This is a genomic window from Streptomyces sp. NPDC091279 (assembly GCF_044757465.1).
Lineage (GTDB): Bacteria > Actinomycetota > Actinomycetes > Streptomycetales > Streptomycetaceae > Streptomyces.
In genome coordinates, this window is record NZ_JBIVVA010000016.1 from 1 (window position 1) to 56,612 (window position 56,612).

At 71.6% G+C, this 56,612-nt stretch carries 48 protein-coding genes and 1 pseudogene; 17 read left to right on the forward strand and 32 right to left on the reverse strand.

Going from position 1 to position 56,612, the window contains the following annotated elements:
* The 12 genes and pseudogenes from ACIQOU_RS32180 to uvrC all read right to left on the reverse strand — a co-directional run.
* Positions 1–371: pseudogene (locus ACIQOU_RS32180) on the reverse strand (glucose-6-phosphate isomerase); the annotation flags it as partial.
* A 62-nt stretch (positions 372–433) separates the two neighbouring features.
* Positions 434–1,705, reverse strand: coding sequence for an MFS transporter (locus ACIQOU_RS32185; RefSeq protein WP_401542601.1), 1,272 nt, complete (start codon positions 1,703–1,705; stop codon positions 434–436).
* A 140-nt stretch (positions 1,706–1,845) separates the two neighbouring features.
* Complete coding sequence (locus ACIQOU_RS32190) at positions 1,846–2,181, reverse strand: RNA polymerase-binding protein RbpA (RefSeq protein WP_383884252.1); 336 nt, start codon at positions 2,179–2,181, stop codon at positions 1,846–1,848.
* A gap of 211 nt (positions 2,182–2,392) precedes the next feature.
* A complete protein-coding gene (gene secG / locus ACIQOU_RS32195) occupies positions 2,393–2,629 on the reverse strand; it encodes a preprotein translocase subunit SecG (protein ID WP_401542604.1) in 237 nt (78 codons plus the stop codon).
* Between the two features lie 106 nt (positions 2,630–2,735).
* Positions 2,736–3,512, reverse strand: coding sequence for a triose-phosphate isomerase (gene tpiA / locus ACIQOU_RS32200; protein WP_401542606.1), 777 nt, complete (start codon positions 3,510–3,512; stop codon positions 2,736–2,738).
* A 5-nt stretch (positions 3,513–3,517) separates the two neighbouring features.
* Positions 3,518–4,729 carry a phosphoglycerate kinase gene (locus ACIQOU_RS32205; RefSeq protein WP_401542608.1) on the reverse strand — a complete coding sequence of 404 codons (1,212 nt, stop codon included), beginning with the start codon at positions 4,727–4,729 and terminating at the stop codon, positions 3,518–3,520.
* Positions 4,730–4,855: 126 nt separating this feature from the next.
* On the reverse strand, positions 4,856–5,863 hold the full coding sequence (gene gap / locus ACIQOU_RS32210) for a type I glyceraldehyde-3-phosphate dehydrogenase (protein ID WP_401542611.1): 1,008 nt from the start codon (positions 5,861–5,863) through the stop codon (positions 4,856–4,858).
* 208 nt (positions 5,864–6,071) lie between these two features.
* Positions 6,072–9,029: a M14 family zinc carboxypeptidase gene (locus tag ACIQOU_RS32215; protein WP_401542614.1), complete on the reverse strand. Its 2,958-nt coding sequence runs from the start codon at positions 9,027–9,029 to the stop codon at positions 6,072–6,074.
* 146 nt (positions 9,030–9,175) lie between these two features.
* Entirely contained in the window at positions 9,176–10,165 is a 990-nt protein-coding gene (whiA, locus tag ACIQOU_RS32220; protein ID WP_401542616.1) for a DNA-binding protein WhiA, read from the reverse strand.
* Positions 10,156–11,223, reverse strand: a complete 1,068-nt coding sequence (gene yvcK, locus ACIQOU_RS32225; RefSeq protein ID WP_401542618.1) for a uridine diphosphate-N-acetylglucosamine-binding protein YvcK — start codon at positions 11,221–11,223, stop codon at positions 10,156–10,158. The genes whiA and yvcK overlap by 10 nt, the downstream gene beginning before the upstream one ends.
* Positions 11,220–12,224, reverse strand: coding sequence for an RNase adapter RapZ (rapZ, locus tag ACIQOU_RS32230; RefSeq protein ID WP_401542621.1), 1,005 nt, complete (start codon positions 12,222–12,224; stop codon positions 11,220–11,222). Before rapZ ends, yvcK begins: the two co-directional genes overlap by 4 nt.
* On the reverse strand, positions 12,221–14,263 hold the full coding sequence (gene uvrC / locus ACIQOU_RS32235; RefSeq protein ID WP_401542624.1) for an excinuclease ABC subunit UvrC: 2,043 nt from the start codon (positions 14,261–14,263) through the stop codon (positions 12,221–12,223). The genes rapZ and uvrC overlap by 4 nt, the downstream gene beginning before the upstream one ends.
* Before the next feature lie 336 nt (positions 14,264–14,599).
* Here uvrC and ACIQOU_RS32240 point away from each other — a divergent pair, with 336 nt between their 5' ends.
* Both ACIQOU_RS32240 and ACIQOU_RS32245 read left to right on the forward strand, forming a co-directional pair.
* Positions 14,600–15,559, forward strand: a complete 960-nt coding sequence (locus ACIQOU_RS32240; RefSeq protein WP_401542627.1) for a hypothetical protein — start codon at positions 14,600–14,602, stop codon at positions 15,557–15,559.
* Between the two features lie 95 nt (positions 15,560–15,654).
* Complete coding sequence (locus tag ACIQOU_RS32245; RefSeq protein ID WP_401542629.1) at positions 15,655–16,566, forward strand: carbohydrate kinase; 912 nt, start codon at positions 15,655–15,657, stop codon at positions 16,564–16,566.
* 182 nt (positions 16,567–16,748) lie between these two features.
* On the opposite strand, the gene uvrA is transcribed toward ACIQOU_RS32245, so the two are convergent.
* Complete coding sequence (gene uvrA, locus ACIQOU_RS32250) at positions 16,749–19,760, reverse strand: excinuclease ABC subunit UvrA (RefSeq protein ID WP_401542632.1); 3,012 nt, start codon at positions 19,758–19,760, stop codon at positions 16,749–16,751.
* Between the two features lie 225 nt (positions 19,761–19,985).
* Here uvrA and ACIQOU_RS32255 point away from each other — a divergent pair, with 225 nt between their 5' ends.
* From ACIQOU_RS32255 to ACIQOU_RS32275, 5 genes are all read left to right on the forward strand, one after another.
* Positions 19,986–20,675 (forward strand): maleylpyruvate isomerase family mycothiol-dependent enzyme, encoded by a 690-nt coding sequence (locus tag ACIQOU_RS32255; RefSeq protein ID WP_401542634.1) that lies wholly within the window; start codon positions 19,986–19,988, stop codon positions 20,673–20,675.
* 57 nt (positions 20,676–20,732) lie between these two features.
* Entirely contained in the window at positions 20,733–21,389 is a 657-nt protein-coding gene (locus ACIQOU_RS32260; protein ID WP_401542637.1) for an MBL fold metallo-hydrolase, read from the forward strand.
* A 290-nt stretch (positions 21,390–21,679) separates the two neighbouring features.
* A complete protein-coding gene (locus tag ACIQOU_RS32265; RefSeq protein WP_401542639.1) occupies positions 21,680–22,564 on the forward strand; it encodes an ABC transporter substrate-binding protein in 885 nt (294 codons plus the stop codon).
* A complete protein-coding gene (locus ACIQOU_RS32270; protein WP_401542642.1) occupies positions 22,561–23,469 on the forward strand; it encodes an amino acid ABC transporter permease in 909 nt (302 codons plus the stop codon). Before ACIQOU_RS32265 ends, ACIQOU_RS32270 begins: the two co-directional genes overlap by 4 nt.
* A 20-nt stretch (positions 23,470–23,489) precedes the next feature.
* Positions 23,490–24,218 (forward strand): amino acid ABC transporter ATP-binding protein, encoded by a 729-nt coding sequence (locus ACIQOU_RS32275; RefSeq protein ID WP_401542919.1) that lies wholly within the window; start codon positions 23,490–23,492, stop codon positions 24,216–24,218.
* A gap of 65 nt (positions 24,219–24,283) precedes the next feature.
* On the opposite strand, the gene aroQ is transcribed toward ACIQOU_RS32275, so the two are convergent.
* Positions 24,284–24,757, reverse strand: coding sequence for a type II 3-dehydroquinate dehydratase (gene aroQ, locus ACIQOU_RS32280; RefSeq protein WP_401542644.1), 474 nt, complete (start codon positions 24,755–24,757; stop codon positions 24,284–24,286).
* 334 nt (positions 24,758–25,091) lie between these two features.
* Between aroQ and ACIQOU_RS32285 the strand changes: the two genes are divergently transcribed.
* A complete protein-coding gene (locus tag ACIQOU_RS32285; RefSeq protein ID WP_401542647.1) occupies positions 25,092–26,366 on the forward strand; it encodes an MFS transporter in 1,275 nt (424 codons plus the stop codon).
* Here the strand turns inward: ACIQOU_RS32285 and ACIQOU_RS32290 are convergent.
* The 6 genes from ACIQOU_RS32290 to ACIQOU_RS32315 form a co-directional block, all read right to left on the reverse strand.
* The gene (locus tag ACIQOU_RS32290; RefSeq protein ID WP_401542649.1) at positions 26,356–27,456 is read right to left on the reverse strand and encodes a calcium:proton antiporter; all 1,101 of its coding nucleotides are present in this window, start codon (positions 27,454–27,456) and stop codon (positions 26,356–26,358) included. The genes ACIQOU_RS32285 and ACIQOU_RS32290 overlap by 11 nt on opposite strands.
* A 122-nt stretch (positions 27,457–27,578) precedes the next feature.
* Positions 27,579–28,580 (reverse strand): TerC/Alx family metal homeostasis membrane protein, encoded by a 1,002-nt coding sequence (locus tag ACIQOU_RS32295; RefSeq protein WP_401542651.1) that lies wholly within the window; start codon positions 28,578–28,580, stop codon positions 27,579–27,581.
* 228 nt (positions 28,581–28,808) lie between these two features.
* Positions 28,809–30,734: a TerD family protein gene (locus tag ACIQOU_RS32300; RefSeq protein WP_401542654.1), complete on the reverse strand. Its 1,926-nt coding sequence runs from the start codon at positions 30,732–30,734 to the stop codon at positions 28,809–28,811.
* Positions 30,735–30,791: 57 nt separating this feature from the next.
* Positions 30,792–31,370: a TerD family protein gene (locus ACIQOU_RS32305; protein ID WP_401542657.1), complete on the reverse strand. Its 579-nt coding sequence runs from the start codon at positions 31,368–31,370 to the stop codon at positions 30,792–30,794.
* 167 nt (positions 31,371–31,537) lie between these two features.
* Positions 31,538–33,670: an excinuclease ABC subunit UvrB gene (uvrB, locus tag ACIQOU_RS32310; protein ID WP_401542659.1), complete on the reverse strand. Its 2,133-nt coding sequence runs from the start codon at positions 33,668–33,670 to the stop codon at positions 31,538–31,540.
* A 40-nt stretch (positions 33,671–33,710) separates the two neighbouring features.
* Positions 33,711–34,580 carry an MHYT domain-containing protein gene (locus tag ACIQOU_RS32315; protein ID WP_401542662.1) on the reverse strand — a complete coding sequence of 290 codons (870 nt, stop codon included), beginning with the start codon at positions 34,578–34,580 and terminating at the stop codon, positions 33,711–33,713.
* Positions 34,581–34,860: 280 nt separating this feature from the next.
* Between ACIQOU_RS32315 and ACIQOU_RS32320 the strand changes: the two genes are divergently transcribed.
* Positions 34,861–35,736 carry a glycerophosphodiester phosphodiesterase gene (locus ACIQOU_RS32320; protein WP_401542665.1) on the forward strand — a complete coding sequence of 292 codons (876 nt, stop codon included), beginning with the start codon at positions 34,861–34,863 and terminating at the stop codon, positions 35,734–35,736.
* Between the two features lie 49 nt (positions 35,737–35,785).
* Positions 35,786–36,340, forward strand: a complete 555-nt coding sequence (locus tag ACIQOU_RS32325) for a methylated-DNA--[protein]-cysteine S-methyltransferase (RefSeq protein ID WP_401542668.1) — start codon at positions 35,786–35,788, stop codon at positions 36,338–36,340.
* 182 nt (positions 36,341–36,522) lie between these two features.
* Here ACIQOU_RS32325 and ACIQOU_RS32330 read toward each other — a convergent pair whose 3' ends face one another.
* Complete coding sequence (locus tag ACIQOU_RS32330) at positions 36,523–36,951, reverse strand: VOC family protein (RefSeq protein ID WP_401542670.1); 429 nt, start codon at positions 36,949–36,951, stop codon at positions 36,523–36,525.
* 99 nt (positions 36,952–37,050) lie between these two features.
* On the opposite strand from ACIQOU_RS32330, the gene ACIQOU_RS32335 reads away from it, so the two are divergent.
* Positions 37,051–37,959: a pseudouridine-5'-phosphate glycosidase gene (locus ACIQOU_RS32335; protein ID WP_401542921.1), complete on the forward strand. Its 909-nt coding sequence runs from the start codon at positions 37,051–37,053 to the stop codon at positions 37,957–37,959.
* Positions 37,956–38,870, forward strand: a complete 915-nt coding sequence (locus ACIQOU_RS32340) for a carbohydrate kinase family protein (protein ID WP_401542672.1) — start codon at positions 37,956–37,958, stop codon at positions 38,868–38,870. Before ACIQOU_RS32335 ends, ACIQOU_RS32340 begins: the two co-directional genes overlap by 4 nt.
* A 229-nt stretch (positions 38,871–39,099) precedes the next feature.
* On the opposite strand, the gene ACIQOU_RS32345 is transcribed toward ACIQOU_RS32340, so the two are convergent.
* On the reverse strand, positions 39,100–39,894 hold the full coding sequence (locus tag ACIQOU_RS32345; protein WP_401542924.1) for a methyltransferase domain-containing protein: 795 nt from the start codon (positions 39,892–39,894) through the stop codon (positions 39,100–39,102).
* Positions 39,895–40,161: 267 nt separating this feature from the next.
* Between ACIQOU_RS32345 and ACIQOU_RS32350 the strand changes: the two genes are divergently transcribed.
* Entirely contained in the window at positions 40,162–41,289 is a 1,128-nt protein-coding gene (locus ACIQOU_RS32350; protein WP_401542675.1) for a magnesium and cobalt transport protein CorA, read from the forward strand.
* Positions 41,290–41,295: 6 nt separating this feature from the next.
* Here ACIQOU_RS32350 and ACIQOU_RS32355 read toward each other — a convergent pair whose 3' ends face one another.
* Complete coding sequence (locus ACIQOU_RS32355) at positions 41,296–41,724, reverse strand: CBS domain-containing protein (RefSeq protein WP_401542677.1); 429 nt, start codon at positions 41,722–41,724, stop codon at positions 41,296–41,298.
* Positions 41,725–42,085: 361 nt separating this feature from the next.
* A complete protein-coding gene (locus ACIQOU_RS32360; RefSeq protein WP_401542680.1) occupies positions 42,086–42,718 on the reverse strand; it encodes a uridine kinase in 633 nt (210 codons plus the stop codon).
* A 352-nt stretch (positions 42,719–43,070) separates the two neighbouring features.
* Between ACIQOU_RS32360 and ACIQOU_RS32365 the strand changes: the two genes are divergently transcribed.
* Positions 43,071–44,558, forward strand: a complete 1,488-nt coding sequence (locus ACIQOU_RS32365) for a glutamate synthase subunit beta (RefSeq protein ID WP_401542682.1) — start codon at positions 43,071–43,073, stop codon at positions 44,556–44,558.
* Between the two features lie 189 nt (positions 44,559–44,747).
* Here the strand turns inward: ACIQOU_RS32365 and ACIQOU_RS32370 are convergent, their stop codons facing one another.
* From ACIQOU_RS32370 to ACIQOU_RS32380, 3 genes are all read right to left on the reverse strand, one after another.
* Positions 44,748–44,921 (reverse strand): hypothetical protein, encoded by a 174-nt coding sequence (locus ACIQOU_RS32370; RefSeq protein WP_401542685.1) that lies wholly within the window; start codon positions 44,919–44,921, stop codon positions 44,748–44,750.
* A gap of 70 nt (positions 44,922–44,991) precedes the next feature.
* Positions 44,992–45,246 (reverse strand): DUF397 domain-containing protein, encoded by a 255-nt coding sequence (locus ACIQOU_RS32375; RefSeq protein WP_401542687.1) that lies wholly within the window; start codon positions 45,244–45,246, stop codon positions 44,992–44,994.
* Positions 45,247–46,107, reverse strand: a complete 861-nt coding sequence (locus ACIQOU_RS32380; RefSeq protein ID WP_401542690.1) for a helix-turn-helix transcriptional regulator — start codon at positions 46,105–46,107, stop codon at positions 45,247–45,249. It abuts the gene before it with no gap.
* 286 nt (positions 46,108–46,393) lie between these two features.
* On the opposite strand from ACIQOU_RS32380, the gene ACIQOU_RS32385 reads away from it, so the two are divergent.
* The 3 genes from ACIQOU_RS32385 to ACIQOU_RS32395 all read left to right on the forward strand — a co-directional run bounded on the left by ACIQOU_RS32385 (position 46,394) and on the right by ACIQOU_RS32395 (position 50,335).
* Complete coding sequence (locus tag ACIQOU_RS32385; RefSeq protein ID WP_401542692.1) at positions 46,394–47,140, forward strand: ATP-binding protein; 747 nt, start codon at positions 46,394–46,396, stop codon at positions 47,138–47,140.
* A complete protein-coding gene (locus tag ACIQOU_RS32390) occupies positions 47,131–47,571 on the forward strand; it encodes a hypothetical protein (RefSeq protein WP_401542694.1) in 441 nt (146 codons plus the stop codon). Before ACIQOU_RS32385 ends, ACIQOU_RS32390 begins: the two co-directional genes overlap by 10 nt.
* Positions 47,572–48,472: 901 nt before the next feature.
* On the forward strand, positions 48,473–50,335 hold the full coding sequence (locus tag ACIQOU_RS32395; protein WP_401542927.1) for an ABC transporter ATP-binding protein: 1,863 nt from the start codon (positions 48,473–48,475) through the stop codon (positions 50,333–50,335).
* Between the two features lie 26 nt (positions 50,336–50,361).
* On the opposite strand, the gene ACIQOU_RS32400 is transcribed toward ACIQOU_RS32395, so the two are convergent.
* The 5 genes from ACIQOU_RS32400 to ACIQOU_RS32420 form a co-directional block, all read right to left on the reverse strand.
* On the reverse strand, positions 50,362–50,550 hold the full coding sequence (locus ACIQOU_RS32400) for a hypothetical protein (RefSeq protein WP_401542697.1): 189 nt from the start codon (positions 50,548–50,550) through the stop codon (positions 50,362–50,364).
* A gap of 206 nt (positions 50,551–50,756) precedes the next feature.
* Positions 50,757–51,446, reverse strand: a complete 690-nt coding sequence (locus tag ACIQOU_RS32405) for a DUF899 domain-containing protein (protein ID WP_401542700.1) — start codon at positions 51,444–51,446, stop codon at positions 50,757–50,759.
* A gap of 145 nt (positions 51,447–51,591) precedes the next feature.
* Positions 51,592–53,466 (reverse strand): FUSC family protein, encoded by a 1,875-nt coding sequence (locus ACIQOU_RS32410; RefSeq protein WP_401542703.1) that lies wholly within the window; start codon positions 53,464–53,466, stop codon positions 51,592–51,594.
* 177 nt (positions 53,467–53,643) lie between these two features.
* On the reverse strand, positions 53,644–54,444 hold the full coding sequence (locus ACIQOU_RS32415; RefSeq protein WP_401542706.1) for a nucleotidyltransferase domain-containing protein: 801 nt from the start codon (positions 54,442–54,444) through the stop codon (positions 53,644–53,646).
* Between the two features lie 547 nt (positions 54,445–54,991).
* Positions 54,992–56,008 (reverse strand): glycoside hydrolase family 6 protein, encoded by a 1,017-nt coding sequence (locus ACIQOU_RS32420; protein ID WP_401542708.1) that lies wholly within the window; start codon positions 56,006–56,008, stop codon positions 54,992–54,994.
* Positions 56,009–56,612 lie beyond the last annotated feature (604 nt).

The window sequence follows — 56,612 nt, forward strand, 5'->3', positions numbered from 1 at the left end:
GCGTGCACCGCCGGGACGACGTTCTCCCCGTCGACCTCGACCACCGCACCCCGCGGCGCACGCAACGCCGTGTGCAACACCGCCCGGTCCTCGGTCGTATTGATCTTCTCGCCCCGGAACATGGCGTCCCGCAGCCCGAACACCCCGGTCGCGGCGGCGAGTTCACGCAGCAGCGCCAGCGTCTCGTCGGTGACCAGGTGCTTGGAGTGGTCGATGTACAGGTCGCCGACCTGGAGGGTGTAGCCGGTACCGCGCCCCGGGTCGGCCGCGAACAGCTCTCGCAGGGAGGTGCCGGCGAGTGCGTCCCTGTGCGCGGCCAACGCGGCCCACTCGGGCGTCCGGTCGAGCCTGTTGCGGCCGTCTGCGTTCATTCGACTTCAGCCTTCTTTCGTACCTGACCCTGCTGTCCGCTGGCGCCGCCCAACCTAATTGATCAACCGGACGCGCGACTGGTCACGGCCTCGGCGGGCGGCGCGTCCACGGATACGTGCGCCGCCCGCCCCGGTATCAACGCGGCGACCGACAGCACGAAGAACCCGGCCGCGAGGAGCGGCGGCGTGTGCGCTCCCCAGGCCGCCACGGCGGCCCCGCCGAGCAGGGCGCCCACCGGTGCCCCGGCGACGCCGAGGGTACGGAAGGCCGAACTGACCCGGCCCAACAGCTCACCCGGGGTGCGCTGTTGCATCAACGTCGTGGTGTTGACGTTCCACACCATGCCCATGAACCCGAAGACGGCCATCGCCCCCACCAGGGCGGCCAGGCTGCGCACCGTGCCCATGACGACGAGCGCCCCGATCTGGACGGTCCCCGCGCACAGCACCGCCCCCACCTGCCCCACCCGGGCGACCAGCCACCGGTTGCCCACTCCCCCGGCGAGTCCGCCGACCGTGTAGGCGGTCACCGTGGCCGCGTACCCGGCGCTGCCCGCGCCCAGCCGGTCGGTGACCAGGAGCACCAGGGTGGCGATGAGGGCGCCCATACCGACGTTGCACAGGGCGGTGGCCGCGCACAGTCCGCGCAGTGCCCGGTCGCCGCGCAGGGTGCGCAGTCCGTCCGCCATCTCCCGGCGCAGGGTGCTGCCCGCGGGCCGGGGCGGTCGCTCGGGTGCGGCGGTGCGCAGCGAGGCCACCAGCGCCGCCGCGGCCAGGAACGTCACCGCGTCCGCCCCGAACGGCACGGCGGCGCCGGTGGCCAGGAGCAGCGGCACGACGGGGGCGCCCAGCAGGCCTCCGGCGATTCTCTGACCGGTCATCAGACGGGCGTTGGCGCTGCCCAGGGACGCGCGGTCGACCAGGGCGGGCAGCAGGGCCGTCGCCGCGTTGTCGAAGAGGGTCTGGAGGGTGGTGAGGGCGAAGGCCAGGGCGATCAGCAGGGCGATGGAGGCGTGTCCGAGGCCGACGGCGAGGGCGAAGCAGGCCATGAGCAGGCCGCGTACCGCGTCCACCGTCCACATCGCGCGCCGCTGGTCCACCCGGTCGGCCACCGCGCCGCCGAGCAGGCCGAACAGGAGCCAGGGCAGATAGCCGCAGGCGCTGACCGAGGCGATGAGCAGGGGGTCGTCGGTCAGGGAGGCGGCGGTCAGCGGCAGCGCGGCCGTGCGCAGCGCGTCACCGAAGCTGGAGAGCACGGCGGCGCCCCACAGCCGCCCGAACCCACCGCGCCACGCGAGCGCACGCCCGCCCCCGACCTGGTCGTCGATCGCCATGATGTCCCCCCACGATTCCGATGCACACACCGTAGAGGGCACCACTGACAATCGGCCCTCGGACGGTGTACGGACAGCCCTCGGACAGGGGGTGAAACAGATCCGGCCAGCCACTTCACAGTGTCTGGCCGTCCCGACTCCTAGATCTCGCCCCGCAGTTTGGCGAGCGCCTCGGCGAGGATCGCCTCGCCGTCCGCGTCGCTGCGTCGCTCGCGGACGTAGGCGAGGTGGGTCTTGTAGGGCTCGGTACGGGGCGGGGCCGGCGGGTTGTCCCGGTCCTGTCCGGCCGGGAAGCCGCAGCGCGGGCAGTCCCAGGTATCGGGCACCTGCGCGTCGCTCGCGAAGCTGGGCTGTGTCTCGTGCTCGTTGGAGCACCAGAAGGAGATGCGCAGTCGCGGCGCGGACTCGCCACGCTCGGCCTCGCCCATCGGCCCCGCCCCGACCCGGCTACCACGGATCGCGTTGCCACTTGCCACGGTCGTAACTCCCTGCGTGATGGTGCCGCGAAGCGACTCGGCGTTTCGCTCCGCTGCGAGCGCCTCAGTCTACGTAAGGCCCAACGCGCGTCCAGTGGTTGGAGTTACAGCCCTCACACAAAGACGCAAGCCCCATGATAGGCCGCGCTCAGGTGCGCGTACCGAACATGGGGCCTTACGTGCGGAATACGTGGGGGAATGTGCGTCCGGGTCAGGTGTTCGTCTTCATCACGATGGCGAGGACCACGATGCACGCGAACCAGAGCAGACCGATCACCACGGTGATGCGGTCGAGGTTGCGCTCGGCGACCGAGGAGCCACCGACGGACGACTGCATGCCGCCACCGAACATGTCGGAGAGGCCGCCACCCTTTCCCTTGTGCATCAGCACCAGCAGCATCAGCAGCAGGCTGAAGACGATCAGGGCGATCGAGAACCCCAAAACCACGGCTGGACCAACTTCCTCGGATTCGGATGTACGACGGGGGCAGAGGGGCGTACCGCTCTGCCCCCGCAAGAGTACGACGGATCGCCGCTACGGCCTACTCACCGCTTCACTGGTCGCGGAACCGCACGATCTTGACGAACTCGTCGGTGTCCAGCGAGGCGCCGCCGACGAGGGCGCCGTCGATGTCGGGCTGCGCCATGATCTCGGCGACGTTGCCGGACTTGACGGAGCCGCCGTACTGGATGCGGACCGTGTCGGCCAGCTCCTGCGAGTACAGCTCGGCGACCTTGCCGCGGATGGCGGCGCAGACCTCCTGCGCGTCACCGGCGCCGCAGACCTTGCCGGTGCCGATGGCCCAGACCGGCTCGTAGGCGATCACGACGGACTCGGCCTGCTCGGCGGGGAGGTCCTTGAGGCCGCCCTCGACCTGGGCGAGGGTGTGGGCGACGTGCTCGCCCGCCTCGCGGACCGCCAGTTCCTCGCCGACGCACAGGATCGGGGTCAGGCCGTGCTTGAACGCGGCCTTCGCCTTGGCGTTGACGACGACGTCGTCCTCGCGGTGGTACTGGCGGCGCTCGGAGTGGCCGACGACCACGTACGTGCACTTCAGCTTGGCCAGCATGGGGCCCGAGATCTCGCCGGTGAAGGCACCGGAGTCGTGCGCCGAGATGTCCTGGGAGCCGTACTTGATCTTGAGCTTGTCGCCGTCGACGAGGGTCTGCACGGAGCGCAGGTCGGTGAAGGGCGGCAGGACGGCGACCTCGACGGCCTCGTAGTCCTTGTCGGCCAGGGCGAAGGCGAGCTTCTGGACGTGCGCGATGGCCTCAAGGTGGTTGAGGTTCATCTTCCAGTTGCCCGCCATGATCGGCGTGCGCGTGCTCATCGGGGTCAGTCCTCCAGTGCGGCGAGACCGGGGAGCGTCTTGCCCTCAAGGTATTCGAGGGAGGCGCCGCCGCCGGTCGAGATGTGTCCGAATGCCGACTCGTCGAAGCCCAGGGTGCGCACGGCCGCGGCGGAGTCGCCGCCGCCGACGACCGAGAAGGCCGGCGAGTCGACGAGGGCCTGGGCGACGGCCCGGGTGCCCTCGGCGTAGTCGGGGTGTTCGAAGACGCCCATGGGGCCGTTCCAGAAGACGGTGGCCGCGTCGGCGAGCTTCGAGGCGTACAGCTTGCGGGACTCGGGGCCGATGTCCAGCCCCTCCTGGTCGGCCGGGATCTGGTCCGCGGCGACGGTCGTGGGGTGGGCCGGGGTCAGGCCCTTCAGGTCCGGGAACTCCGTCGACACCAGCACGTCGACGGGCAGGACCAGCTCGACGCCGGTCTCCTTCGCCCGCGCGATGTACTCGGTGACGGCGGGGACCTGGTCCTCCTGGAGGAGGGAGATGCCGACCTCGTGGCCCTGCGCCTTGAGGAAGGTGTAGGCCATGCCGCCGCCGATGAGGATGCGGTCGGCCTTCTTGAGCAACTCGTCGATGACGGCGAGCTTGTCGGAGACCTTGGCACCGCCGAGGGCGACGACGTAGGGGCGCTGGACGTCGTCGGTGAGCTTCTTCAGGACGCCGACCTCGGTGGCGATGAGGTAGCCGGCGTAGTGCGGCAGCCGGGCCGGGAGGTCGAACACGGAGGCGTGCTTGCGGTGCACGGCGCCGAAGCCGTCACCGACGTAGATGTCCGCGAGGGCGGCGAGCTGGTCGGCGAACGCGCCGCGCTCGGTGTCGTCCTTGGCGGTCTCGCCGGCGTTGAAGCGGAGGTTCTCGATGACCGCGACCTGGCCGGGCTCAAGGCCGTTGACCGCGTCGTGGGCGGCGGGGCCGACGGTGTCCTGGGCGAACGCGACGGGCGCGCCGAGGAGTTCACCGAGCCGCTCGGCGGCCTGGAGCAGGGAGAACGCCGGGTCGGGGGCGCCCTTGGGGCGGCCGAGGTGCGAGGCGACGACCACCTTGGCGCCCGCCTCGGCGAGGGCCTTGACGGTCGGCAGGACGGCACGGATGCGGCCGTCGTCGGTGATGAGGCCGTCGGCCATCGGGACGTTCAGGTCGGCGCGGACGAAGACCCGCTGACCGCCGACGCCTTCGGCGAGGAGTTCGTCGATCGTCTTCATGGAATGGGACTCCTGGAAAGAGGCTCGTGATCGTACGAGGGCTGCACACGCGCGTGAGGGCTCGGACGGCGCGGCGTGCGCTGCCCGAGCCCTGCACTCACATCGAGGTGCCGTCTGGTGTGGCGATCAGAGCTGGCCGCCGACGAAGGCCGTGAGGTCGACGAGGCGGTTGGAGTAGCCCCACTCGTTGTCGTACCAGCCGATGACCTTCACGTTCTTGCCGTCCTGGACCATGGTCAGGAGGGAGTCGAAGGTGCAGGACGCCGGGGCGTTGACGATGTCGGAGGAGACGATCGGGTCCTCGGTGTACTCCAGGATGCCCTTCAGCTCGCCCTCGGCGGCCTTCTGGAAGGCGGCGTTGATCTCTTCCTTGGTGACCTCGCGGCCGAGCTCCAGGACGAGGTCGGTGACCGAGCCGGTGGGGACCGGGACGCGCATCGCGATGCCGTCCAGCTTGCCCTTGAGCTGCGGGAGGACCAGCGCGGTGGCCTTGGCGGCGCCCGTGGTGGTCGGGATGATGTTCTCGGCGGCGGCCCGGGCACGGCGCAGGTCGCTGTGCGGGAAGTCCAGGATGCGCTGGTCGTTGGTGTACGCGTGCACCGTCGTCATCAGGCCCTTGACGATGCCGAAGTTCTCGTCGAGCACCTTCGCCATGGGCGCCACACAGTTGGTGGTGCAGGAGGCGTTGGAGATGACGTGGTGGTTGGCGGCGTCGTACTTCTCCTGGTTGACGCCCATCACGATGGTGATGTCCTCATCCTTGGCCGGAGCCGAGATGATGACCTTCTTGGCGCCACCGGCGATGTGCTTCTCGGCGTCGGCCTTCTTGGTGAAGATGCCGGTCGACTCGACGACGATGTCGACGCCCAGCTCGCCCCAGGGAAGGTCGGCCGGGTTGCGCTCGGCCAGAACCTTGATCGTCTTGTCACCGACAGTGATCGTGTCGGCGGTGTGGGAGACGTCCTGCTTCAGGCGGCCCAGAATGGTGTCGTACTTCAGCAGATGCGCGATGGTCGCGGTGTCAGTGAGGTCGTTGACAGCCACGATCTCGATGTCTGCACCCTGCTCCAGCAGCGCGCGGAAGTAGTTACGACCGATGCGGCCAAAGCCGTTGATGCCTACGCGGATCGTCACGAACCGATCTCCTCGTTGGTGTGCCGGCTCGTGCCGGCGAGCTGTATGGGATGTCCCCGACCAACCCCGACCCTACCTCCCCGTGACGCCCGGGGTGACATCGAGATGCCTCATACACGGCAGGGCGGTCCGTACCCGCCGGTAGGGGTACGGACCGCCCGGGTCCGACGACCTGATCACCCGATGTGACCAGGGGTGTTGAGGTCGATCAGCGAGCGAGTGCCCGCAGCGCGCCACGGAGCAGCGCCGTGCGGTCGGCCGCCGAGGTGAGGTGTTCGAGACCGAAGCCGAGGAGCACGGTCCGGTCGGTGGTGACGGCGCCGTAGGTCTGGAACAGGGTCCCGGTGCGGGCCCAGTCCTTGGGCGCGGCCGGGCTGCCCGCGGGCGGCCCCGACACCCGCCAGGCACCGAGCGAGGTCTCGAACCCCTCGGGCTCCTCCGGCTGCGCGGCCGTGCCGCCGACGACGAGGGAGGCGTCGTCGGCGAGGACTCCGTGGCCGCCGGTGCCGGGGTCGCTGACGTAAGCGATCGACACCTCCACGGACCTGCCCGCGTAGTCGCCGAGGCCGTAACTCACCTGCTGCCAGCCCGTGGAGGCGCCGGTGAGGCTGTGCCAGGAGCCGCTGCTTCCGGTGGTCGCGCAGCCGTCGGCGGCCGGGGTCAGGTAGTGCGTGAGCCACGGGTGGTCGTCGATCAGGAAGCCCGCCGCGCATTCCGCGGGGGCGTTGTCGGTGGTGGCGCCGCCCGCCTCGGGGAGGGTGGTCCAGTCGTCGGCGCCGGTGGTGCGGGCCTCGACGACGACGTGGTCGTAGCCGGGCTCGGTGTCCCAGAGCAGCCGGGCGCGCAGGGCGGGTGCGTCGGCTGCGGTGATGCCGGTGAGGTCGATGGTGCGGGTGAGGCGCTTGTAGCTGTCGTCGGTGTGCACGGCCGCGGCCATACCCGAACCGGCGTACGGCCCGTACGGGTTGACGGTCCCGGTGAACCGTCCGGCGCCCGCGCTCTCGAACTGCGGGAGTTCGTCGGAGGTGACGCCGTAACTGCCCGCCCGGTCCAGCGGGTTGCCGGTGGCGGGGCCGAGCGGGCCGCCGGTGCCCTCCAGCGCGCCCGAACCGCTGAAGCCGGTGACGCCGGGGGTCGAGGTGCGCGAGTAGGCGCCCAGGTAGTACTGGCCGAAGTCGTTGGACAGGGTGCCTTCGCCGAGGTCGACGCTGCCGCCGGCCTGTTCACCGGCCTCGATCAGCTTGCCGCCCTCGTTGAGGAAGGCGCGCAGTGCGCGCTGGGTGGCGATGCCGGGGGCGCTCGCGCCGGTGGAGTGGACGACGGTGTCGAAGTGGGCGAGGACGCCGAGCGCGTCGGGCGCGCCCCGGGTGGCGACGTCCCAGACCAGGGCCGTGCGCCCGGCCGCCTTCAGCGCGTCCACGTACGTCGTCGCGTGGGTGGCGGGGGCGCCCTCCTCGGCGACGACGAGGGTGTCGGCCGCGGCGCGCCGGGCGACGGTGTAGGTGAAGTGGCTGCTGGAGACCTTCGTGCCGCTCCTCGTCTCGCCGGTGAACCACACCTCGACGGTGTCGCCGGGTGCGCCGTCCTGGACCCGGGCCCGGTAGGCGTCGAAGTGGAGGTTGTCCTCGCCGCCGTAGGTGTCGCCGCCCTTCCAGGCCTTGAGCGCCTGGTCGCGGGTGCGGCCGCCGTTGACGCGGTACTTCAGCTCCTTGTCCCGCAGCGCCTTGCGGGCGACGACGGAGACCTCCTGGTCGGCGCCGCGCGAGAACGACGTGGTGAACGGCGCCGGGGTGAGGTCGGCGGCCTTCAGGCCGAGCGAGGACGCCGGGGTGTCGGGGTGCGCGGCGCTCTCGGCGACCGAGAGGGCGAACGGCACGTTCTTCGCGAACTCCTGCTGGATCAGGCGTTCGTCGTCCGGGAACGTGAACACCGACCGGCAGTCGGCCGCGTTCCACCGGTCGTCCGGGTCGAGGTCGGACGCGGTCTGGCAGGTCGACATCTCGGGGGTGAACATCGCCATGCCGTTGACGTTCGCCGCGTGCCCGTCGGCCTCGCCGTTGGTGGTGTACAGCTCCGAAGAGACCTGCGGGCGGTAGCCGGGGATCGCGGAGTTGTCCGGGGTGCCGGCCAGCGCCTCGTAGAGGACGTCGTCGGGGGTGGGGGTGGCGACCTGCCAGCCGACGCCGTAGAGGAGGAGTTCGGCGGCGGAGTGGTAGTTGATGCCGTACGAGAATCCGATGCGCTTCTCGAAGGCGTCGAGCGCCTTGGTCTCGGGTTCGGAGCCGGGGCTCGCGCCGCGGTAGGTCTCGCTGGTGGGGTTCGGGGACGAACCCTCGTCGTCGTAGCCCCACTTGTAGGGGAAGTTGCGGTTGAGGTCGACGCCGTCGCCGGTGGACAGGACGCCGTCGCCGTTGATGTCCCGCAGGTTCTTGCGCCACATGCGGGTGGCGGGGCTCTGGAAGGTGTAGTCGTAGCCGTCGGGGTTGGCGGACGGGACGAACCACAGTTCGGTGGAGTCGACGATCTTCTTGATGCGCGGGTCGGTCGCGTAGTGGTCCAGGTAGTGGTGCATCAGGCGGCGGGTCATCTCGGGCGTGATCCACTCGCGCGCGTGCTGGTTGGACATGTAGAGGACGGACGGCTTGGAGCCGTCCTTCGTGGTCCTCGCGCCCTTGGTCAGTTTGAGCGCGAGGATGTCCTGCCCGCCGAGGGTCTTGCCGAGGGAGACGACCTTGGTGAGGCCGGGGTTGTCCTGTCCGGCCCTGACGATCTCCTCCTTCAGGCCGCCGGCGCCGCTGTAGGGGCGGAACACGCCCTCGGCTGCGGCGTCGACCCGGCTCTCGGCCCGCGCCGAGAGGGTGTGCTCGGTGAGGTCGACGCCCTGACGCGCCAGTTTCTTCGCCTGCCCGTCGGTGAGGTAGACCTCGACGGCGCCGGTGCCCCGCGCGGGGACCTGTTCGCCGAGTTCGTGGGCGTCCTGTCCGGCGGCGAGCAGCAGGGGGACCTGCCGCTGGGTGACGTCGGCGCGGAAGACCTTGACCTCGTCGGCCCCGTCCGGGTCGGGCGCGGCCACCCGGCCCTGCTGTGCCTGGGCGCCGGGCGCGAGGCTCGCGCCGCCGACGAGCAGCACGGCGACGGCGAGGATCGATCTCGCTCTGCGTCTCATGAACCCCCCTTGTGGGTGTCCGCCACAGCGGCGAACGCTTGCCAGGCTCATGTCACTCCATGATCCAGTCAAGAGCACCTCAAGGACACACAAACGCCGGCGCCGACCCCTCAAAAGGGCGACGGCACCGGCGGATTGAGCAGGCGTCAGCCGACGAGGTTGTCGGCCATCTCCTCGGTGATGCAGGACTCCGTGCCCGGAATGCCGAGGTCCGAGGCGCGCTTGTCGGCCATCGCGAGGAGCCGCCGGATGCGTCCGGCCACGGCGTCCTTGGTCAGCGGCGGGTCGGCGAGGGCGCCCAGCTCCTCCAGCGAGGCCTGCTTGTGGTCCATGCGCAGCCGTCCGGCGGCGGCGAGGTGCTCGGGGACCTCCTCGCCGAGGATCTCCAGGGCGCGCTGCACCCGGGCACCGGCCGCGACCGCGGCGCGGGCGGAACGGCGCAGGTTGGCGTCGTCGAAGTTGGCCAGCCGGTTCGCCGTGGCCCGCACCTCGCGGCGCATCCGGCGCTCCTCCCAGGCCAGCACCGACTCGTGCGCGCCGAGCCGGGTGAGCAGGGCGCCGATCGCGTCGCCGTCGCGCACCACGACCCGGTCCACGCCGCGCACCTCGCGGGCCTTCGCGGCGATCGACAGCCGGCGGGCGGCGCCGACCAGGGCGAGGGCGGCCTCGGGTCCGGGGCAGGTCACTTCGAGGGAGGAGGAGCGGCCGGGCTCGGTGAGCGAGCCGTGCGCCAGGAAGGCGCCGCGCCAGGCGGCCTCCGCGTCGCAGGTGGCCCCGGAGACGACCTGCGGGGGCAGGCCGCGGATGGGGCGGCCGCGGCCGTCCACCAGGCCGGTCTGCCGGGCCAGCTGGTCACCGCCCGCGACGACCCGCACCACGTAGCGCGAGCCTCTGCGCAGCCCGCCTGGTGCCATCACGATCAGCTCGGAACTGTGTCCGAAGATCTCCAGGATGTCCCGCTTCAGCCGTCGGGCCGCCATCGCGGTGTCCAGCTCCGCCTCGATCACGATGCGCCCGCTGACCAGGTGAAGGCCGCCGGCGAACCGCAGAATCGCGGAGACCTCCGCCTTTCTGCAGCAGGTCCGGGTGACGGGGAGCCGGGAGATCTCGTCCTTCACCGCTGCCGTCATCGCCATGGGCCGATCCTTCCATGCATCCGAAAAATACGGTCGTACGCGGCGGCCAACAGCTCCGGGTCGTGCCGGGGGGTTCCGTCCCGTCGGGCGACCGGGGCCAGCTCGACCGCGGCCCCGAGCCGCTGGGCGGCCTCCGTGAGCACATCGCGGTCGGGCACGGCGGCCTCGTCGGCCAGCACCACGTCCAGGGCGAGTTTAGGGGCGTGTCGTCCCAAAACCTCCAAATGACGCTGCGGGGAGAAGCCGTCGGTTTCTCCCGGTTGTGGAGCGAGGTTCAGCGGGAGCACCCGGCGGGCCTTCGTCTGGGTGAGCGCGTCGAGCAGTTCGGGCACCAGCAGGTGCGGGATGACGGACGAGAACCAGGAGCCGGGGCCGAGCACCACCCAGTCGGCGTCCAGTACCGCTTCGACGGCCTCGGGGACGGCGGGCGGGTCGGACGGCACCAGGTGCACGGACTGCACCTCGCCGCGGGTGAGCGCCACGGTGGCCTGCCCCCGGACCGTGGAGATCTCCTCGGGGTGCTCCGGGTCGTGGCCCTTGACCAGGGCTTGCAGCTCCAGCGGAACGGCGGACATGGGCAGCACCCGGCCGTGCGCGCCGAGCAGCTTGCCGACCAGGTCGAGGGCCTGGACGTGATCACCGAGCTGTTCCCACAGGGCGACGATCAGGACGTTGCCCACGGCGTGGTCGTGCAGGTCGCCCTGGGACTGGAAGCGGTGCTGGATGACCCGGGCCCAGGTCTGGCCCCAGTCGTCGTCGCCGCACAGCGCGGCCAGCGCCTTGCGCAGGTCGCCGGGGGGCAGCACGCCCAGTTCGTCCCGCAGACGGCCGCTGGAGCCGCCGTCGTCCGCGACGGTGACGACGGCGGTGAGGTCGCCGGTGATCCGGCGCAGCGCGGCGAGCGAGGCGGACAGGCCCATGCCGCCGCCGAGCGCGACGACCTTGGGCTGGGCGCCCCGGCGGCGGGGGCGGGCGCCGCGGGGCTCGACCGGCTGGGCCGCGCGCCCCTCGGGAACCGCCCTGCGCAGGCGGCTCAGCCGCGGAGAGCGTCCGGTCATTCCCGTCCCATGTCCCGGTGCACGACCACCGTCTCCACGCCCTCGGCGGCGAGCCGGGCGGCGAGCTTCTCCGACACGGCGACCGAGCGGTGCTTGCCGCCGGTGCAGCCGATCGCGATCGTCACGTAGCGCTTGCCCTCACGCCGGTAGCCGGCCGCGATGAGCCGCAGCAGCTCGGCGTAGCGGTCGAGGAACTCCTTGGCGCCGGGCTGGTTGAAGACGAACGCGGAGACCTCCTCGTTGGTGCCGTTGAAGGCGCGCAGCTCGGGGACCCAGTGCGGGTTGGGCAGGAAGCGCATGTCGGCGACGAGGTCGGCGTCGACGGGCAGCCCGTACTTGAAGCCGAAGGACATCACCGTGGCCCGCAGCTCGGGCTCCTCCTCGCCGGCGAACTGGGCGTCCATCTTGGCGCGCAGCTCGTGGACGTTCAGGCTGGAGGTGTCGATGACGAGGTCGGCGTCGCCGCGCAGCTCGCGCAGCAGTTCGCGTTCGGCGGCGATGCCGTCGACGATGCGGCCGTCGCCCTGGAGGGGGTGCGGGCGGCGCACCGACTCGAAACGGCGCACCAGGGCGTCGTCGGAGGACTCCAGGAAAACGATCCGCCGGGTGACGCCCCGGGTGTCGAGTCCGGCGAGGGATTCGCGGAGGTTGTCGAAGAAGCGGCGGCCCCGGACGTCGACGACGACCGCGATCCGTGCCACGTTGCCCTGCGAGCGGGCGCCGAGCTCCACCATGGTGGGGATCAGCGCGGGCGGCAGGTTGTCGACGACGAACCAGCCGAGGTCCTCCAGACATTTGGCGGCTGTGGACCGCCCGGCTCCGGACATGCCGGAGATGATCACCAGCTCGGGGATGGCCGTCTCGGGGGCCCCGGCTGTCTCGCTGCCCGTACTCACCTGTGCTCCGTCTTCCTGGCGGGGTTCGTGCTCCGCCCGATCCTCGCCGGTTTCCTTGTGCGTGCGTTCTCGCCCGGCTGTGAGCCGCTCTTCGTTCTCGGTCATCGGTCCTGCCCCCGTCGTTCGTCCGGGGCGCCCGCGGTCACGGGCTCCCCCGGGGTGTCCGGCGTCCCGGGTACCCCGTTCTGGTCGTCTTCCATGATCTCTCCGGTCGCCGTGTTGACGGCGGGTCCGGCCGGTGTCGCCCCGGCGAGGGCCGCGACGATGGTCTCGGCCGTCTTGCGGCCTATGCCGGGAACCTCGCAGATCTGGTCGATTGTCGCGGATCTCAGTCTCTTCACCGAACCGAAGTGCTTGATGAGGGCTTGCCTGCGGGTGTCGCCGAGGCCGGGCACGTCGTCCAGGGGGCCGGCCCGGAACCGCTTGGCGCGCTTGGTGCGCTGGTAGCCGATGGCGAACCGGTGGGCCTCGTCCCGCACGCGTTGCAGCAGGTAGAGGCCTTCGCTGGTGCGGGGCAGAACGACCGGGTCGGGGTCGTCCGGCAGCCACACCTCCTCCAGGCGCTTGGCGAGGCCGCACACCGCGATGTCGTCGATGCCCAGCTCGTCCAGGGCCCGGTGGGCGGCGGCGACCTGCGGCGCGCCGCCGTCGACGACGACGAGCTGGGGCGGGTAGGCGAACTTGCGGGGGCGGCCGTCCTCGTCGGTCAGGCCGTCCTCACCGTCGGCCCACTCGCCCGTGCGTTCCTTCTCGGCGAGGTAGCGGCGGAAGCGGCGGGTGATGACCTCGTGCATGGAGCGGACGTCGTCCTGGCCCTCGAAGCCCTTGATCTGGAAGCGCCGGTACTCGCTCTTGCGCGCCAGGCCGTCCTCGAAGACGACCATGGAGGCGACGACGTCGTCGCCCTGGAGGTGCGAGATGTCGTAGCACTCGATGCGCAGCGGGGCGCTGTCGAGGTCGAGGGCCTCGGCGATCTCCTCCAGGGCGCGGGAGCGGGTGGTGAGGTCGGAGGCGCGCTTGGTCTTGTGGAGGACGAGTGCCTGGTGGGCGTTGCGCGCGACGGTCTCCATGAGGGCCTTCTTGTCGCCGCGCTGCGGGATGCGCAGCGAGACGCCTGCGCCCCGGCGGGCGGTGAGCCACTCCTGGACCGGCTCGACCGGGTCGGGCAGCGCGGGGACGAGGACCTCCTTGGGGACGGCGTCGCCCTTCTCCTCGCCGTACAGCTGCTGGAGCGCGTGTTCGACCAGGGCGCCGGTGGTGATCTCCTCGACCTTGTCGGTGACCCAGCCGCGCTGGCCGCGCACGCGTCCGCCGCGCACGTGGAAGATCTGGACGGCCGCCTCCAACTCGTCCTCGGCGACCGCGATCAGGTCGGCGTCGGTCGCGTCGGCGAGGACGACCGCGCTCTTCTCCATGGCCTTCTTCAGGGCGTCGATGTCGTCGCGCAGCCGGGCCGCCCGCTCGTACTCCAGCTCTTCGGCGGCCTCGGCCATCCGGCGCTCCAAGCGGCGGATGTAGGTGCCGGTGCGGCCTGCCATGAAGTCGCAGAACTCCTCGGCCAGTTCGCGGTGTTCCTCGGGGGTGACGCGGCCGACGCAGGGGGCCGAGCACTTGCCGATGTAGCCGAGCAGGCAGGGACGGCCGGTGCGGGCCGCGTTCTTGAAGACGCCGGCCGAGCAGGTGCGGACCGGGAAGACGCGCAGCAGCAGGTCGACGGTGTCGCGGATGGCCCAGGCGTGTCCGTAGGGGCCGAAGTAGCGAACGCCCTTGCGTTTCTGACCGCGCATCACCTGGACACGCGGCACGTCCTCGTTCATCGTGACGGCGAGGTACGGGTAGCTCTTGTCGTCGCGGTACTTGACGTTGAACCGGGGGTCGTACTCCTTGATCCAGGAGTACTCCAGCTGGAGGGCCTCGACCTCGGTGGAGACCACGGTCCATTCCACGGACGCGGCGGTGGTGACCATGGTCCGGGTGCGCGGGTGGAGGCCGGCCAGGTCCTGGAAGTAGTTCGCCAGGCGCTGGCGCAGGCTCTTCGCCTTCCCGACGTAGATCACCCGGCGGTGCTCGTCGCGGAAGCGGTAGACCCCGGGCGAGTCCGGGATCGATCCCGGGCTGGGGCGGTAGCTGGAGGGGTCGGCCATGTCTTCCACCCTACTGGCGAGGACTGACACGGCGCGGGGCCTGTGGATAACCTCGACGGGCCCTTTCCTGGGTGCCGCACCGGGGTGTGGCCGGGCGGCGCAGGGGTGCAGACGTGGGCTTTCGGGCACGGTGCGCACGTCTCGGCCAGGAGTGTCCCACTGGGTGGCATCAGGTGTTGTCGGGGCCAGATCGACACGCTTCAATGCGGGGGAACTCGGGGCGTTGAACGAGGCCGTACGGATGTGAAGACGCCCCGACGGCACCGGGGCGGACCCGGCTGCCGTGGCGAGACCGGCCTGACCAGCCGTTTCCCGTTCCCACAGAGAGGCCCCTGCATGCCGCACGCCACACAGCACGCGGATGTCGCCGTCGCCAGCACCGCGGAACTGGACGCGGCTCTGCTCGGTGGCCCCTTCCATGTCGCGCTGCGCGCCGCGATCGCCGCCCGCGGACTGCCGTTGCAGCGTGTGCAGCACCATCTGTCCCGGCGCGGCGTCAAGGTCGGTGTGACGAGCCTGAGTTACTGGCAGCAGGGGGCCCGCCGGCCGCAGCGCCCGGAGTCCCTGCGGGCCGTCCGCGCCCTGGAGGAGATCCTCCAGCTCCCCGAGGAGTCCCTGATCCGGCTGCTCTCCGAGAGCGACGAGCACGCCTGGGACACGGGGCGCCCCGCGGCCCGTTCCTACCGTTCCTTCGTGGAGGCGTCCGGGGTCCTGGAGCGGCTGCTGGCCGAGCTGGATCTGCCGCTCGACGGCGGGCTGCACGCCCTGGGCCACCATGAGCGGGTCCGGATCGGGGCGCGCCGTGAGCTGGCCGGGCGGGAGTCGCACCACATCGTGCGTGCCCACCGGGACGGCGTCGACCGCTTCGTCGCCGTCCACCACGGGGACCCGGAGTGCGTGCCGGAGCGGATGCGGTTGCACGCCCTGGAGAACTGCCGGACGGGACGGGTGCGCGTGCACCCCGAGACCGGCGTCCTGGTCACCGAGCTGCTCTTCGACACCCGGCTGCGGGCCGGCGACACCTTTCTGTTCCGGTACGGCGTCGAGGACGGCACGGCCGGTGAGTCCCGCGAGTATGTGCGCGGTTTTGGTCCTGTGGGCGGGCAGTACGCGCTCCAGGTGAGCTTCGACGGGCGGGCGCTGCCGGTGCGCTGTCACCGGTTCACCCAGCATTCGGCGGCCGCGCCGCGCGGTGGCCGTCTGGAGCTGCCGCTGAGCGCCCGTCACCACTCGGTCCACCTGGTGGAGCCGCGGGTGCGCACGGGGGTGCTGGGGATCGGCTGGGACTGGGACTGAGGACATGTCACCCCTGCATATGGTAGGAAGATCGGCTTCCGGGCGGTGTGGGTGCGCCCGGGGTGTCCCGCACAGTTCGAGGTAAGGAACGTCTCGTGATCGTCGTCGCCGGTGAGGCCCTGATCGACCTGGTGCCGCAGGGGACGGGTGCCCTCGCGGCGCTGACCCCGGCGCGCGGTGGCGGCCCGTACAACACGGCCGTGGCCCTCGGCCGGCTCGGCTCCCCCGCCGCCTTCTGCTCCCGCACCTCCTCCGACGCCTTCGGTGAGGCCCTTCTCGACGGGCTCCGCGCGGCGGGCGTGGACGTCTCGGCCGTGCAGCGCGGTCCGGAGCCGACGACGCTGGCGGTCGCGACGATCGACGCCGGTGGCTCGGCCGCCTACTCCTTCTATGTCGAGGGCACCGCCGACCGGCTGTTCACGGCGCCGCCGGTGCTGCCTCCGGGGACGCGGGCGGTGTCCTTCGGTACCTGTTCCCTGGTCCTGGAACCGGGCGCGACCGCTTATGAGGAACTGCTGCGGACCGCCGCCGCGCAGGGTGTCTTCACGGCGCTCGACCCGAACATCCGGGCCGGGCTGATCCCCGACGCCGACGCCTACCGGGCCCGTTTCGAGAGCTGGCTGCCCTCGGTGTCGCTGCTCAAGCTCTCCGAGGAGGACGCCGCGTGGCTGGGCGGCTCCCCGCGCGCGTGGCTGGCCGCGGGTCCCTCGGCCGTCGTGATCACGCGCGGCGGTGACGGGCTCACCGCGTTCACCCGGGACGGCGCGGAGTACTCGGTGCCCGGCGAGAAGGTCGACGTGGTCGACACGATCGGGGCGGGCGACACCGTGAACGCGGCGCTGCTGCACGGTCTCGCCGCCACGGACGCGCTGTCCGCGCCGGGTATTGCCGCCCTGGGCGGGGACGGCTGGGGTCGGCTGCTGGGCTTCGCGGCACGCGCTGCGGCGATCACGTGCTCACGGGCGGGGGCGGAACCGCCGTACGCCTCCGAGGTGGGTGCCGTGTAGGCAGAGCCTCTCGGAGGGGGGTCGTTCCGGTGAGGAACGGCCCGTCCACCCCTTGAACGCGCGGCGCCCCGAGGGGAGTTCCCCCCGGGGCGTCACCCGTTCGGGGACTTCTTCCGTCCCGGTGTCTGCGGGCTGCCCGGCCTTCGGGGTGTGGTGTCCGTCCGGCCGGGGCGTCCCGTCGTTCAGGCCTTGCGGGCCCGGGTGGTCGTCTTCTTGGCGGGGGTCGCCTTCTTGGTGCCCGCGGTGGTCTTCTTCGCCGTCGTGGCCGCCGTCTTCTTCGCGGTGGTCTTGGTCGCCGTCTTCCTGGCCGTCGTCGTGCGCGGGGCCTTGACCGGGGCCGCGTCGCTGACGCGGTCGGCGCCGAGGACCTCGCGCAGGAACTTGCCGGTGTGGCTGGTCGACACGCCCGCGACGTCCTCGGGCGTGCCCTCGGCGACCACGAGTCCGCCGCCCGCGCCGCCCTCGGGGCCCATGTCGACGATCCAGTCGGCGGTCTTGATCACGTCGAGGTTGTGCTCGATGACGATGACCGTGTTGCCCTTGTCGACCAGGCCCGACAGGACCCGCAGCAGCTTGCTGATGTCCTCGAAGTGCAGACCGGTGGTCGGCTCGTCCAGGACGTAGACCGTGCGGCCGGTGGAACGGCGCTGTAGCTCACTGGCGAGCTTCACGCGCTGCGCCTCGCCGCCGGACAGGGTCGTCGCGGACTGGCCGAGCCGGACGTAGCCGAGACCGACGTCGTTCAGGGTGCCGAGGTGGCGGTTGATCGCGGGGACGGCCTCGAAGAAGTCCCGTGCCTCCTCGATCGGCATGTTCAGGACCTCGGCGATGGACTTGCCCTTGTAGTGGACCTCCAGGGTCTCCCGGTTGTACCGGGCGCCGTGGCAGACCTCGCACGGGACGTAGACGTCCGGGAGGAAGTTCATCTCGATCTTGATGGTGCCGTCGCCCGAGCAGTTCTCGCAGCGGCCGCCCTTGACGTTGAAGGAGAAACGGCCCGGCAGATAGCCGCGGACCTTCGCCTCGGTGGTCTCGGCGAACAGCTTGCGGATGTGGTCGAAGACGCCGGTGTACGTCGCCGGGTTGGAGCGCGGGGTGCGTCCGATGGGCGACTGGTCGACGTGCACGACCTTGTCGACGAGGTCGTCGCCCTCCACGCGGGTGTGCCGGCCGGGGACGCTCTTCGCGCCGTTCAGCTCGCGGGCCAGGTGCGTGTACAGGATGTCGTTGACGAGCGTCGACTTGCCGGAGCCGGACACGCCCGTGACGGCCGTGAAGACGCCGAGCGGGAACGAGACGTCGATGTCCTGGAGGTTGTTCTCCCGGGCGCCGCAGACCGTGAGCCGGCGGGACGGGTCCAGCGGGCGGCGGATGTCGGGCAGCGGGATCGCCTTCTTGCCCGCCAGGTACTGGCCGGTCTGCGACTCGTCGTTGGCGAGCAGTTCCTTCAGGGAGCCGCTGTGGACGACCTTGCCGCCGTGCTCACCGGCGCCGGGGCCGATGTCGACGATCCAGTCGGCGACCTTGATGGTGTCCTCGTCGTGCTCGACGACGATGAGCGTGTTGCCCATGTCGCGCAGCCGGACCAGGGTCTCGATCAGCCGGTGGTTGTCGCGCTGATGCAGGCCGATGGACGGCTCGTCGAGGACGTAGAGCACGCCGACGAGCCCGGAGCCGATCTGGGTGGCGAGGCGGATGCGCTGGGCCTCGCCGCCGGAGAGGGTGCCGGCCGCGCGGTTGAGCGAGAGGTAGTCAAGGCCGACGTCGACCAGGAACTTCAGGCGTTCGTTGACCTCCTTGAGGACCCGCTCGGCGATCTTCTTGTCGCGCGCGTTGAGCGTCAGCTCGCCCAGGAAGTCCGCGCAGTCGCTGATGGACATGCCGGAGACCTCGGCGATCGACTTCCCCATGACGGTGACGGCGAGGACGATCGGCTTCAGGCGGGTGCCCGCGCAGGTGGGGCAGGGCACCTCGCGCATATAGCCCTCGAAGCGCTCGCGGCTGGCGTCGCTCTCGGCCTCGCTGTGCCGGCGCTTCACGAACGGGACGGCCCCCTCGAAGGGCGTCGTATACACGCGCTCACGGCCGTAGCGGTTGCGGTAGCGGACCTCGATCTGCGTCTTGTGGCCGTGCAGGAGGGCCTTCTTGGCGCGCTGCGGCAGCCCGGCGAAGGGGATGTCGGTGCGGAATCCCAGCGCGTCGGCGAGGGCCCCGACGAGGCGGCCGAAGTAGTCCTTGGTGTGCCCGTGGGACCAGGGGTGGATGGCGCCCTCGTCGAGGGACTTGTCCTCGTCCGGGACGATCAGCTCCGGGTCGACCTCCATGCGGGTGCCGATGCCGGTGCACTCCGGGCAGGCGCCGAAGGGCGAGTTGAAGGAGAAGGAGCGGGGCTCCAGCTCCTCGAACGACAGGTCGTCGTAGGTGCAGTACAGGTGCTCGGAGTACATGCGCTCGCGCTCGGGGTCGTCCTGGGGGAGGTCGACGAAGTCGAGTACGACCATGCCGCCGGAGAGGCCGAGGGCGGTCTCCACGGAGTCGGTGAGCCGGCGCTTGGCGGAGTCCTTCACGGTGAGGCGGTCGACGACCACCTCGATGGTGTGCTTCTCCTGCTTCTTCAGCGTGGGCGGCTCGGAGAGCTGGATGGTCTCGCCGTCCACGCGCGCGCGGCTGTAGCCCTTGGTCTGGAGGTCGGCGAAGAGGTCGACGAACTCGCCCTTGCGCTCGCGCACCAGCGGCGACAGCACCTGGAAACGGCTGCCCTCCGGCAGGCCCAGCACCTTGTCGACGATGACCTGCGGCGACTGCCGGGCGATCGGGCGGCCGCACTCGGGGCAGTGCGGCTTGCCGATGCGCGCGAAGAGCAGCCGCAGGTAGTCGTAGACCTCGGTGATGGTGCCGACCGTCGAGCGCGGGTTGCGCGAGGTCGACTTCTGGTCGATGGAGACGGCGGGCGACAGACCCTCGATGAAGTCGACGTCCGGCTTGTCCATCTGGCCGAGGAACTGCCGGGCGTACGAGGAGAGCGACTCCACGTAGCGCCGCTGGCCCTCGGCGAAGATGGTGTCGAAGGCCAGGGAGGACTTGCCCGAACCGGACAGGCCCGTGAAGACGATGAGCGAGTCCCTGGGCAGGTCGAGCGAGACGTTCTTCAGGTTGTGCTCGCGCGCGCCACGGACGATGAGACGGTCGGCCACGCCGGTCCGCACCTTTCTTGAGTGAAGTGACAGGGGCGGAGCCCCCGTGCTTCTTCGAGAGTAGGGGGAGCCACTGACAACGCCGGTCGGTTCCCTGGTTGCCTGAACAATCCCCGACCATCCAGCATGCCCGACGCCGCCCCCGACCATATAGCACACGCATTCGATTTACGGCGATGCTTCACCGTCTTCACCCAAAGGTGTGGTGGAACTATGGTCAGCAGCATGATTGATCACGCTCATGACCTGGCCTCTGTACGTGACGCGACCGAACGACTGCTGACCGCTGCCGACGCCCTGGACAACGCCGCGGCATCCGAGGCGTCACGGCTGCCCGGCTGGAGCCGGGGTCACGTCCTCGCCCATCTCGCCCGTAACGCGGACGCCCTGGTGAACGTGTTCGAGGGGCGCCCCATGTATCCCTCGACCGAGGTCCGCGACGCCGACATCGCGCGGGACGCGCCGCGCCCCCTGGACGTCCAGCTCGCCGACCTGCGCGCGGCCTCGGCCCGTTTCCAGGCGGCGGGGGCGGTGCCGGCGGACTGGTCGCGCACGGTGGAGCTGCGGGGCGGCGTCACCGACACGGCGGCCCGGGTGCCGTTCCGGCGCTGGATCGAGGTGGAAGTGCACCACGTGGACCTCGGCATCGGGTACGAGCTGGAGGACATGCCGGACGCGTTCACGGAGCGGGAGATCGCGTTCCTCACCGAGCGCTTCACGGGCCACCCCGAGGTGCCGTCGACCCGCCTGACCGACCACACGCGCGCGTGGAGCACCGGACGCGCGGCGCCGGACGGGCCCGCGCTCACCGTCACGGGCCCGGCGCCCGACCTCCTCGGCTGGCTCGCGGGCCGCCGCGACGGCGCCGCGCTGACCGTCACCGGGGGCGCCCTGCCCGTGCTCCCGCCCCTCTGATCCCACGTCCCGCAGCGGGGGAGCCGGCGCGGACTCCCCCGCTATAGGCTGATCGTCATGACGTACAGCGGCGAGGTGACGGTCGGCGGACCGGCGGATGTGCACGAACTCACGGACCTGATGATCACCAAGATCGCGGTCGGCCCCATGAACAACAACGCGTATCTGCTGCGGTGCCGGGCCACCGACGAGCAGCTCCTGATCGACGCGGCGAACGACGCGGAGACCCTGCTCGGCACGATCGGCGACGACGGCATCGCGTCCGTCGTCACCACGCACCAGCACGGTGACCACTGGCAGGCGCTGGCCCGTGTCGTCGAGGCCACCGGCGCGCGCACGTACGCGGGCCGCGAGGACGCGTCCGGCATCCCGGTACCGACCGACGTCCTCGTCGACGACGGCGACACCGTCCGGGTCGGCCGGGTCACCCTCACCGCACGCCACCTGGTCGGCCACACCCCGGGCTCGATCGCGCTCGTCTACGACGACCCGCACGGCCATCCCCATGTCTTCACCGGCGACTGCCTGTTCCCCGGCGGCGTCGGCAACACCCGCAAGGACCCCGAGGCGTTCGCCCGGCTGCTCGGCGACGTCGAGACGAAGATCTTCGGCGCCCTCCCGGACGAGACCTGGGTCTACCCGGGCCACGGCAACGACACGACGCTGGGCACGGAACGGCCGCATCTGCCGGAGTGGCACGCGCGGGGGTGGTGAGCCCAGCGGCACCCGGTGGTGCGCGCCGGGGGATCGCGCGCCCCGGGTGAAGTGTTCGCACACGCCGGTGGCATGTGCGCGCTCCCGTCGCGGCCGCGCGGGCGGTCAAGCTGGTGGCAGCCCCGCGCGGGAGGACGGCTTCCGCGCGGCACGGGCCGCCGGTCTCCTTCATCCCGCCCTCGACCGGCGGCTCCTGGCCCGTTCACAGAAATGCAACACCCATTCCCACTATGCGGACATATGTGGTGCTGATCTCGACAAATGGCAGGTCGGGCTGCCACTCTCCCGCCATGCATCCTGCCCCTCGCGCGCTGCGTCGCGCGGTCGCCGCCGCGACCCTAGCCCTGCTCGCCACCGCCGTCGGCTGTGCTCCGCAGCCCGAGGGGAACGCGTCCGCCTCGTCGTCCGGTTCGACCGGGAGCACGTGCGCCAAGGGCGGGCTGGCGACCAGGACGTCCGGCAAGCTGACGATCGCGACGGACGAACCGGCGTACGAGCCCTGGTTCAAGGACGACAAGCCGGCCAACGGCAAGGGCTTCGAGTCGGCGATCGCCTACGCGGTGGCGAAGCAGCTCGGCTACGACAAGAGCGCCGTCGTCTGGCAGAGCGTGCCCTTCAACAAGGCGTTCGCGCCCGGCGAGAAGACCTTCGACTTCGACATCAACCAGGTTTCGATCAGCGCCGAGCGCAAAAAGGCCGTCGATTTCTCGTCCGGCTACTACGACGTGCGCCAGGCCGTCCTCGCCCTCAAGGGCAGCAAGGCCGCCAAGGCGACCAGCATCGCGGATCTCCGGAAGCTGAAGCTGGGCGCCCAGGTCGGCACCACCAGCCTCGACTACCTCACCGACGTGGTGAAGCCGACGCAGCAGCCCGCCGTCTACGCCAAGAACGACCAGGCCAAGTCCGCCCTGAAGAACGGCCAGGTCGACGCGATCGTCACCGACCTGCCGACCGCGTTCTACATCACCGCGGCCGAGGTGACGGACGCGAAGATCGTGGGCCAGTTCGAGAACCAGAAGGGCACGCCGGAGCAGTTCGGCCTGGTGCTCGACAAGGGCAGCGCGCTCACCTCGTGCGTCACGGACGCCGTCGACGCGCTGCGCAAGGACGGCACCCTGGCGAAGATCGAGAAGCAGTGGCTCTCCGACGCCGTCGACGCCCCGGTCCTCAAGTGACGGTCGCCAAGGAGGAGTCCGGCCGGCAGAGCACGGACGACGACATGCCCGGCGGCGACGGCTACACACCGTCGCCGCGACGGATCGAGCGCGAGCGCCACCGACGCGCGCGTACCCGGCGCGCGACCGCCGTCGCCGCGCTCTCCACCCTCGTCACCGGCGCCGTCCTCTACCTGGTGATCGTCGGCGCGCCCGGCTGGCCGCGCACCAAGGAGACGTTCTTCGACGCGCAGTACGCGCGCGAGGCGCTCCCCAAGATCCTCGACGGGCTGTGGCTCAACGTCCGGCTGCTGCTGGTCTGCGGGGTGGCCGTACTGGTCCTCGGCATGCTGATCGCCATCGCGCGGACGCTGCGCGGCCCGGTGTTCTTCCCGCTGCGCGTGCTGGCCGCCGCCTACACGGACTTCTTCCGCGGGCTGCCGTTGATCATCAACCTGATGATCGTCGTCCTCGGGGTGCCGGCGCTGCGGCTGCAAGGGGTGACGGTCGACCCGGTGCTGCTCGGCGGCACCGCGCTGACGCTCACGTACTCGGCGTACGTCGCCGAGGTGTTCCGCGCGGGCATCGAGTCCGTGCACCCCTCGCAGCGTGCCGCGGCCCGCTCGCTCGGCCTCACCAACCGGCAGGCGCTGCGCCATGTGGTGCTGCCGCAGGCGGTGCGCCGCCAGGTGCCGCCGCTCCTCAACGACCTGGTGTCGCTCCAGAAGGACACCGGTCTGGTGTCGATCGGCGGCGCGATCGACGCCGTCCATGCCGCGGACATCATCGTGGGGCGCAGCCTCAACTACACGCCGTACATCGTCGCGGGGCTGGTCTTCGTGGCGTTGACGATCCCGATGACGCGGTTCACCGACTGGGTGACGGCCCGGATGGACCGTCAGCGGGCCCAGGGAGGAGCACTGTGAGTGACGCGCCCGTGCTGCGCATGGAATCGGTCCGCAAGACGTTCGGCGGCTCGGTGGTCCTGCGGGACGTCGATCTGGAGCTGGCCCCGCACACGGTGACCGCGCTGATCGGCGCGTCGGGCTCCGGCAAGTCGACGCTGCTGCGCTGCGCCAACCTGCTGGAGGACATCGACGACGGCGCGATCTGGCTGGACGGCGAGGAGATCACCGACCCGCGCGCCGACCACGACGCGGTTCGGCGGCGGATCGGCGTCGTCTTCCAGTCCTACAACCTGTTCCCGCACATGACGGTGCTGGAGAACGTCACGCTCGCCCCGCGCCGCGTGCACGGCGTGCCCCGCGCGCAGGCCGAGGAACGGGCCCTGGAGCTGCTGGAGCGGCTCGGCCTCGGCGGCAGGGCCGGTGAGTACCCGGACCGGCTCAGCGGCGGCCAGCAGCAGCGGGTGGCGATCGTGCGGGCCCTGGCGGTACGGCCCCGGCTGCTGCTCCTCGACGAGATCACCGCGGCGCTCGATCCGGAGCTGGTCGGCGAGGTTCTCGATGTCGTCCGCGGTCTCAAGGCGGACGGCATGACGATGGTGCTGGCCACGCATGAGATGGGCTTCGCCCGTGACGTGGCCGACCAGGTCTGCTTCCTGGACGGGGGCGTCGTCCTGGAGCGGGGCAGTGCCGAACAGATCTTCGCTGACCCGCAGGAGGAACGCACCCGGCGCTTCCTCAAGCGGATCGTCGACGCGGGCCGCCTGTAAGCCCCGCCCGCCATGGCCGACGCCCCTTACCCGGGCCGCCGGTCAGCACCGCGCGCCTGGGCGGCCTAGGTGTCCGCGCGGCCCTCCCCCGCCAGCGCGGCGACCCGCTCCACGCCGAACGCGTAGCCCTGCACCCCGCACCCGGCGATGACCCCGTCGGCGCGCAGGGAGACGTAGGAGTGGTGCCGGAACGACTCACGCCGGTGGATGTTGGAGATGTGGACCTCCAGCACGGGCAGTCCGTCACAGGTGTTGAGGGCGTCCAGGAGGGCGATCGAGGTGTGCGAGTAGGCGCCGGGGTTGATCACGATGCCGCAGTGGTTCAGGCGTGCCTCGTGAATCCAGTCGACGAGTTCGCCCTCGTGGTTGGACTGCCGGAAGTCCACCGTGCCGCCGTGCGCCGCCGCCGTCCGCACGCACAGCGCCTCGACGTCGGCGAGCGTGTCGGACCCGTAGATCTCCGGCTGCCGCTGCCCGAGCAGGTTCAGGTTGGGGCCGTTGAGGATCATGATCGGGGCGTGGGCCAGGGTACGGGGCACGGTTCCTCCGGTCGGTTCGGACGGGGCGATCCCCGAAGGACCGCTGCTGGGACCCGGTCTATCACGGTGCCCGAACCCCCGGACGGCCCCTCCCCTCCGCCATGACGACACCCACGGACGCCCGGCTCGGGGGTCGTGTGCCGACGTGGACTTCGGGCACACCGGTCCGCACCTCGTCGTCCCCTACGGGGGCGTGGTGCGTGTCGGCGGGCCCGCCCGGCGCGTGACCGTCCGTTTCTGAGGCTCCCTGCACTCCCGTGCGCCCCCGTAACACGTTGTCACTGTGGGTAGTTGACGGGGTATGCACGATGCACAGACTGTAAGGGCGCCGTCCATGGCGCGGCTGGCGGCGGCCTCGCTCGCCGGAACGGCCATCGAGTTCTACGACTTCTTCGCCTACGGGACGGCCGCCGCGCTGGTCCTGGGGCCGTTGTTCTTCCCGTCGTTCTCACCGCTCGCGGGGGCGCTGGCCGCCTTCGGGACGTTCGGCGTGGGTTTCCTCGCCCGGCCGCTCGGGGCGGCGTTGTTCGGGCATCTCGGCGACCGGCGCGGGCGGCGCCCGGTGCTCGTCCTCACGCTGGTGCTGACCGGGGTGTCCACGGTCGCGGTCGGGTGTGTGCCGACGTACGCGTCGATCGGGATGTGGGCGCCCATGCTGCTGCTGGTCCTGCGGTTCGCGCAGGGGCTCGGGGTCGGCGGGGAGTGGGGCGGAGCGGTGCTGCTGGTCGCGGAGCACGCGCCGCCCGGACGGCGGGCGCTGTGGGCGTCGATCCCGCAGATCGGGCCGTCGGTGGGGTTCCTGCTCGCCAACGGGGTGGTGCTCGGGCTGTCGGCGACGCTGTCCGACGCGCAGTTCGCCGCGTGGGGATGGCGGGTGCCGTTCTGGGTGGCCGGGGTGCTGGCGACGGCGGGGCTGTGGCTGCGGTCGTCGCTCACCGAGAGCCCGAGCTTCCTGGAGATCGAGGACCGCGCGCGCGTGCCGATCGCGGAGGTCCTGCGCGACCACTGGCGGCTGGTCCTGCTGACGGCCGGCGCGTTCGCCGTCGGGTACGCGGTCTTCTACACCGTGACGACGTGGTCCCTGGCGTACGGGACGGACCGGCTCGGGGTGAGCCGGACGGTGATGCTGGTGTGTGTGATGGCCGCCGTGACGGTGATGGGCGCGCTGATGCCGCTGGGGGCGCTGCTCGGCGACCGGTACGGGCGGCGGTCGATGTGTCTGATCGGGTGCTCCTGCGCCGCGCTGTGGATGTTCCCGATGGTCGCGCTGCTGTCGACGGGGGCGCCGCTGCCGATGTTCCTGGGCTTCCTGGGGGCGTTGCTGTCGTTCCTGACGATGTCCGGGGTGGCCGGCGCGTATCTGCCGGAGCTGTACGAGCCGCGGCTGCGCTGCACGGGGGCGGCCGTCGGTTTCAACCTCGGCGGGGTGATCGGGGGTGCGCTCACGCCGATCGCGGCGACCGCGCTGGCCGGGCAGACGGGTCGGGTGCCGTGGGGCGTGGGCGCCTATCTGACCGGGGTGGCGCTGCTGAGCCTGGGGTGTTTCGCGCTGCTGCCGGAGACGCGGCCGGGGCGGGTGGCGGTGGCCGGGGTGCCGGTCATGGATTGATCGCCAGTTCCAGATAGGCGGCGAACAGGACGAGGTGGACGCCGCCCTGGAGCGGGGTGGCCCGGCCCGGGACCACGGTCAGCGAGCTGACCACGACGGTGAGCGCGAGCAGCACCATGTGGGTCGAGCCGAGGCCGAGGACGAGCGGGCCGGAGAGCCAGATCGAGGCCAGGGCGACGGCGGGGATGGTCAGGCCGATGCTGGCCATGGCGGAGCCGAGGGCGAGGTTGAGGCTGGTCTGCACCCGGTCGCGGCGGGCGGCGCGCAGGGCGGCGATCGTCTCGGGCAGCAGCACCAGCAGGGCGATGATCACGCCGACGACGGCGTGGTGGAGTCCGGCGGCCTCCACTCCGGACTCGATGGTGGGCGACACGCCCTTGGCGAGGCCGACTACGCCGACCAGGGCGAGTCCGAGCAGGCCCAGGCTGATCCGGGCGGTGCGGGCGGAGGGGGCGTCGGCGTGATCGTCCTCGGCGATGGGCTTCCCCTGCGGGGTGAGGGGGAGGAAGTAGTCGCGGTGGCGCACGGTCTGGGTGGCGACGAACAGGCCGTACAGGATCAGTGAGGAGATCGCGGCGAAGGTGAGCTGGACGCCGGAGAACTCCGGTCCCGGCTTGCTGGTGGTGAACGTCGGCAGCACCAGGCTGAGGACGGCCAGGGTGGCGACGGTGGCGAGGGCGGCGCCGGTGCCCTCGGGGTTGAAGACCGCGACGCGGTGGCGCAGGGAGGCCACCAGGAGGCAGATGCCGACGATGCCGTTGCAGGTGATCATCACGGCGGCGAAGACGGTGTCGCGGGCCAGGGTCGCGCTCTTGTCGCCGCCGTCCACCATCAGGGTGAGGATGAGGGCGACCTCGATGATCGTCACGGCGACGGCGAGGACGAGGGAGCCGAAGGGCTCGCCGACCCGGTGGGCGACCACCTCGGCGTGGTGCACGGCGGCCAGGACGGCTCCGGCGAGGACCAGGGTGACGAGGGCGACGACCACGCCGGGCAGATCGCGGCCCCAGGTGAGGACCAGCAGGACGACCGCGAGCACCGGGACGCCGGACGTCCACTGTGTCGTGAGCGACCTGAGCGTAGTGATCATGCTGCGATCGTCGCAGAGCCGTCGGGGCCCCGCATGTCCGGCGCCGGGGCGGGCCGCCGGGGGCGGCGCGCGGCGTGCGCCGTGCACCGCCCCCGGTGGTGAAGGTGTTCTCGCGGCATGTCTCAGGCCTCGATGCTGTCCTTCGGGGCGTCTTCGCCCTCGGTCCGTGTGGCCTCTTCTGCCGCCTTCTTCTTGGAGGCGCGGAGGCTGGTGATCGTGGTGACGATCAGGACCGAGCAGATCACGCCGAGCGAGACGGGGATGGATATCTCGGGGACGTGGACGCCGGACTCGTGCAGCGCGTGCAGCACCAGCTTGACGCCGATGAAGCCCAGGATGATCGACAGGCCGTAGCTGAGGTGGACGAGCTTGCGCAGCAGTCCGCCGAGGAGGAAGTACAGCTGCCGCAGGCCCATCAGCGCGAACGCGTTGGCCGTGAACACGATGTACGGGTCCTGGGTGAGACCGAAGATCGCGGGGATCGAGTCGAGCGCGAACAGGACGTCCGTGGTGCCGATGGCGAGCATCACGACCAGCATCGGCGTCATGAGCCGCTTGCCGTTCTCCACGATCCACAGCTTGGTGCCGTGGTAGCGGTCGGCGACACCGAAGCGCCGTTCGACGGCCTTGAGCAACTTGTTCTCCTCGAACTCCTCGTCCTCCTCGTCGGCCCGGGCCTCCTGGATGAGCTTCCAGGCGGTCCAGATCAGGAAGGCGCCGAAGAGGTAGAAGACCCAGGAGAAGCTGGCGAGGATGGCGGCGCCCGCGGCGATGAAGATCGCGCGCAGCACCAGGGCTATGAGGACGCCGACGAGCAGCACCCGCTGCTGGTACTGCGAGGGCACCGAGAACTTCGCCATGATCAGGACGAAGACGAAGAGGTTGTCGACGCTGAGGGACTTCTCGGTGATGAAGCCGGCGAAGAACTCACCGGCGGGCTGTCCGCCGCCGAAGACCAGCAGGCCGAGTCCGAAGAGCCCGGCGAGGGCGATCCAGACGATCGTCCACGTTCCGGCTTCCTTGATCGAGACGTCGTGCGGTTTGCGGCCGATGAAGAAGTCGACCGCGATCAGGGCGGCTAGGCCCACGATGGTCAGGACCCATAGGGCCAAGGAAACATCCACTGCGCCTCCGGCAGTACGTAACGGCAAATGTCAGCGTCGTCGCTGCCGGAGGTCTCTTCCACCCACGGATGGGCCGGCGCCCCGGGATCTGGCCTGATCCGTATTGACGGGTACGCCGCAGTTGTCAGGGAGTACTCCCCTCCGTACGGAAAACAGTACCCCAATCACCAAGGATTGGTAAAGTCCTGGGCAAAAGAAATCCCAAGCCCGCAGCTCAGGGGCTCTTTACTAGTACTTGGTGCGGGCTGCTGTCACCTGATCGAGGACCTGCTGGAGCACCGTGCCGCCGGGTGGTACGAGCGGCGGCTCGTAGGTCCAGGCGTGCCCCACCCATGGGTCGACGAGGTGGTCGTCGGGCACCGGCGTCAGTCGCATCAGCGAACGCCACAGCGGGTCGAGCAGCGGCCCGTACTCGGCGGCCGCCTCCCGGTCGGCGACCGTCAGCAGGTGGACGCCGACCGCCGGGCCCTCGTCCGCGAGGTAGCGCAGCCGGGTCACGGCGCGGTCGTCGAAGCCGTGCGGGAAGTCGTTGACGATCAGCAGCTGCTCGGCCGTGTCCACGTCGGGCGGCAGCGCGTCGGCGGCGCCGCCGCGCACCGCCATCTGCACCAGGTCGACGCGTCGGGTGAGCCGGGTCAGGGTGTCCGCCACGCCCGCGGCGCCCCGGGCGGGCGGGGCCGCGAGGACGCCGGTCCGCACCAGCGGCGCGAGCGCCTGGGTGCCGTTGCCCGCCGGGTCGATGACGTGCACGGCGTACGCGTGTGCGGGGTGGATCGCGAGCAGCCGGGCCGCGATCGCCACCGCCAGGTCCAGTGCGAGGTGTACGCGTCGATGGCCGTCGGCGAACGACGTGTCGGCCGGCCCGGTCCGCCCGCTGTCGATCCACAGACCGTGCTCCAACGGCAGCCGGACCAGCATCGGTATCCGCAGCCGGTCGCTCTCGGGCAGGCTCAGATCGCCCAGCCGCATGGCCATGGGCATCTCCATCGGCACCCGGTAGCCGTGCCACACCGGGTTGTCCCAGCGGGCGTAGGCGGGCGGCAGCGCGGGTTCGACGACGTCGGACTCGGCGGCGAGCTGGGCGAGGTCCCGGTCGAGGACGGACCGGGCCTGCCCGACGAGGTCCGCGTGCTTGGCGCGGGCCGCCGCGCGCGCCGCGTCGCCCTGCCCGCCGATCCTGGCGCGCGGGTCGGACAGGACCTGGTCCAGCTCCCTGTCCCTGCGCGCCTCGGCGAAGTCGACGGCACCGCGGTACGCGGCCGTCGTGCGGGCGAGGTCCTCGAACATGCCCCGGATCTGGTGGTAGAGCCGCTCGTCCATGGACCAGCCGCTGGCATCGCCCGCGACAGGCGCCGGGGGCGCGGTGGGCGTGGGCGCCGGGGGTGTCGTGCGCCGGCCGGGGTGGGTGTAGTCCACGGGGCTCCCGGGCGGGGACGTGGACGGCTGGGGGTCGGCGAGGCGTTCGGGCCCGTCGCCCTGCGCTCCGTACGGGGACGTGGGCTGGGGTGGGGCGGGGGTCTGCCGGTCGGGGCCGGGGCGGGCCGTCGGGCGCCTGCGGTCGCCGTCCGGCGTGCGCTGCGGGGACGTCGCCACCGAGTGGGCGAGCCCCTGTGTCACCGCCTCGTGGACGGCGTTCGCGAGGCGGTGGGCGTCGGACAGGCCCTGGTCGGTGAGGAGTTCGGCGAGCCCACCGGCGTATCCCTGGCCGATCGCGCGCACCTTCCAGGCGCCCTGTCTGCGGTACAGCTCCAGGGCGACGACGGCGGACTCGGTGTCGAGGCCGGTGAGGGTGAAGGTGGCGATCTCGGTGCCGTCGAGGTCGGTGACGGCGACGAAGGGGGCCGCGACCGCGCCGAACCGGAGCGGGGCGCCGCCCCCGGTGGGCAGGGCGAGCAGCACGCTGAGCCGGTGGGCGGCCTGCGGCATGGCCCCGAGGTCCACCGCGAGGCGGTGCACGGCCGCCGCCCGCTGCGGGACCTCCAGTCCTGGCAGGGCGGGGGCGCCCGGGTGGGCGACCTGCTCCGCGCCGTGGACCGTGCCATGTGCGTCGCCGATCGTCACCGCGGCCACGACCGGTGTACCGGCCGAGATCCGGATCTCCAGGCGGACCTGGGTGAGCGGGTGGTTCTGCCCCCGCGCCAGCTCGGCCGTCATCGCTTCAGTCCCCCGTGTCGCCGCCGTGCCCTGCCCTGTGCCGCTCCCCCTCGCGTCCTACAGGTGCGGCAGGATCGCCGGCATCAGGTCCTGGAAGGTGCGGCCGTTGGCCGGGAAGCCCAGCGCGGTCAGCGTCCAGCCGGGGCCCGAGCGGTGCACCTTCGCCATGATCTGGGCGGTGTAGGCGCCGCCGCCCGCCAGCGTGTAGCGGGCCAGTTCCTGGCCGTTGGTCTCGTCGACCAGGCGGCAGAACGCGTTCTGCACTTCCTGGAAGCTCTGTCCGGTGAAGGAGTTGACGGTGAAGACGATCTGGTCGATGTGGACCGGCACCCGCGCCAGGTCGACGAGGATCGCCTCGTCGTCGCCGCCCTGTCCCGCGCCGCCGACGAGGTTGTCGCCGGTGTGGCGCACCGAGCCGTCGTCGCTCACCAGGTGCCGGAAGAAGACGACGTCGACCGGCTGCTTGTCGGCGAACAGCACGGCCGAGGCGTCCAGGTCGATCTCGCGGGTGCGGGAACCGAACAGGCCGCGCCGGGGAGCCGCCTGCCAGCCGAGGCCCATGCGCACCGCGGTCAGGCTGCCCCCGTCGGCCTTCTCCAGACTGATGGCCTGACCCTTGGTCATGTTGACGGTCACGCGCTGATTCCCCTCTCGGACGTTCCCCTGTTGCCGCGGAGTCCGCGGTTGACCAAAACCCTACGCACCGTCACTGACAGTCCCGTACCCCGCTCCACGCTTTGTGTCGGTCTTGCAACACAGCGCGGGCACGGGACAGGGAACGGGGGCCCCGCGCGCACCGGCGGTCAGGCGAGCCCCGCCTCCTTCATCTGGCGCAGTTCCTTCTTCATCTCGGAGACCTCGTCGCGCAGCCGGGCCGCGATCTCGAACTGGAGGTCGGCCGCGGCCGCCCGCATCCGCTCCGTCAGCTGCTCGATCTGGTCGGCGAGGTCGGCCGCGGGGCGGTCGGTCGGAACCGTCTCCTTGGCCTTGCCCCGGGCGGCCTTGCCCGCCTTGGCGCCGCCGAGCGCGGGCACGGGTGCCTTGGCGCCCTTGCCGTCCTTGGACTTGCGGTAGCCGGAGCCGAGGAGCTGCTCGGTGTCGATGTCCTCGCGGGCGATCTGCGCCACGATGTCGTTGATCTTCTTGCGCAGCGGCTGTGGGTCGAGGCCGCGTTCCTTGTTGTAGGCGACCTGCTTCTCGCGGCGCCGGTTGGTCTCGTCGATGGCCCGCTCCATCGCCGGGGTGATCTTGTCGGCGTACATGTGGACCTCGCCGGAGACGTTGCGCGCCGCGCGGCCGATGGTCTGGATCAGGGAGGTGCCGGAGCGCAGGAAGCCCTCCTTGTCGGCGTCGAGGATCGCCACCAGGGACACCTCGGGCAGGTCGAGGCCCTCACGCAGGAGGTTGATGCCGACCAGGACGTCGAAGTCACCGGAGCGCAGCTCGCGCAGCAGTTCGACGCGGCGCAGGGTGTCGACGTCGCTGTGCAGGTAGCGCACCTGGATGCCCAGCTCCAGGAAGTAGTCGGTGAGGTCCTCGGCCATCTTCTTGGTGAGGGTGGTGACCAGGACGCGTTCGTCCTTCTCAGTGCGCTTGCGGATCTCGTGCACCAGGTCGTCGATCTGGCCCTCGGTGGGCTTGACGACGACCTCGGGGTCGATGAGCCCGGTGGGGCGGATGATCTGCTCCACCACGCCGTCGCCGCGCGACAGCTCGTACTTGCCCGGGGTGGCCGACAGATAGACGGTCTGACCGATCCGCTGCTGGAACTCCTCCCACTTCAGCGGGCGGTTGTCGAGCGCGGACGGGAGCCGGAAGCCGTGGTCGACGAGGGTGCGCTTGCGGGAGGCGTCGCCCTCGTACATGGCGCCGATCTGCGGGACGGTGTTGTGCGACTCGTCGATGACGAGGAGGAAGTCGTCCGGGAAGTAGTCGATCAGGGTGTTGGGCGGGGAGCCGGGCTCGCGGCCGTCGAAGTGCATCGAGTAGTTCTCGACGCCGGAGCAGGAACCGATCTGGCGGAGCATCTCCAGGTCGTACGTGGTGCGCATCCGGAGGCGCTGGGCCTCCAGGAGCTTGCCCTGCTTCTCCAGCTCGGCCAGGCGCTCGCCCAGCTCCTTCTCGATGTCGTTGACGGCCCGCTCCATGCGCTCGGGTCCGGCGACGTAGTGGGAGGCGGGGAAGACGTAGAGGTGGTCGTCCTCGCTGATGATCTCGCCGGTGAGCGGGTGCAGGGTGGAGAGGGCCTCGATCTCGTCGCCGAACATCTCGATGCGGACGGCCAGTTCCTCGTAGACCGGGAAGATCTCGATGGTGTCGCCGCGGACCCGGAAGGTGCCACGGGTGAAGGCCACGTCGTTGCGCGTGTACTGGATGTCGACGAAACGGCGCAGCAGCTCGTCGCGGTCGAACTCCGCGCCGACCTTCAGCGGCACCATGCGGTCGACGTACTCCTGCGGGGTGCCGAGGCCGTAGATGCAGGAGACGGAGGCGACCACGACGACGTCGCGCCGGGTGAGCAGCGAGTTGGTCGCGGAGTGGCGCAGGCGCTCCACCTCCTCGTTGATCGAGGAGTCCTTCTCGATGTAGGTGTCCGACTGCGGGACGTAGGCCTCGGGCTGGTAGTAGTCGTAGTACGAGACGAAGTACTCGACCGCGTTGTTCGGCAGGAGCTCCCGGAACTCGTTCGCCAGCTGGGCGGCCAGTGTCTTGTTCGGCGCCATCACGAGGGTGGGGCGCTGGAGCTTCTCGATCATCCACGCGGTGGTGGCGGACTTACCGGTGCCGGTGGCGCCGAGCAGGACGACGTCCTTCTCGCCTGCTTCGACGCGCCGGGCGAGCTCGGCGATGGCCTGCGGCTGGTCACCGCTGGGCTGGTAGGGACTGACGACCTCGAAGGGCGCCACCGTGCGTTCGATCTGGGAAACGGGCCGCATGGGTTCCACCGTACGACCCGGCACTGACAATGCGGCGCGATCAGCGGTTCTGCGGGGTGCGGACGCCTCGGCGGTCCTGGCGGCGGCGGGAGTACGGCGGCGAGCGGCGCGGTGTTCGGTGGTGGATCTCAGGGTGGGCGGGGACCCCCGGTTTGTGCTCCACGGTGGCCCGGGTGGGCACGCCCATGACCATCATCGGGTCGCGGACCACGACCACCCCGGCGAGCAGCAGGAAGGCGAGCGGGCCGATCAGCATCGGGACGACGAACCCGGTGGACCCGTCGCCCACGACGTCGGACCCTGTGCTGTGGAGGTGGACGCGCAGGGAGGCCATGCCCACGTAGTGCATGCCGGTGACGGCCAGGCCCATCACCAGGCTCGCGCCCACGCTCCACAGGAAGCCCCTGACCTGCCCGGCCGCCCACAGGGCGGCGGTGGCGGCGGCCATCGCGATGGCCACGGAACCGGCGACGAGCACCGTGTTGTACTCCAGGCGGCCGTCGAGCTGCATCCCGGCCATGCCCAGGTAGTGCATGGACGCGATGCCGAGCCCGGTGACGGTGCCCCCGGTGAACAGGGCCGTCCCGGTGGCGCCCTTGTAGCCGACGATGAAGATCCCCACGCCCACCATGACGATGGCGACGCCGAGGCTGGCGAACGTCAGCGGCCGGTCGTAGTGGATCGGCGCCTGCGCGACGCTGAAACCCATCATCGCGATGAAGTGCATCGTCCATATGCCGGAGCCGATGGCCGCGGACCCCAGGGCGAGCCACGCGGGGCGCCGGGAGTGCGAGACGAGCAGGGATCTGGTGGTGCAGCGCAGCCCCAGGGCCCCTCCGAGGCAGGCCATCAGGTAGGCCACCAGCGGTGTGACGAGTCCGTAGCTGAATCCGTCGACCGTGCCTTGCATGCGCGGCTGTCCCTTCCCGCCCTCTTGCGTCCCGAATGCCGTGAAACAGACCCCCTCCCAGGACCACCCGAGCGGTCAGGGCCGAGGCAGAGAGTATGACCCCCACCGGATCGGTCGAACGACTTTCCGGCAAAGAAACACGGCGTTGCCCCAGTTGTGCGGCACCAGTGAGCGCCCTTGGTGCCTCCCATGCGATGTGTGCTCATTGTGTACCCGCCCGCGAACGACGCTCTGCTGTCACAGTTGAACCGAACGTGTTCCCTCGATGCGAGGAGTACGCATGTACGTGCGCGTAGTCGCAGCCGTCGCCACAGCGCTCCTGGGGGCCGCCACCCTGCTGCTGCCCAGCCCCGACGCCCGGGCCCGGGATGTCGACGCCCCGCCTCTGGTGCTGGCCCACCGCGGCGCCTCCGCCCACGCCCCCGAGAACACCCTGCCCGCCGTCGACCGGGCGGCCCGGCTGGGTGCCACGTGGGTCGAGAACGACGTACAGCGCACCAGCGACGGCCAGCTGGTCGTCATCCACGACGACAGCCTGCGCCGGACGACCGATGCCGCGAGCGTCTTCCCGGACCGTTCTCCGTGGAAGGTGAAGGACTTCACCGCCGCCGAGATCGCCCGCCTGGACGCGGGGAGCTGGTTCGGCGCCAAGTTCGCGGGCACGCGCGTACCGACGCTGACGCAGTACCTGCGTGAGGTGGACCGCAATCACCAGAGTCTGCTTCTGGAGATCAAGAGTCCGCAGCTGTATCCGGGCATCGAGCGGCAGATCATGAAGTCCCTCGCGGACCAGGGCTGGTTGGACTCCGGGCATCTGGACGACCGGCTGATCGTGCAGACGTTCGACACGGACAGTCTGCGGACCGTGCACGACCTGGAGCCGGGTGTCCGGACGGCGTACCTGGGCAAGCCGGCCACCGGGGACCTGGACGAGTACGCGGCCTTCACCGACGGCATCAACCCCTCCCACGCCGCGCTCACCACGTCGTACGTGAACGCCGCGCACGGGTTCACGGGGCCGCACGGGCGTCCGCTGTCGGTGTTCACGTGGACCGTGAACGACGCGGACACCGCCCGTCAGGTCGCCCGGCTCGACGTCGACGGGATCATCACCAACAAGCCCGAGGTGGTCGGGGCGGCGCTGCCGGGGGCGTGATGCCCGGTGTCCCGGGGCGTTGTCAGTGGTGGGTCGTACGGTGGTGGGCATGGACAGCCATGGGCAGTACGAGCCGCGGGTCGTGTGGGCGCTGGTCCCCACCGGGATCGGGCCGCTGTTGCTGGCCGCGACCCGCGAGGGCCTGGTCAGTGTCGTCTTCCACGCGACGGACCCGGTCCGCGACAGGGCCCTCGCCCGTCTCGCGTCCCGGCTGGGCACCGAGCCCGTCGAGGACCCCGGCTCACCGCTGCTGGCCGAGGCGATACGTCAGGTCGGGGAGTACTTCGCCGGTGAGCGCCGGGACTTCGACCTGCCCCTGGACTGGTCGTTGATCTCCGGCTTCAACCGGCAGGTCCTGCGCGAGCTGCTGGCCGGTGTCCCGTTCGGCTCGGTCGTCGGCTACGGCGACCTGGCCCGGCGGGTCGGCCAGCCGCTGGCCAGCCAGGCGGTGGGGGTGGCGATGGGCGCCAACCCGCTGCCGGTCGTGGTGCCCTGTCACCGGGTGGTGGAGCGCGACGGCGGCATTGGGGGGTTCGGCGGCGGCCTGGAGACGAAGCGGAAGCTGCTCGCCCTGGAGGGCGTGCTGCCCGAGCCGCTCTTCTGAGGCTCGGCCGACGGCCCTCGGCTCCCGCGGGGCGGGCCGGGCTCGCGGGGGCGCCGGACGCGCGTACAGGCTGCTGATGGACGCCGCACGGACCGGCCGGGGCTGCTTGCGGCACGTGGGCCGAGGCCTCGCGCGCAGGGCGCCCGCGCTTCTCCCGCGCGGGCGCCCTCCGTCGCCGTTGGTCAGTCGTAGTGGCGGGCCTCGAAGAGGTTGCCGTCCGGGTCGCGGAAGTAGAAGCTGCGGGTCGCCGGGCCCCGGGCGCCGAAAGAGCCCTTGGAGATCTCGGAGACCGGCACGGCACGCTCCTCCAGGCGGCTGCGCAGGGCGTCGAAGCGGTCGCCCGGCAGGGCCAGGCAGACGTGGTTGACCGGGTGGCCCGAACTGGCGGCGGCGCCGGGGAGCATGGTCATGCGCTCCGCCATGGAGCGCGGCATGAGGTCGACGATGCTCTCGTCGTCGACGCGCATGGACGGGAAGGGGACTATGCCTTCGGTGAACTCGGCGAGCCGTACGGAGGTCAGTCCGACCGCCTGTTCGTAGAAGGCGGCCGAGGCCACCGGATCGTCCACCCACAGGACGATGTGGTCAAGGCGTGTCGTGTTGTCGGTCATGCCTTTCAGGCTGGTGTCGTCCCCCACAGGCCGCAAGTGTTTGGCCGGGCGCGTCACTCGCCAGGGATGAGGGAAACCGAAACGGCAGGAGGCGGGCACGTGGTGCTGGTGATGTCGGAAGAGGTATGGGAAGCGGTCGACGCGCGTCGGCCGGTGGTCGCCCTGGAGTCCACGATCATCGCGCACGGGCTGCCCCGGCCGCGCAACCTCCAGGTGGCGCTGGAGCTGGAGGACGTCGTCCGGGCGGAGGGCGCGGTTCCGGCGACGATCGCGGTGCTCGACGGGCGGCCCCATGTCGGCCTGGACAAGGACCAGTTGGAGCGGGTCGCGAACGAGGACGGCATCCGCAAGCTGGGCCACCGGGATCTGCCGCTCGCGGTGGCCGCCGGGGTGAGCGGGGCGACCACCGTGTCGGCGACGGCGCTGCTCGCGGCCCGGGCAGGGGTGCGGGTGTTCGCGACGGGCGGACTCGGTGGGGTGCACCGGGAGTGGACGCTGACGCAGGACGAGTCGGCCGATCTGGGGCTGCTGGCGCGTACCCGGATCACCGTGGTGTGCGCGGGCGTCAAGTCGATCCTGGACGTGCCCGCGACCCTCCAGCGGCTGGAGACCCTGGGGGTCGCGGTGGCCGGTTACGGCACGGACCGCTTCCCCGGCTTCTACCTGTCCGACTCGGGGCACCCGGTGGACTGGACGCTGGAGCGTCCGGGGCAGGTCGCGGACGTCATGCGGGCGCAGGACGCGGTGGACGGGCCGGAGTCGGCGCTGATCGTCGCCAACCCGGTGCCCGAGGAGGAGCAGTTGGACCCGGCGCTGCACGCGCGGGTACTCGCCGACGCGCTGCACGCGTGCGAGGAGGCCGGTGTCAGCGGGCAGGGCGTGACACCGTTCCTGCTGGACTATCTGGTGCGGCACACCGACGGTGCCTCGTTGAGCGCGAACCTGGCGGCGGTCCGCGGCAATGTGCGGCTGGCCGCGCGGATCGCGGCGGCCTGGGCCACGGCATGACGACGGCGGCGGGCGGGGCGCTGCTGGTGGTCGGGGACGTCATCACGGACGTCGTCGCCCGGCACCGGGGGCCGCTCGCGCCGGGGACGGACACGACAGCCGTGATCCGTACCGTGCCGGGCGGGGCGGGCGCCAACGTGGCGTGCTGGGCGGCTCATCAGGGGGCGCCCGAGGTGCGGCTACTGGGGCGGGTCGGGGCGGACGCGGCGGACCGGCACAGCCGTGAGCTGGCCGCGCGCGGGGTGCGGCCGCTGCTCGTCGTCGACCCTGATGTGGCCACGGGGACGGTGATATGCCTCGTCGACTCGGACGCGGCGGCCGAGCGGACGTTCCTCACCGACAGCGGGGCGTCGCTGCGGCTCGGCCCCGCCGACTGGTCCGACGACCTGCTCGACGGGGTCGCCCGGCTGCATCTGTCGGGCTATCTGCTGTTCTCCGCGTCGAGCCGTGCCCTGGTGGCGAAGGCGTTGGCGTCGGCACGCGCGCGGGGTGTGCCGGTGAGCCTCGATCCCGCGTCGGCGGGCTTCCTGGCGGAACTCGGTGTCGGGCGTTTCCTCGACCTCGTCATCGGGGTGGACGTCCTGCTTCCGAGCCGTGACGAGGCGTGCCTGCTGACGGGGTTGCCCGACGCGGCGGAGGCGGCGGCCGAGCTGAGCCGGCACGTCGCCCTCGTCGTCGCCAAGCAGGGCGCCGACGGGGCGTTGGTGGCCCGTAAGGGATCGCTCCGGGCCCGGGTCCCGGCCGCCCCGGCGGACCCACGGGACACCACGGGCGCCGGTGACGCCTTCACGGGCGCGTTCCTCGCGGCACTCCTCGCGGGCGCGACCCCCGAGGAGGCGGCTCGGACGGGGTGCGCGGCGGGAGCGGTGGCCGTGGAACGCGTGGGAGGACGGCCGCCGGAAGGGGAGTGACACAGGGGACGACAGTGAACTGTGGGGCGGGGCGTGTCCCCGGGGCGCGAGGTGCGGGAACGTCGGTTCGGCGGGCGGGGCGGGCGAGGTGTCGTCGGTCGGCTCGCCGGGCCGGGGTGTTCGGCGCCGTTTCCCTGGTGGTGGCGTCCGGCGCGTGCGGTGGACGGTACTTGGCGTGGGCGGGGCGTCGGGGTGAGTCGGTGCGGTCGTCCCGGTGGCTGCCGCGCCGTCAGTCCTTGCGGCCCCAGGCCGAGATCATCGGGGCGGTCGCCAGGTCCATCGTTCCGGTGGCGATGTTGGCGAGGTGGCGGTCGATGTCGTCGTCCGTGGCGAGGCCCGCGGTGACGAGTTGGTCGCGGATCTGACGGACCGTCGCCGATTCGAGGGCGGTGCAGGCGGGCGAGGCGACCGGGAAGTACGCGTCGGCCTCCACGCCCCGCAGACCGGCCTCGCGCAGCAGGCGCGGGAGGGTGCGGCCGTAGGAGAGGTCGGCGCCGCGGTCGGCGAGCAGGCGGCGGAAGCCCTGGCGCAGCTGGTTGGCGAGCCTCTCCTCGGGGCCGTGCTCGTCGGGGCAGGTCAGTGGCTGGAGGGCGGGGTCGGCGTCCTCGATCAGCAGTAGGCCGCCGGGGCGCAGGGCCTGGACCATGGAGCGCAACGCCCGTTCCCGGTCCGGCACATGGACGAGGACGAGCCGGGCGTGCACCAGGTCGAACCCCTCCCCCGGCGGCTCCTCGGCGCCGACGTCGTGGACGCGCACGGTGACCGGCGGGCGGGCGACGGGGGCGAGCCGGGTGGTGTCGATGTCGCTGGCGACGACCTTCCCGGTCGGGCCGACCTTCTCGGCCAGCCAGGACACCACCGAGGTGCCGCCCGCGCCGACCTCCCAGCAGCGCCAGCCGGGGCCGACGCCGAGCCCTTCGAGGTGCCGGAAGGTGGTGGGGTCGAAGAGCCGGGCGAAGGCGGCGAAACGTTCACCCGCCTCTGCCTGCCGGTTGTCGAGGAGGTACCCGTCGGGTCGCGTCATGCCGCGATCATCCCAGTTGCCCGGCTTGTCGGGCCGGGTGGGCAAGGCGCCCGCGAGGAGATGCCGGGCGCCGAGGGCCACGCCACCGTCCGGCGCCTGTCCCACGCCGGGTTTTCCACAGGCGGGAACCAAGCGGAATCCCGGCTACCCACAGGCTCACCCGGCACTTACACAGAGCTGGCACACTGGCTCGCCACGGCACACGAACGCGGCACATCGCCTCGGACGTGCGCCGGGTCCGGGGAGGGTTCAGGCAAGGAGATCCAGATGTCCATGGCAGGGAATCTGCGGAAGGTCACGAGCCTCGGCGGGGTCGGCAGCCTGCGCAAGGTGGCACGGCTGGCCCGGCGGCACCGGCGGATCGACCTGAGCCATCCGGCCCGCTCCCCGCTGGGCTCGTCGGTGGTCAACTGCGTCACCTACCGGGACGGCGCCCGGGTGCCGGGCGGGAGCGACCTGGTGGACGCGGTGGAGAAGGTCCGCAAGAAGGGCGACGGGTTCGTGTGGCTGGGGCTGCACGAGCCGACCGACGGGGAGTTCGCGGGCATCGCCGAACTGTTCGACCTGCACCCGCTGGCCGTCGAGGACGCGGTGGAGGCCCATCAGCGCCCCAAGCTGGAGCGGTACGGGGACACCCTGTTCGCGGTGTTCAAGACCGTCTGCTACGTCGAGCACGAGCAGTTGACGGCGACCAGCGAGGTGGTGCACACCGGCGAGATCATGGTGTTCGTCGGCGAGGACTTCGTGATCACCGTACGGCACGGCCGACACGGCTCCCTGGGGCCGCTGCGCGAGGAGTTGGAGGCGCAGCCGGCCCAACTGGCCAAGGGGCCCGCGGCGGTGCTGCACGCGATAGCGGACCACGTCGTCGACGACTACCTCAGCGTCACCGACTCCGTCCAGGCGGACATCGACCAGGTCGAGATGGACGTGTTCGCGGAGAACGGCGCCCGCACCGACCCCGGGCGGATCTACCAGATGAAGCGCGAACTCCTGGAGCTGAAGCGGGCGGTGACACCGCTCGGCCGCCCGGTGGAGGAGCTAGCGACCCGGCCGATACGCGTGGTCCCGCCGGAGATACAGGCCTACTTCCGGGACGTCCTCGACCACTTGATGCGGGCGAAGGAGCAGATCGCGTCCTTCGACGAACTGCTCAACTCGATCCTCCAGGCCCACCTCGCCCAGGTCACGGTCGCGCAGAACGAGGACATGCGGAAGATCACCGCGTGGGCCGCGGTGATCGCCGTGCCGACGATGGTGTGCGGCATGTACGGAATGAACTTCGAGTACATGCCGGAGCTGCGCTGGAGGTTCGGATACCCGCTGGTGATGGGCGTCGTCCTGACGATATGCCTGACGCTCTACCGGGGTTTCCGGCGCAACGGCTGGCTCTGAGCGGGGTCAGCGCCTCGCGCTCATCGCGTAGACGCTCTCGGCCCAGCCGGCGATCTGGTCCTCCGTCAGATGGGCGGCGAGGTCGGCCTCGCTGATCATGCCGACGAGCCGTTTGTCCTCGATGACGGGGAGCCGGCGGATCTGGTAGTCGCGCATCTCCTGAAGCACGTCGTCGACGTCCGCGTCGGAGGTGATCCAGCGCGGGGTACCCCGGGCCATCTCACCGGCGGTGATCTTCGCGGGGTCGTGGCCCATGGCGACACAGCCGACGACGATGTCGCGGTCGGTGAGGATGCCGCAGAGCCGTTCGTTCTCGTCGCTGATGGGCAGGGCGCCGACGTTCAGCTCGCGCATCAGCTGGGCCGCGCGGTCCAGGGTCTCGTGCGCGGGAATCCACTGGGCGCCGCGGTGCATGATGTCTCCGGCCGTGGTCATGGGGTACCTCCCGGTGCCGGGCTCGCCGGCGCGGCACGGGGGTGTGCCGCTGATACCGGCGCCCTCACATTCTCGTCCCGTGCGGGACGGGATGCACGTGGGGGCGGGGGCGCGGGGGTGGGGGTGACTCCGGGAGCGGGCGGCGTCGCGAGCGGGGGGCGCGGGGCAGGCGGGGGCGCGGGGCGGGCGGGAGAGGTTGTTGGTCGTCTGTGGCGGCGTCGTGGCTGGTCGCGCCCGCGTGGCGGAGCCGCATGTCGGCACAGCCCCGCGCGCCTTACAAGCAAGGGGGTGGCCTGGCCGGTCCCGAAATGCTCGGTCCGGCTGTGGTTCAGGCGTTCCGGAACGCTCGGCCCCGTTGGGGTCAGCCGTTCCAGGCTGGGTGGCGGGGGTCGTCCGTGCGGATCAGGATGTCGGCGGTGGTCGCCGGGTCGGTCTCGGAGGCGTAGCGCTCGAAGGCCGGGAGGGTCCAGTGGTCGGGCTCGGGGGTGCGGCGGCGCAGGGCGCCGGGTGAGAGGAGGAGGTGGACCGAGAGGTCGAAGGGGAACCAGTGCCGGAGCAGAAAGGGGCCGTGCAGCAACAGGACGCCGCCGGGCGGGAGTTGGATGTAGGGGCTGCGGGTGGCGCGGTCGGTGACCGGGTCCCACAGGTCGGGCAGGACGCGTCCGTCGCCGTCGGGGTCGAGGGGGCCGAACACCTCGCGCCACAGGGCACCGGTGTCGAACCAGCCGTTGTAGTAGGCCTCGACGTCCTGGTGGCCGTACTCCAGGCGGAGGGAGGCGGGGCGCAGGAAGCCCTCCGTGCCGACGACCAGTGAGGGGCGTCCGTGCAGGCGCAGCGCCTCGGCGACACGTTCGGCGAGGTCGCCCGGGTGGGCCGCGGGGGCGCCGTCGAACGCGATACGGGGCCAGGAGCCGCCGTCGGCCGGCTCAAGGTCGAGCAGCCGCTCGGCCAGGAGATCGCCGAGCCGGTCCCAGGTGATCGCTTCGAGTCGCACAGGGCCATGATGCGCCAGGGGCGGGGGTGGGAGGTGGGCGGGAGGGGTGGGGTGGGGAGGGGAGGGGGGAGGGGGGAGGGGGGAGCCCCCCCCCAGAGAAGAGAAGCAGGAACAGGAAAGCCACCAGTCCAGAGCCACCCCGCCCCGCCCCCACCTAAGAACCACCCATGAGCCCCCCAGTGAACCCTGGGCAAACCCTGAGTGAACCCCGGAACCTCCCGGGTGCTCTCGCCGGAGTGCACGATATGGCCGCTCTGCGGGGCCCGGCGGTGGGTCGTATCGTGGCTGGAAGAGTGCCGCTCGTCGAGGTACGGCGCGTCGGGAGTCGTCCGGGTACGCGAGGAGGACGACCATGGCCGATCCCAAGGGATTCATGACCACGCCCCGGCAGGAGTGGCCTCGTAGGCCGGTCGAGGAGCGGGTGCGGGACTGGGACGAGGTGTATGTCCCGGGGGCGTTGTTGCCGTTGATCACCGAGCAGGCCGACCGGTGTATGGACTGCGGGGTGCCGTTCTGTCATGAGGCCTGTCCGCTGGGGAATCTGATCCCGGAGTGGAATGACCTGGTGAGCCGGGACGACTGGCGGGCGGCGGCTGATCGGCTGCATGCCACGAACAACTTCCCGGAGTTCACGGGGCGGTTGTGCCCGGCGCCGTGTGAGGCGGGGTGTGTGCTGGCCATCAATCAGCCTGCGGTGACCATCAAGAACGTCGAGGTCGCCATCGCCGATCAGGCCTGGGAGTTGGGGTTGGCGCCGCCCCGGCCGCCGGACCGGTTGTCGGGGCGGACGGTGGCGGTGGTCGGGTCGGGGCCGACGGGGTTGGCGGCGGCGCAGCAGTTGACGCGGGCGGGGCACACGGTGGTCGTGTTCGAGAAGGACGACCGGCTGGGCGGCCTGATGCGGTACGGCATCCCGGAGTTCAAGATGGAGCGGCGTCACCTGGAGCGGCGTCTGGGGCAGATGCGGGCGGAGGGGACGAAGTTCCGTACGTCGACGGCGGTCGGGCGGGATGTGGGGGCGGCGGAGTTGCGGTCCCGTTACGACGCGGTGGTGATCGCGGCCGGGGCGACGGCGTGGCGTGAACTGGACGTGCCGGGGCGGCAGTTGGCCGGGGTGCGGCAGGCGATGGAGTATCTGCCGCTGGCGAACCGGGTGTGTGAGGGCGATGTGGAGGTGTCGCCGTTGTCGGCGGCCGGGAGGCATGTCGTGATCGTGGGTGGTGGTGACACCGGGGCGGACTGTCTGGGGACGGCGGTGCGGGAAGGGGCGGCGTCCGTCAGCCAGTTGGACATCTACGCGCAGCCGGATGTCGAGCGGGACCATGATGTCGAGCCGTGGCCGACGTATCCGAGGATCTACCGGATGTCGGCCGCGCACGAGGAGGCGGGGGTGTTGGGGACGGCGCCGTCGGCGGATGCGGACGCGCGGCTGTTCGCGGCGTCGACGCTCCATTTCGTGGGCGACGAGGAGGGCAGGGTGCGGGAGTTGAGTGTGGTGGAGGTGGACGCGGGTCGGCGGGAGGTGCCGGGGACGACGCGGACGTTGCCTGCGGATCTGGTGCTGTTGGCGTTGGGTTTCTCGGGGCCGGACCGGTCGGACGGGCTGGTCGATCAGTTGGGGTTGGCGATGGAGGCGCGGGGGACGATCGCGCGGGACGCGGGTTTCGCGACGAACGTTCCCGGTGTGTTCGCCGCCGGGGACGCGGCGCGGGGGCAGTCGTTGATCGTGTGGGCGATCGCGGAGGGGCGGTCGGTGGCGGCGGCCGTGGACCGTTATCTGACGGGGAGCACGCGGCTTCCGGCGCCGATTGGGCCGTTCGACCGCCCGATGGTGGTGTAGCCGGAACGCCGACAGCGCCCGCACCGCACCACCGCACCCGGCCCTGCTCTCGCGGGCTCCGCACCACGGCACCCGGCCCCACTCTCGCGGCCCCCGCACCCCGCCTCTCAGCCCGGCCGCCCCCTGCTCCCCCGTTTCCCGCGCTTCCACTCCCCCGCGTCTCATGGCTTACCGCTTACCGCTTTCGTGTCACCGCCCCGTGTCCGGGGATGACGAGGCGGCGGGTCGGGTCGCGGGCGTCGGCCCGGGGTGGTTGTCCTTGTCTCCGAGGTGCCCGTCGTATCTGCGGGCGGGGTGGGGGTGGGTGGTGTCGTTCTCGGTGGGGGGTTGTCCGGTCATGAGGGTCGCCGGGGGGTTGCGCATGTTTTAGTCGTCAACTCAGTGCCAAGGTAAGGGAGTCGAAAGGGTGGTTTCAGGGGGACGGCGGCCGGGTTCAGGACAGCAGGAAGTCGGCTTCTCCGGCCTTGGCGCCCTCGATGAAGGCGGTCATCTCGTCGGTGGTGTAGATGAGGGCCGGCCCGTCGGGGTCGGTGGACTGGCGGACGGCGATGCGGCCGTCGGCGAGTTTCATGGCCTCCAGGCAGTTGCCGCCGTTGCCGCCGCTCCAGGGCTTGTGCCAGCCTTCGTTGCCCAGTTCCCGCGCGGGCATGCCGTTGTAGACCTGTTCGCGCGGCCTGATGCGATCCATTTACAGCTCCTTGCGGAGATCCAGGAGGATCTCCTTCGTGCGATGTGCCGTGGCGGCCTGCGCCGCCATGCGGTCCATGACCTCAAGGTGGGTCGCCACCTCTGCGCGCGCGTCGAGGTAGACGGCGCCGGTCAGGTACTCGCTGTAGACCATGTCGGGGAGTTCCGGCATGGCAAATCGGAACAGCACGAAGGGGCCGAACGTGCCGGGGTGCGGACCGCTGGCGAAGGGCGCGATCTGGAGGGTCACGTGGGGCAGCTTCGTGGCGTCGAGCAGGGTGTCGATCTGGGCACGCATCACCTCCGGTCCGCCGCATGGGCGGCGCAGTGCGGTCTCGTCCATGACGGCCCAGAAGCGGGGGGCGTCGGGGCGGGTGAGCAGTCGCTGGCGTTGGACGCGCAGTGCGACGTGGCGTTCGATCTCCGCGGGCTGGGTCTGGCCGATGGCGCCGGATCTCAGTACGGCGCGGGCGTAGTCCTCGGTCTGGAGGAGTCCGGGCACGAAGTGGGGGTCGTACGAGCGGATCAGGGCGGCGGCGCCCTCCAGGCTGACGTACATCGAGAACCAGCCGGGCAGGATGTCGTGGAAGCGTTGCCACCAGCCGGGCTGGTTGGCCTCTTCGGCGAGGAGGACGAAGGCGTCGGCCTCGTCGTCGGAGACTCCGTAGGACTTCAGGAGGAGTTGCAGGTAGGGGATTTTGAGGGAGACCTCGGCCATTTCCATGCGGCGGACGGTGGCGGGGGCGACGCGCAGGACGCGGGCGGCTTCCTCGCGTTTGAGTCCGGCGCGTTCGCGGAGGTCGAGGAGGCGACGGCCGAGGACGACCTGGCCGACGGTCGGCGCGGACCGCGGTTCGCTCACGCTCCACCACCTCCACTGCTGGCCCTGGCGGGCTTCGGGACTCCCTGCCGGGCGGCGGGGTAGGGGTTCCGGCCGGCCTCGGCAGCGTCGAAAGCATGCTGACAGCCCTGCGGCGCCATTCGAAGACCTATTCGAAGATCTGTTCGGATCTCCGGTGATCCCAAGTGGCGCCGCTCGACGTGCTGTTGCGAGCAGTGTGCCACGCCCGTCCAGAACGTCACACCGCACTCTGCAATTTCCAGAGTGACTCTTGCCAAGTGTTCGCGGCGGGGCGATAGTGGCAAGCGTGATTCCGTCCGCGCCCTTTTTAGGAACAGACGCCGCCGGGGGCCGTCTCGGCCTCGGTGCCGCCGCGGTGGCGGGCCCCTGCGGGCCTGCCGCCGAGCGCCGGTTCCATTTCGAGCTGGCCGCCCATCCGGCCTCCCCCGCCCAGGCCAGACGCCTGGCCAGGGCCCGGTTGACCGGCTGGTCGGTGTGCGAGGACATCTGCGACACCGCGGCCCTGGTCATCTCCGAGCTGGTCACCAACGCCCTCGTGCACACCGCGAGCAGTTCCATACTCTGCGAGCTGCGGGACGGCGAGGATCTGGTGCGGATAGCCGTGCGCGACGAGGGCTGCGCGCCGGGTGCGCACGGGCCGGGGCAGGGCCGGGCCGAGGAGGAGCAGGGGAGGGGATTGCTCCTCATCGACGCGATGTGTCACGCGTGGGGCGCGCATGAGCACGGGCCCGGGCTGCTGGTCTGGGCGGAGCTGCCGCGCCAGGCCGACGAGCCCTGCCACCGTTGCGGGCCGTGCAACGACCTGGGGTGGGGTTCCCGCCCCAAGCCGGGCCCGGCGGACGAGACGACGGGCCCAGCGGGCGGCGCCCCCGGCACCCCCGGCACCTCCGACAACCCCGACAACCCTGCGTGCACGGCCGACGGCACGACGGGCATCACGGCGCGCACGGCCGACGGCACGGCGCGCGTCACGGGCGGGGACGGGACGGCCGACGTGGAGGCGGGTCACGGGACGGGGGCCTCATGGGGATGAGGTCCGCGTCGGGCGGCCGGGTGCGGAACCTGGACTCGCTGGTCCGGCTCCAGCGGGGGCGGCAGTCTCCGGACGGGCCCCGCACGCTGACGGTGCCGGCCGACATGACGGCGCCGATGGGCTGTGACGCGGTGTCCGCGCCGGCCCGTTTCGGCCCGCTGGTGCTGACCCGACTGCCGCGCGTGGGGTGCGTGTACGCCGACGAGACGCACTGGTGGTGGCTGGTGCCGGCCGACTCCGACTACGCGCTGGAGTGGCCGGCGCCGGCCCGCTACACCGCCGGCGCGATCATCCCGGACGCTCCGGGCGGCCCCGGCCTCATCCATCGGCCGGACGGCACGCTTCCGTACACGCCGCCGATCCCGCTGTACCTCGCCCTGTGCCGGGCGATGGGAACGACACCGACCTGGTCCCGGCCCGTCAGCGCCTGACCGAGCCGCGTCACACGGTTCGGTCGGCCCGCAGGCCCGAGGGGGGAAGACGGCCCCGGTCATGGGGGTGACCGGGGGACCACCGGTGCGGAGGTGCCTCATACAGGGGGGCACCTCCGCACCGGCTTTTTTATACCCCGGTTCCCTGTACCCGGCCCCTCTCCCTCGGTCCCCGGCCCCCGATCCCCGCCCGGCCCCCGGCCCCCGGCCCCGTCCTCAAAGCCGACGCCCCTCCCCCGCCCAAGCCCCCATCCCGGCGCACGCCCTCCACGCCCCACCTGCGCCCCCGTACGCCCTGCCCTCCACCACCCCGGCCCGCGATAGTGGCCGTTCATCGACGTGAAGTCGGCCGACGTCCGGCCGGTGACGGAGAACCAGGTCGGCCAACAGCCGTTGGCGGTGGGTCAACAACCGTTGGCACACAACCGTCGACAGTCGGTCAACAACCGTTGGCACACAACCGTCGACGGTCGGTCAACAACCGTTGGCACACAACCGTCGACGGTCACCAACCACCGTTGGCAATCGGTATGCAGCCGCCGACGGCCAGCCAACAACCGTTGGCAGTCGGCATGCAGCCCTCGGCAGCAGGCCAACAACCGTTGGCAGAAGGCTCATCGGCGTCCCGCCGACGACGGAGACCGGTCGGCCAACAGCCGTTGACGGAGCCTCCGCCGGAGGACGCCGAGGTCCGCCGCCGTCCGCCGAGGTCCGCCGGCGTTCACCGACGTCCGCCGATGGCAAGGAACCGGCCAATGTGCGGCCGTTGACACGCGTCGGTCGGTACCCGGCCGAGGACCGGACGTCGGGGAGGTCCGTGGTGGCGAAGAAGCGCGGGGTGGGCGAGGGCGAGGTCTCCGAGTCGGAGCGGCTGCTGTTCGGCGGGCCGCTCCGTTACGACATGGGCTGGAGTCAACACCGGGACCGGGCGCTGGAGTTGGGGTTCCGGGCGATGGTGACGCGGTTGCCGTCGCTGCTGGGTTCGAGTTTCCGGCTGGCCTGGGAGGCGGACCGGCGGGCGGCGCGGCTGGTGCTGGTGGCCGAGGTGGGCCGGGGTGTCCTCCAGGCGGTGGGTCTGCTCGCCGTCAACCGTGTGCTGGGCCGGCTGATCGGTGGGGGTGCGATCGAGGACCGGCTGCGGGGTGCCGCCCCCGCGCTGGCCGCGCTGGCTGTCGTCACGTTGCTCGGGGCGTTGCTGCGGGCGGCGTCCACGTATGCCACCGGGCGTCTGGAGCCCAAGGTGGAGCGGGTGGCGACGGAGTTGTATCTGGAGCGGGCGGCGGCTGTGGAGCTGGCCGCGATCGAGGATCACGCCTTTCACAAGCTGCTGGACACCGCGCAGTACGGTGCCGCCTCGGCCCGCCGGATGATCTCGTACTCCAGCCGGGTCGTGAACGCGGCGATCTCGCTGATCGCGGCGGCCGGTGTGCTGACGGTGCTGCATCCGGCGTTGCTGCCGCTGCTGATGACGATGACGGTGCCGAGCGCGTGGAGCGCGCTGACGAACGCGCGGCGCCGGTACGAGTCGTTCCATGTCTGGGTGCAGCATTCCCGGGCCGGTTCGCTGATCGCGTCGTTGTTGACGGAGCCGGGGGCGGCTCCGGAGATCCGGGTGCACGGGGTGGGGCCGTTCCTGCTGCGGCATTTCCGTGCGATGGCGGAGACGGCGGAGGGTGAGCAGGCGCGGCTGGCGGGGCTGGCGGCGCGCACCGGGTTGATCGCGGCGCTGTGGACGGGTCTGGCGACGGTGGCGACGTACGCGACGCTCGGTGGGTTGCTGCTGGCGGGGGCGATGGCGTTGTCGGTGGCGGGGACGGCGGTGATCGCGATCCGGACCGGTTCCGGCAGCCTCGACAGTCTGGTTCTGGAGATCAACTCCCTGCATGAGGAGGCTCTGTTCGTCGGTGATCTGCGACGGCTGTATGTCGAGGCGGCGGAGCGGGCGATTCCGGTCGGGGGTGATCCGCTGCCGGAGGAGCCTCGGGAGATCAGGTTCGAGAACGTCACGTTCCATTACCCGGGTGAGTCGGTGCGGCCAGCTCTGGACGATGTCACGCTCACGCTGCCGCTGGGCCGGATCGTGGCGCTGGTCGGCGAGAACGGTTCCGGCAAGACCACCCTGGTGAAGTTGCTGGCGGGGCTGTACACGCCGGACGGGGGGCGGATTCTCTGGGACGACGTGGACACGGCGACGGTGGACCGGCACGCGCTGGCCGAGCGGATCGCGATGGTGGCGCAGGATTTCAAGCGCTGGCCGTTCACCGCGCGGGTGAACGTCGCCGTGGGCCGGTCCGCCGCGCCGCTGACCGAGGAGCGGGTGGCGGGGGCGGTCGCGGAGGCGGGCGCCGAGGAGGTCGTCGCCGCGTTGCCGCGGGGCCTGGACACGTTGCTGGCCCGGAATTTCAGTGGGGGGCACGAGTTGTCGGGCGGTCAGTGGCAGCGGCTGGGGATCGCGCGGGCGGCGTATCGGCGGGGCCGGATTCTGATCGTGGACGAGCCGACGGCGGCGCTGGACGCGCGGGCGGAGCTGGAGGTGTTCGAGAAGATCCGGGCGCTGGCGGCGAGCGGGCAGACGGTCGTCCTGATCACGCACCGGCTGGCGTCGGTGCGCCATGCGGACCTGGTGCACGTGCTGGACCAGGGCCGCCTGGTGGAGTCCGGCACTCCGGACGAGCTGCTGGCCCGGGGTGGGGTGTACGCGGAGCTGTATGCGTTGCAGGCGGGGCAGTTCACGGCGCCGGTGCCCGCGCCGAAGGCGGGCTGAGCAGGAGGGACGGCCTCGGGGGAACGTCAGGCCAGCGCGTCGAGGGCCGGTTCGGCGCCGCGGACGATCACCAGGAAGGTGTCGGTCGTGAGGTCCATGACGACCTCGGCCGCGAGACCTTCCTGCCGTCGCGCGTGTGCGAACTCCTCGGCCGGCCATGATCCGCGCGGCCCGCCCGCGGGAAAGCGTTCGAGCACGGTTCGCCCGTTCACCACCCTGCACCTCCAGAGAGCGCCAGAGAGCGTCATATGTCGTAGGAGTAAACGCCTTCTGGGGGCTGTAGGGCGCGGTAAGTGGCCGTACTGAGACGTAGCCGACACCCATTCACCCCGGAGGGTGACATTCCGGTGACAGGGTGACGCTCACCGGCACGCACGGCACCGCCCCTCGCACGCGCTGTGCCGGTCTGTGCGACGTGTGGTCAGTCCGGGTACTCGTCGTGGTAGCGGACCCGGTCGCTTCCCGCGGGGGCGCCGAGGGCGGAGGCGCGGCCCGGGGGCTGCTCCCATTCCTCCTGGCGGCCGAGGGCGGTGAGGTCCAGGAAGCTGTTGGTGGAGCCGAGGACGTCGAGGCCGCGCGCGAACGTCGAGTAGGTGTGGAAGACCCGTTCCCCGTCCCGCAGGAAGCAGCTGATGCCGGGCCGGTCGAACAGGTGACCGTCCTGTTCCAGGGTGCCTTCGAAGTCCCGGCTGAAGTCGTTGCCGTAGGAGGAGTACCAGGGCAGTGTCCAGCCCATCCGTGCCTTGAACGGCAGGATCTTGGTGTAGGGCGCCCGGGAGACGGCGGCGAAGGTGGTGCCGCGTGCCTTCAGGTGGGCGAGGTGGCCGACCTGGTCGAGGAAGGCGGAGCAGCTGCGGCAGCCGGCGTCCCAGTCGGGCGCGAACATGAAGTGGTAGACGACGAGTTGGGGGCGTCCCTGGAAGAGGTCGGGCAACGTCGCTTTGCCGTCGCCGCCCTCGAAGAGGTACTCCTCGTCGATCTCGACCATCGGCAGCCGCCGCCGTTCGGCGTTGAGCGCGTCCCGCGCGCGGGTCGCGGCCTTCTCCTTGATCAGCAGTTCTTCGCGCGCGGCGCGCCACTGCTCGCGCGAGACGATCTCCGGAAGCGACATGACTCCTCCTGTACCAACACGGTCCGTACAGGGTGGTGACCGGGGTGAGCGGCGGAACTCATCGCGGCCCCGGAAATTCTTTTCGCCGCCCCCGCCGGTGGCGTCACGTCACCGGCCGTCCGCCGAGGGTGTGACGCCTCGACGGTCAACCGGCCAACGGCAGTTCCGGCAGCCGGAGCCCGCTGCGTTCGCGTTCCTGGGCCAAGTCGTCGAGGAGCGAGGTGAGTTGTTCGGTGTGCCGGGAGGAGAGGCGGCCCGAGTCGTCGAACTGTACGGCGCACGCGGTGGTCGCGTCGACGAGCCGTTCGAGGGTGTGGACGACGTCGTCGGCGCCCGCCGAATGCCGTGCCAGGGACGGGAGTTCGGCGCCGGCGAGGGTGATGGCGGCCCGTGCCTGGGAGAGCGTGCGGTAGGCCTCGCGGCGCAGGGTCCAGCGGACGGCGCGGGCGTCGGCGTCGGCGCTGCCCTTGACGGCCTCCTCCAGCACGTGGGTGAGATAGGCGTGCGCGGCCCGGTGTGCCGCGGCGACCCGGGAGCGCACTCCCCCGCCGCGCTGTCCCGGCATCGGGAGGTGGCCGACGACGAGGACGATCGCGCAGGCCAGCAGGGTTTCGCCGATGCGGCTGAGGGAGGCCTGCGGTTCGCCGCCGACCATCACGAGGGCGAGGATGAGGACGGTGACGACGGCGGTCTGCGCGGCGAAGTGCCGGGTGGCGACGGGGATGAGGGCGCCGCTCACGGCGACCAGCGCGATGAGCCCCTCGGGCCGGGGCAGCACGGCCGCGAACCCGGCGAACACCAGCGCCCCGAGAATCGTTCCTGCGGCTCGGCACAGGACCCGGGAGACGAGCGGTCCGAGGTCGGGCTTGACGAGGAAGACGGCGGTGGCGGGCAGCCAGTACCAGTGGGCGTGCTGTCCGTACCAGCGGGCGTGGTGCAGATACTGGGCGACGCCCACGGCCGCGCCGAAGCAGAGCGCGACCCGCAGCCCGTACTCGCGTCCGCCCGCCCCGAACACGGCGCGCAACGGCGCTGTCGTCGAGCGGGGCCGGGTGTGCAGGTCGCCGCCCTCGCCCCGGTCGAAGGCGTGGGCGGCGTGCAGGAGGGCGTCGTCGAGGGCGCGCAGGGCGGGCGCGGAGCGGTGCGGTGCGGGCAGCGGTCCAGTGGGGGTGTTGCCGCGGACGGCGGCGGCGAGGCGGCGGGGGCCTTCGGAGGCGCGGGCGGTGACGGCGTCCCCGGCCCAGGCCAGCGCGGTGGCGGCCTCGGCCAGCGGGAGGGCGGCGGCGTACTGGGCGTGCAGCCGTCGTTCCGTCGCGGAACTGGCGTAGCGGCGCAGCCGGGGTCCGGCGAGGGCGTCCTGCGCGTGGTCGAGGGCGCCGGTCAGCGCGGCGCGGCGGGCGGTGGCGGTGTCGCTGCCGACGGCGTCGAGAAGGGCGGCGACGGCGTCGTAGACGGCGGCGACGGCGGCCCGTTCGCCGTCGAAGCGGAAGTCTCCGGCGGCGGAGCGGGGGGTCGGCAGCGCGAGGCGCAGGCCGATGAGCCAGCCCGCGCCGACGAGGAAAGCGAGGGCGCGTTGCCAGCCGGCCTCGGGCTGGGGCATCCCGGCGCCGATCGCGGAGGCGACCAGCAGTTGGGTGCCGGCGGCGGAGGCGACGGGTCCGATGGCGCTGACTCCGCCCGCGAGCAGGCCGACGGCGGTGAGGATCAGGGTGAGTGCGACCGGTCCGAGGTGGTCCCCCGTGTACGTCCCGACGAGCATCCCGGCGCCTCCGGCGAGCGCGGGTACGCCGAGCCGTTTGATGGAGGCGCGGCGGCTGCCGGGGCGGTCGTTGATGCCGGCGAGCATGGCGGCGATCGCGGCGACGACGCCGAGCGAGGTGCGGTCCAGGAGCACGGCACCGAGCAGCACGGGTCCGGCGCACAGGGCGCCGCGGACGACGGCGCTCCAGGGCACGGGGCCGCGCTGGGCGCGCAGGGCGTGGGCGAGCCAGGGGGGCAGGGCGGGCAGAGACCGGGTCACGTGGCTCCTGTCGGCTCGACGAAGGGCGGGGTGGCGCCTTCGGGCGACTGTGGCCGGGGCGGTGGTGCGTGCGGTGTCCCCAGGGTAGACGGCGTGGGGTGAGGGAACGGAACGGTTGTATTGCCGGAATGTGTCGGCTCACTCGACGAACGGGTTTCTTTATGAACGAAATCCCCCCTACTCGACCTTGGAAACAAAGGCGGCCTCACAGAGTTCCCGCACCCGCTCCACAGCCCCGACCAGCGCGTCCGGCCCTTCTGCGGCCGCTCCCCCGGCGGCCGGCGCCTCCCGCAGTATGCCGTCGGCTCCCCGTAGCCCGGCCCGCTCCAGGAGGCGTTTGTCGTTGGTCACCCACTCACCGCGCCGGGCCAGCACGGCGTGCCCGGCCTGCATGAGCCCGACGGCGACGCCGCCCAGCGTCTCGGTGAGCCGCCCGTGCCGAGCGTGCTGGTCGACCGCGTATCCGAGGGTGGCCCGTGCGGCGCAGGACCAGTGGGCGAAGGCGGTGGAGCGCAGGGCGGCCGGGTAGGCGACGGGCGGGACGGGCTCGCCCCGCAGGACACGGTTGACGGCGAGTTCGGCGACGACGAGGTAGCTCGGAATCCCGGCGAGGTGGAACAGCAGTGGCTCCACCCGGAAGCGTCCCCGCGCGGCCTCGGCCGCCTCGTGTTCGACGACGTCGAGGTCCCGGTAGTGCACGTCGACGCGCCGCCCGTCGATGTCCAGCCAGGCGCCGCCGTTGAACACCCCGCCGCCCCACCCGCCGACCTCGGACACCTCGCCCGCCCAGCCGAGCGCCCGCACCTCACCGGGATCGAAACGTCCCCGGTAATAGACGGCGAGGTCCCAGTCGCTGTCCTCCCGGAACGTCCCCTGCGCCCGCGACCCCCCGAGCGCCACGGCCCGCGCACCGGTGAGCCCGGCCAGCCGATCGGCGACGACGTCGAGAAAAGCGGATTCGGAGAGGGAAGAGGTCATCCGCCCAGGGTGACCGGCCTGCGCCGACACCGTCGAACGGTTTACTACGGACGGTCGGCGGTCAACGGGCGTGGGCGACCGGGGGTCAACGAGCGTTGGGGGCCGGGGGTCAACGAGCGTTGGCGGCCCGCCTGCCAACGGGCGTTGGCGACTTGCGGTCAACGAGCGTTGGCGGCCCGCCCGTCAGCGGATGCTGGCGGCTGGCGGCTGGCGGTCAACGGGCGTTGGCAGTTGCGGGCCAATGAGCGTTGCGGATGCGGGTCAACGGGTGTTGGCGACCGCCGGTCAACGGGTGTTGCGGATACAGGTCAACGGGTGTTGGCGCAGGCCGACCAGCCAGCTTGCGGGGCGCCCGCCAACGCGCGTGGGCAACCGCCGGCCAACGAGCGTTGGCAGCCGCCGGTCAACACGCGTTGGCAACCGCCGGCCCACAAGCGTTGGCAGCCACCCGTCAACGGGCGTTGGCATCCTCCAGTCAACAAGCGTTGGCAGCCGCCGGTCAACGGGCGTTGGCAGCCGCCGGTCACCACCCGTCGGCAACCGCCCCTCAGCGGGTACCGTCCGCCGCCGTCCCGTGTGCGTTCCGCGCCAGTTCCAACGCGTACGTCGGCCACCACTGGCCCGCCGCCGGGCCGCCCCGGCACGTGCCGTCGGACTCGCCGGGGCGTTTGATCCACAGGTAGGCGTCGAGATGAGCCTGGCCGGTGGCGGTGGTGGGCGGGGTGCCGAGGGCGCGGCCCGGCGGGTTGCACCAGGCGTCGGTGCCGGTGGCGGAGGCGACGGGTCCGTTGCCGTTGCGGCTGCTGTCGATGACGTAGTGGAGACCGCCGAGGTCCTTGGAGAGCCACTCCCCGTAGGCCGAACTGGTCTGGTTCGTCTGGAAGTTGGAGACGTTCAGGGAGACCCCGTCGGCGCGCCGGGCGCCGGACGACCTGAGCGCGTCGTCCAGTCGCCAGGCCTCGGGAATCCAGGCGGAGTTGCCTGCGTCGAGGTAGACGTGGGTGTGGGGGCGGCTCTTGAGGCGGTCGACGGCGTAGGAGAGGAGGGCGTACCGCTCGGTCGCGGTGACGCTCTTGCAGCCCGCGACGACCTGGGCGACGGCGTCCGGTTCGACGATCACGTAGGCGCCCCGGTCGTCGAGGCCCGCGGCGAACTGGTCGATCCAGGTCCGGTAGGCGGCCGCGTCGGGGGCGCCACCGTGGGAGTACTGGCCGCAGTCGCGGTGGGGGATGTAGTAGGCGACGAGGACGGCGAGGCGTCCGGCGCGGGCGGCGGCGGTGGTGCGGGCGCGGACGGTCGGGCCGGGGTCGGGGCCGTACAGCCACTGGGCCTGCGGGCGGGACGCGATCCGCTCCAGCAGCGCCGCGTCCGCCGTCCTGCCCTCCCGGCGCCACTCGGCGACCTGCCGCGCGGCCGGGGAGTCGGGGTCGGTCCACAGCGCGTCGGGCGTCGAACGTGCGGCGGCCGTGCAGCACAGGCCGACCAGGAGCGCGGCGAGGAGCGCGCGGGCGGTTGCGGCACGGGCGCCGAGTGGGCGGCGGGGTGACGGCGGAAGGCTGGGCACGGGCGACTCCGTATCCCGCCGCCGCGACGCCCGGCACGGCGCCGACCGGCGACGACCGGGCGGGGGTTGTCTCCCGGGAGTGTGCGGGCGCCTGCGCCCGGGCCCGGCACCTCGGCCAGCGGTTCGCCGGAAGATCACCCCGACGGCGGCCGACGGCGCCCACCCCTCGGCGGACGCCCCCTGCCACCGTTACGCACTCACGACCGCCGTCACCCGAACACGGCCACCGCCCCGACCGCCGCGACGCGGCCGCGCAGCCGTCGTCACCGGTCACGGCAGCGGTGCCGGTCGGGGTGCCGTCCCCTCCCCACAACACGCGGCCGCGCAGCCGCCGTTACCCAGCCACGGCCGCCACACCCCGAACACGGCCGTCGCCACGCGGTCGCAGCCGTCGTCACGCGGTCACGGCCTCCATCACCCGGTCACGGCCGCGTCGTACCGCACGGCCGTCGCCACACGGTCCCGCACCCGTCGCCACCCGGGCACAGCAGTGGCGCCGGTCGGGGGTGCCACCCCCGACCAACAACACACGGCCGCCGTTACCCGGCCACGGCCGCCATACCCCGAACACGGCACGCGGTCGCAGCCGTCGTTACCCGGGCAC

Excerpts from the sequence above, each read along its gene's own strand:
- ACIQOU_RS32185 (WP_401542601.1), bottom strand. The coding sequence starts at position 1,705 with ATGGCGATCGACGACCAGGTCGGGGGCGGGCGTGCGCTCGCGTGGCGC.
- tpiA (WP_401542606.1), bottom strand. The coding sequence starts at position 3,512 with ATGAGCACGCGCACGCCGATCATGGCGGGCAACTGGAAGATGAACCTC.
- ACIQOU_RS32205 (WP_401542608.1), bottom strand. The coding sequence starts at position 4,729 with ATGAAGACGATCGACGAACTCCTCGCCGAAGGCGTCGGCGGTCAGCGG.
- ACIQOU_RS32215 (WP_401542614.1), bottom strand. The coding sequence starts at position 9,029 with ATGAGACGCAGAGCGAGATCGATCCTCGCCGTCGCCGTGCTGCTCGTC.
- whiA (WP_401542616.1), bottom strand. The coding sequence starts at position 10,165 with ATGGCGATGACGGCAGCGGTGAAGGACGAGATCTCCCGGCTCCCCGTC.
- yvcK (WP_401542618.1), bottom strand. The coding sequence starts at position 11,223 with ATGACCGGACGCTCTCCGCGGCTGAGCCGCCTGCGCAGGGCGGTTCCC.
- rapZ (WP_401542621.1), bottom strand. The coding sequence starts at position 12,224 with ATGACCGAGAACGAAGAGCGGCTCACAGCCGGGCGAGAACGCACGCAC.
- uvrC (WP_401542624.1), bottom strand. The coding sequence starts at position 14,263 with ATGGCCGACCCCTCCAGCTACCGCCCCAGCCCGGGATCGATCCCGGAC.
- ACIQOU_RS32240 (WP_401542627.1), top strand. The coding sequence starts at position 14,600 with ATGCCGCACGCCACACAGCACGCGGATGTCGCCGTCGCCAGCACCGCG.
- ACIQOU_RS32255 (WP_401542634.1), top strand. The coding sequence starts at position 19,986 with ATGATTGATCACGCTCATGACCTGGCCTCTGTACGTGACGCGACCGAA.
- ACIQOU_RS32260 (WP_401542637.1), top strand. The coding sequence starts at position 20,733 with ATGACGTACAGCGGCGAGGTGACGGTCGGCGGACCGGCGGATGTGCAC.
- ACIQOU_RS32265 (WP_401542639.1), top strand. The coding sequence starts at position 21,680 with ATGCATCCTGCCCCTCGCGCGCTGCGTCGCGCGGTCGCCGCCGCGACC.
- ACIQOU_RS32275 (WP_401542919.1), top strand. The coding sequence starts at position 23,490 with ATGGAATCGGTCCGCAAGACGTTCGGCGGCTCGGTGGTCCTGCGGGAC.
- ACIQOU_RS32285 (WP_401542647.1), top strand. The coding sequence starts at position 25,092 with ATGGCGCGGCTGGCGGCGGCCTCGCTCGCCGGAACGGCCATCGAGTTC.
- ACIQOU_RS32290 (WP_401542649.1), bottom strand. The coding sequence starts at position 27,456 with ATGATCACTACGCTCAGGTCGCTCACGACACAGTGGACGTCCGGCGTC.
- ACIQOU_RS32300 (WP_401542654.1), bottom strand. The coding sequence starts at position 30,734 with ATGACGGCCGAGCTGGCGCGGGGGCAGAACCACCCGCTCACCCAGGTC.
- uvrB (WP_401542659.1), bottom strand. The coding sequence starts at position 33,670 with ATGCGGCCCGTTTCCCAGATCGAACGCACGGTGGCGCCCTTCGAGGTC.
- ACIQOU_RS32315 (WP_401542662.1), bottom strand. The coding sequence starts at position 34,580 with ATGCAAGGCACGGTCGACGGATTCAGCTACGGACTCGTCACACCGCTG.
- ACIQOU_RS32320 (WP_401542665.1), top strand. The coding sequence starts at position 34,861 with ATGTACGTGCGCGTAGTCGCAGCCGTCGCCACAGCGCTCCTGGGGGCC.
- ACIQOU_RS32325 (WP_401542668.1), top strand. The coding sequence starts at position 35,786 with ATGGACAGCCATGGGCAGTACGAGCCGCGGGTCGTGTGGGCGCTGGTC.
- ACIQOU_RS32330 (WP_401542670.1), bottom strand. The coding sequence starts at position 36,951 with ATGACCGACAACACGACACGCCTTGACCACATCGTCCTGTGGGTGGAC.
- ACIQOU_RS32340 (WP_401542672.1), top strand. The coding sequence starts at position 37,956 with ATGACGACGGCGGCGGGCGGGGCGCTGCTGGTGGTCGGGGACGTCATC.
- ACIQOU_RS32345 (WP_401542924.1), bottom strand. The coding sequence starts at position 39,894 with ATGACGCGACCCGACGGGTACCTCCTCGACAACCGGCAGGCAGAGGCG.
- ACIQOU_RS32350 (WP_401542675.1), top strand. The coding sequence starts at position 40,162 with ATGTCCATGGCAGGGAATCTGCGGAAGGTCACGAGCCTCGGCGGGGTC.
- ACIQOU_RS32355 (WP_401542677.1), bottom strand. The coding sequence starts at position 41,724 with ATGACCACGGCCGGAGACATCATGCACCGCGGCGCCCAGTGGATTCCC.
- ACIQOU_RS32365 (WP_401542682.1), top strand. The coding sequence starts at position 43,071 with ATGGCCGATCCCAAGGGATTCATGACCACGCCCCGGCAGGAGTGGCCT.
- ACIQOU_RS32370 (WP_401542685.1), bottom strand. The coding sequence starts at position 44,921 with ATGCGCAACCCCCCGGCGACCCTCATGACCGGACAACCCCCCACCGAG.
- ACIQOU_RS32375 (WP_401542687.1), bottom strand. The coding sequence starts at position 45,246 with ATGGATCGCATCAGGCCGCGCGAACAGGTCTACAACGGCATGCCCGCG.
- ACIQOU_RS32390 (WP_401542694.1), top strand. The coding sequence starts at position 47,131 with ATGGGGATGAGGTCCGCGTCGGGCGGCCGGGTGCGGAACCTGGACTCG.
- ACIQOU_RS32395 (WP_401542927.1), top strand. The coding sequence starts at position 48,473 with ATGGGCTGGAGTCAACACCGGGACCGGGCGCTGGAGTTGGGGTTCCGG.
- ACIQOU_RS32405 (WP_401542700.1), bottom strand. The coding sequence starts at position 51,446 with ATGTCGCTTCCGGAGATCGTCTCGCGCGAGCAGTGGCGCGCCGCGCGC.
- ACIQOU_RS32415 (WP_401542706.1), bottom strand. The coding sequence starts at position 54,444 with ATGACCTCTTCCCTCTCCGAATCCGCTTTTCTCGACGTCGTCGCCGAT.